The following is a 56,493-nucleotide window of genomic DNA, read 5'->3' as shown; positions in this document are numbered from 1 at the left end:
TGGTGACGAGGTACGCCATATCGACTGGCGAGTGACCGCACGCCTCGGTCGTCCCTATACCCGCCTCTATAGCGAGGAGCTCGATCAGGCGCACTGGCTGCTGCTCGATCTCTCTCCCGCCATGTATTTCGGCTCCACACGGCAGCTCAAGGCACGTCTGGGATGCGAGTTGGCGGCCGCCCTCATCTGGCAAGGGGAGAAGCAGCACAACACCCTGATCTGCCACGGGCTTCCCCCCCATCACCAGAGCCAGCGCGGCAGCGTGCTGCCCCTGCTCGAATCCCTCTGCCATCACTACCAGCAAGGGCTGGCACGTCGGCCCCTTTCGCACTCGCTAGCCGACACCTTGTCCGGCGTGAAGTTGCCTCACGGAGCCAAGCTGACGATCATCACCGATCACAGACCCTGCGAGTCGGCGCTCTGTCAGCAATTGCAGCTGCTCTCCCGGCGCCACGATATTCACTATTGGCAGATCCGCGACCCCCTCGAGGCCGCCCTTCCCTCTGACGGCCAGCTGCCAGTGGCCATCGATCGGCCAGGGCAGCACTATCAGGGCTGGCTGGATGGGAGCCATGCCGGTTTCTCCCGCCGCTACCGGCATGCCGCCGAGCAGCAGCTGGCCCACGGCAAGCAGTTGCTGTTGCCATTGGTGCAACGCCTCTATCTGCTCGATAACGGCCAGACGCTGCAACAGCAGTGGCAGGAGGGGCTATGTCATCAGGGATGATCTCGCCCGCCGAACTCGACAGCGCCAGTCCAGCCTCCGACGCCATCACTCCGCCGCTGGCCGCCCTGATGCGCGACATCCACCCGGGGCCGGATCTGATTGAACAGAGTCTTGACCCCAGAGTGCAGGCGCTATTGTGGCTATTGATCACAGCGTTATTGCTGCTGCTGATCGTCCTGATTGCCCGCAGGGTGATACGTTACCGCCACTGGTGTCGTCAGCTGGAGGGAGATCCGGCACTGCTGGTGGCACGCATACAGGAGGCCCTACGTCATGAAGCATTGCAACGCTGGCCCGAGGCGCGCCAGCTTCAGGGAGAGGCGTGGCTCGCCTTCGTTGATCGTCACGGTGGCAGCGATTTTAGCCAGTTCGCCCCTCACTGGAGCAGTTGGCTCTATGGCAACCAGAACCCGACTCGCGAGCAGTGCGAACAGCTTCGGCAACATTATCGCCGCTGGGGTCAAACCCTCTTATTGCAACGCTCTCCCCGCTCGGGGCGTAAAGCCGCGCGGAGGCATTCATGATCCTGGCATGGCCCTGGTTTGCGCTGGCGCTGGTGCTGCCCTTGCTGGTGCGCTTCGGCTTGCCGCCCCTGCGCCGCGGCTATCTGGCTCACCCCGGGTTTGCGCTGCTGCGTCCTCAGGCCGGATTGCCGCTCTGGCACGCCATGCTGCTCTGGTGTGCCCTTATCCTCGCCCTCTGCCGCCCCCAGTGGTGGGGGGAACCGGTGATCCAATATGAAGGGAGTCGGGATCTGCTGCTGGCAGTGGATCTGTCAGACAGCATGCGCACCCCGGATATGCTCGATAACGGCGAACAACAAGCGCGGCTGACGGCGGTGCGTCAGCAGATCAAGGCGCTGATCGCCAAACGGGCCGGAGACAGGGTGGGCCTCATCGTCTTTGCCGATCACGCCTATCTGCTCTCTCCCCTCACTCAGGAGATCCCGGCGCTGTTGACCTTGAGCGACGAGCTCGATTTTGATCTGGTCGGCCGAACCACCGCCCTTGGCGAGGCGATCCAGCTGGCACGTCAGCATGGGGATCCTGGTCGCCCCACCGCCCTGCTGCTGGTCACTGATGGCCGCAATACCGCAGGCAATGCCGACCCGCTGCAGGAGGCCAAACTCGCCGCGGCGCAGGGAATACGGATCTACACGCTGGGGGTCGGGGCCGATCCCGATACCTTTATCCAACCCTATGATGAGGCAGGCAGCGGTCAGGCCGATCCCAGCAGCGAACTGGACGAACCGCTCCTGAAAGAGCTGGCAAAAACAGGACAGGGGCGCTATTTCAGGGCGCGAACCCAAAGCGATCTCGATGCCATCAATGCGACTCTCAATGCCCTTGAACCTGCCCCTATGCCGATTGCCCAGTACCAGCCGGTGATCGAGCTCTACCCCTGGCCGTTGGCACTGCTTTGTGGCTTGCTGCTTCTGCCATCAGGGCACGGCAGACTGGAGTTTCGCATGGTGCGTAACTGGCTGGCACGAGGCGCGCGCAGATGGAGCTGATCTTGCTCCGCCCTCTGTGGCTGATCGCACTCATCCCCTGGCTCTGGCAAGGGTGGCACCGTCGTTGCCAGCCCCCGCTGCTCACACCTGCGATGCAGGCTTATCTGCTGCCAGCATCCCGTCCTCAACGTCCCTGGCTCTGGCTGGCAACCCTGCCCGTGATTTTGGCCCTGAGTGGCCCCGCACTGCGCGGCGAGCTGCAACAGCAGCCTGCGGCACCGCTCGATATCTGGCTACTGGACTTGTCACGTTCGATGACCGCCACCGACCTCAAACCGGATCGGGCAACCCGGGTCAGATGGCAGTTGCAGCAGCTGCTGAGCCACGCCAAGGATGAACGGATTGCGCTGATCCTCTACGCAGGCGATGCCTACCTCGCCATGCCGCCAACCCGGGATCATCAGGCCCTTTCGCTGCTGCTGCCCGACTTGCGCCCCGATATCATGCCGCTGCAGGGCAGCAACCCGGCACGGGCGGTGGAACTTGCCATGAAGCAGCTGGCCCCCGGAGAACAAGCGCGTCTGCTGCTGATCACCGACGACCTCACCCAGAATCAGATGACCCAAATCGCCGCCCTGTGGCCCTGCCAGCAACGCCTTCTTTGCCGCGACACCCAGTCGGCACGCCTCGATATTCTGCTTGCCAGCAGTGGTCAACCGGCCCCCATGCCCGCCATTCCGGCCAATGAGTTGGGGTTTGCCGCCCGCATGCCCGCGCAGTTGCCCGCCTCCGATAGTCAGGCCATTGCCGCACTGGCCAATCGCCTCGGCGGTGAGCTGCAGTGGCTTGATAGCGATGTCCCTCGCTTTGCGCCGCTGCCCACGACTACCTCGGCCCTCACCCCGGCGCCTCTCGATTTAGGCCCCTGGCTGCTGATCCCCTTGTTAGCGCTGGCCTTGCTGGCCAGAGTCGGCGCCCGGTTGATGGTGGCGCTGATGATGGGTGCACAGCTGCTTGCGCCACAAGATCTGCAAGCGGCAGAAAGGGCGGATCTGCAAGCGATGCAGGCTTATCAACAAGGGGATTTTCAGCGTGCCGCTCGCACCTTCAACGATCCGGTTTGGCGTGGCAACGCCTGGTATCGGGCCGGAGCCTACCGACAAGCCATCGCAGCCTATCAGGAAGCGGCGAGTGCCACCGCCCACTACAACCGCGGCAATGCCCTGCTGCAACTGGGGGAGTTTGCCGCAGCCAAAGAGGCCTATCTGGCCGCCCTGGCGCTGGAGCCCGGCCATGAAGATGCGCTCTATAACCTCTCTCTGTTACAGGGCGCAGCGGCGGCTGCTCCCGATACCAGCAACAGCAAGCAGCCCAAGCCATCGGCTGAACAGCAGGCAGCAGCAATGCCCCTGCCACCCTCTCCCCCGGTGTTGCTGCTGGAACAGCGACTGCGCAAAGAGGCGCTGCGCCGGGATCTGATCAAGGTGGAGGAGCCCTGGTGACGCGTGCAGGATGGGGGCTGTTGCTCGCACTCGCGAGTCCACTTTGCTGGGCTTTGCCCCCTCGGGCAGAGCTGCTGCCGGGGGCCGCCCCCAGCGATTGGCTGCTGATCATCGAAGCGGATGGCGAGCGCCAGAGCAGCGAACTGGAGATCACCCCCCTACTACGCCAGTTTGCAGTGGGCAGAGTGACCATGAGCCGGGTCACGACCCCGGTACAACAACTGACTCGCTGGCAGATCCCGCTGCACCAGAGCAATTCACCCGCAAATACAGAGGTGGTGATTGCCCCGCTCAAGCTGGGAAATGAGTTCACTCCCTCGCTCACCCTGCCATTGAGAGAGGTGAAAACAGCGGCGCTGCCGCAACCCGCAGCCCCCTCGCCCCTCGAGATGCAGGCCAGCCTTGAACATCAGGGCCCGCTCTATCCCGGCCAGCCGGTGATCTACCGGCTGACACTATGGCTGCCCACCAGTATGCAAAACCCGGCCCTGAGCGAACTCAGCTCTGCCCACTTTACCATCCGTCGCCTCGGTAGCGACGAGTGGATCGCCCCCGCTCAGGCTGGTCTACCCGGCCGGCTCACCCGCAGCTGGCTCATTCAGGCAAAAGCGCCTGGGCTATGGCTCCTCGACTCACCCCGCTTGCAGGGGCAGCTCACGCAGCAAGGGAACAAGCCGCAAAAACTCTCAGCCCGCGCGGCACCACTCGAGGTTCGGGTCGACAAAGCCCCCGCCACGCCGGTGGCCACCCGGCTGACCCTGAGTCAACGGCTTGAACCGGCCTCCACGGGGGAAGTGGGTGAACCACTGATCCGTATCCTCACCCTGACCATGGAAAATGGTGACAGCGGCCAGATACAGCTTGCCCCCCTGATGGCCCATCAACTGCCAAACGGCATACAGGCACATCCCGATGGCGAGCAACAGCAGGAGCGTTACCGAGATGGCAAGCTGTTGTTTGAGCGACAGTGGCGCCAGACTCTGGTCGCGGAGCAGAGCGGCGACTACCAGCTGCCCCCCATTGATCTGCCCTGGTTTAATACCCAAAGTGGCCGGATTGAGCAGGCCAGCCTGCCTGCCATCACGCTGACGTTTCAGGCAACGACAAATCGGCAACCTGATCAGCAGACATCGCAGATGGTACTGCGAGAGAGCCTTTGGTGGGTCGTGCTGGCTATAACGCTGCGTGCGCTATGGCGCCACTGGCCCCGCTGGCGAGCCTTCTATCAACTGCAACGAGCCCTTGCCCGACACCAGCCGGATGCCAGTCGCAAGGCGCTGATCAAGTGGGCGACCATGCGCTGGCAGGTCTCCTATTATCAATTAGGCCAGTTGCCCGACGCTGGGCATAATCGGCTCGGCAACGCACTCGCCGCACTCGAGCGAGCCTGTTTTGCACGACCCTCTTCTGGCCAGCCCATCGAGTGGTGCGCTCTGGCGCGTACCCTCAGAGCTGATGAAACGGACGGTATTGCGTACCTGATTTACCTGCTGGCGCACGGGAGTTCCCGCTCCCGCCGCTACGCGCCCTGACAAGGATTGCCCTATGGCACTGCTGTTTTTTAGAAAAAAACGTGCTCAGCAGCATATTGGTGGAAATGATCCGGCCACTTCGCCGGTCTCTGATCCCATGGCTGACAAACAAACCAAATTTGAAGCACTGGTTCATGCACTACATGGCGATCTCTACCGGTATGCCTACTGGCTGACCAGGGATCCCAACGTAGCGGAAGATCTGGTGCAAGAGACCTTCCTTCGTGCCTGGAAGGCGATCGACACCCTGCAGGATGACAAGGCGGCCAAAGGGTGGCTGATCACCATCCTCAGACGGGAGAACGCCCGCCGCTTTGAACGCAAACAGCTGGAACTGGTGGATCTCGACGATCACCCTCAGCCCCAGCACGACGCGCTGCACAGCGAACAGGAGATGGAGAACGAGTGGTTGCACCGTCACATCGCCCGGTTGCCCGAGGAGTATCAGGAGCCACTGCTGCTGCAAGTCGTGGGAGGATTCAGTGGTGAGGAGATTGCCGAGATGCTCGGCCTCAACAAAAACACCGTCATGACCCGACTGTTTCGCGCCCGCAACCAGATCAAGGAGGCGATGGAGCAGAAGAACCAAGCAAGAGGACACGGACATGGATGAACTCGAATTTCGCCGCAATGCCATGATCCAGCCCCACGATCAACTGCCGGATTTTCTCAAAACAGCTGAAGCCAGCCAAGCCAATCGGAACTATCTCGACGAGATGAAGCAGTTCGACAGAAGCCTCAAGCGCGCCATGCAGGTAGAGGTTCCCGCCGGACTGGCCGAACGGATCCTGCTCAGGCAAGCCATGCTGCAAGACAGTGACGCGCAAGATGAGATGCCGCCATCCCGACCCCTTGACACGGCGCCAGTCAAGCTCCGGACATCAACATCCTGGCGCCAGATCGCCCTGGCTGCATCGGTCGCCTTCCTGCTGGGAATGAGCACCCGGTGGATCACGCTGCCAGAAACGGCTCCTGCGGCTCTCTCTCTCGCACAGGTGGCGATGGCTCATGTCTATGGCGAAGAACCCTTTATTGAAGGTGTCGATGAGCAGGTCAATCTGCATAACATCAATGCCAAGATGGAGAAGTATGGCGCCACCTTAAGCGGGATGGATGGGCTCAAGGTGACCTATGTCAATCACTGCTCGTTTTATCAGGGACCAGCCTTGCACATGGTGATCCAGGGAAAGATGGGGCCAGTCACCCTCTTTTTAGTGCCCAAACATGTTCCATTAACCCTGCAACAGGCCACTTTTGAAGATGGCACCCTCAAAGGGGAGATTGTCCAGCTCAAAGGCGCCAATATGGTACTGATTGGCGAGATGAAAGAGCCACTTGCCCCCGTTGCCAATGCCCTGCAGTCACGTCTGCAGTGGGACATTTAACATCGCCGGTTAACAACCTCAGAACCATCCTCAATTGCAGGCAGCGGTCACGAGCCGCTGCCTGTTCTCCCCCTGATTACTCCTCTTTGTCACTCATTTGCCTCAAGATTTCGAAAAATTGACAAAATTATTTTTGTGACGGAGATCGGCAATCTAGGTCAATAATCCACCTTTAGCCCCTCAAAATGATGAATTAAACAGCAGGTTAAAACAAATGGTTAACACATCGATCACTTTTATGTATTCTGCTGTCACTGGTCTGATTTCTTACCTCCTACCAGATCCATAGAATCACGCCAGAATTGATTGGGAAGAAGCTGAAATAAAAACGGATTTTGTCGAGGTTTGCATTGAACGTGCAGCCAATATCGGCAAAAAAATCTGCCTACAAGAGAGAACACCATGACGACAACTATTTTCAAGAAGAGCCTGATTGCCGCCACCATCGCGCTGGCCACCGGTCAAGTCCATGCCGCGGCATTCCAGTTGAACGAGCACTCGGCCTCCGGTCTGGGTCGCGCCTATGCCGGTGAAGCAGCTATTGCCGACAACGCCTCCGTGCTGGCCCGTAACCCGGCCGCCATGACCATCTTCGACAAGATGGCAGTTTCTGTCTCTGGCACCTACATCAAACCGGATGTGGATGTGGAGGGTAAGCTTTCATCTCCAAGCCCCCTTCTAAACGGTAAGGATGCCAGTCAAAGTGGCATTGCTCCCGCAGCATTCGTACCTGCCTCCTATTTTATCCAACCATTGAATGACCAATGGGCTTGGGGTATTGGCCTTTTCTCCAACTACGGTCTCTCCACCGAATACTCCAAAACCTTCACAGCAGGCTCGGCTGCTGGCGATACAGAATTGGTAACTTTTAACATAAACCCGAATATCGCCTATAGGGTTAATGAACAGTTCAGTGTTGGTGCGGGTATCAACGCAGTTTACGGCGCGGCCGAGCTGAATCGATACAAAGGCTCATTACCGATCCCTGGCTTAAACACCGACTCCAAAATTTCATCGATGAAAGGTGATACTTGGGGCTTTGGCTGGAACATTGGGACACTTTATGAGATCAACGAAAATAACCGTTTAGCTCTCACATATCGCTCTCAAGTTGACCTCAAATTTAAAGGTGATTACAGCAATGACATTAACCCACTAATCCCAGGTTTAGGTGGCCTTGGAGGTAAAACTGTTGATGGACAACTAAACCTTGATTTGCCTGCTCAAGCTGAGTTCGCAGGTTACCATCGTCTAAACCAACAATTTGCAGTGCACTATTCAGTTAACTGGACTGATTGGAGTGCCTTTGAAGAACTTAAAGCAACTGGTTCCCAGTGTGGTGTTGGTACAGCCAACCCGGGTGTCTGTTTGCAAAAACCAGAAAAATTTAAAGACTCACTCCGTTATTCAATCGGCGGTACTTGGTATGTCAACCCTGCTTGGGAAGCTCGTCTGGGCTTTGCCTATGACAACAGCCCTATCGAACCTGAATACCGCAGCCTGAGCATCCCCGACTCAGACCGCATCTGGTATAGCGCCGGAGCCACCTATCATATCAACACTGATATGAGTGTTGACTTCGGTATGGCTTATCTGGACGGCAAAGAAGTTGATGTAGACGAGAGTTTGACCTCTGACCACAAAGGCCAGTCTCGTTGGAAAGGTACTTCCCACGGCAACGCCTTCCTGGCCTCTGCCCAGTTCAACATGAAGTTCTGATTATTGATAGAATTGAAAGAGCGCCGTCAGGCGCTCTTTTTTTATCCACAACTTAGATTTCAGCGCACACATGTAGCACACACGTGTTTATTTTTCTTTTCCAATCAAGCTATTAGAATGCATCCTTCCAGCATTTAATCTTGTTTTATCCAGATACTGGCCATTACCGTTGCCTTACTGGTCATACCATATAAAATCCTGCCTCCATTCATATGACCTATTGAACCTTCGGGTAACAGCAAGGATTTTGCCATGCATCCCATCATCAAACCGTCCGCCATCGCCCTGCTGGTGATCGCAGGTCAGACTCATGCCGCCGGGTTCCAGCTGGCTGAACAGTCCGCTACAGGACTGGGACGCGCCTTTGCCGGTGAGGCCGCCATCGCGGACAACGCCAGTGTGCTCTCCCGCAATGCAGCAACCATGACCCGCTTCGATAAGATGGCGCTCTCTGGCGGCGCTATCTATGTCAGTCCTGACGTCAATATCGAAGGAAAAACGGCCGGTTTACTAACTCATGCTGATGCTACAGCACACGATATCGCCGCCGCAGCCTGGGTTCCCAACGCTTATCTCATCATTCCACTCAGCGAGCAGTGGCGCCTCGGTTTCTCGGCAACCTCTTACTATGGTCTTGGTGTCAAGATGCCGGATAACTACAGCGCTGGCCACTTTGGCAATGTCTCCGATATCAAGACCATGGATCTGGGTACCTCACTCGCCTATCGCATCAATGAGATGTGGTCAATTGGTGCCGGGATCTCTGCTATTCAGGGCGAAGGCGAGGTTGGCGGTGTATTTAATGTCGGCCCACATAAGATAGTGAAACATCTGGAAGGCGATGGATGGGCTTTAGGCTGGAACGCGGGGATGCTGCTAACTCCATCGCAAAATACACGGGTAGGGCTGTCATATCGCCACGATACAACACTGACGCTCGAAGGTAATGCTCAAGGAGCAAACGGATTGACTCCATACGAGGATACCGGACGCCTTGATTTACCATTGCCTGCAACCGCTGAATTGGCTCTCTTCCATCAGTTGACCGACAAACTCGCACTCCATGGCAGCCTGAACTGGACCAACTGGAGTAAATTTGTGCAACTGGAAGCAGAGCTGGATCACCAAGGCTCAATGCATATCAAGGACGAGCACTGGGAAGATAGCTGGCGCTACGCCATCGGTATGACCTATCAGGTCACTCCCAAGTGGCAACTGCGCTCCGGTGTGGCCTATGACGCCAGCCCGGTGCCAGCCGATCGTCGTACCATCTCCATCCCGGATGCCGATCGGCTCTGGTACAGCGTGGGAATGGGGTATCAGTTCACGCCCAACTTGACCTTGGATCTGGGGCTGACCCTGATCGATGGCAAAAAGGTGGATGTCACTGAAAAGATGGATCTGCTACCAGGTATCGCATCTACCTTCCAGGGCACTTCCGAAGGGGATGCCTGGCTGGCTGGTGCACAATTGAGCTATCTCTTCTAAATTCCTTCCCTGCAAAAAACGCTATGCCAATTATTGCCTTACTCAATAAGGTGAACACTGGCATAGTGTTCTGCAACACCATAAAATCAACCCAGTACCTTTACTGGAGCAAGGCATGTATTCCTACGTAGCAAGACAGCCGATCCTCGACAGAGACCTCAACACTCATGCCTATGAGCTGCTCTTTCGCGATAGTCTGAATAATGTCTTCCCGAGCATCTCCTCCCAGCAGGCGACGTCACGCCTGGTGGTCGAACAGTTCCTCCAACAAAATATCGATCAGCTGTTGGGAGGCCGCCCCTGCTTTATCAATTTCCCCCACTCACTGCTGCTGGAGGGATTGGCAGAGTGCCTGCCGCCCGAAAAAGTGGTGATTGAGATCCTGGAAGATTCCCCACCGGATGATGCCCTGCTGGAAAAGGTGAAACAGCTGCACAAGCTGGGATATCAACTGGCACTCGATGACTTCACCATGTCACCGGATTGGGAGCGCTTCCTCCCCTTTATCCACATCATCAAGTTTGATCTTCGTGCCACCCCCCTGATGCAGATCAAAGTGTTTATCCAGCGGCATCAGACGCTGGGGCTCACCTATCTGGCGGAAAAAGTAGAGGACAAGGCGGAGTTCGAGCGGGTCAAACAGCTGGGTATCCAGCTGTTCCAGGGTTTTTTCTTCAGCAGACCCGAGATGGTCAAGCAAGCCACCATGGAGCCGGCGCAAGTCGTGGTGATGCAGTTGCTCAACGTGGTCAACGAGGCAGAGCCTGATATCAACAAGATTGAGCAGCTGCTCGGTCAGGATATCTCCCTCTCTCTCAAGCTGTTGCGCTATGTCAACCATCTCAAAGGCCACACCAACCCTATTTCGTCATTTCGCCAGGCAGCCATCTATCTGGGCAACACCCAGCTAAAGCGCTTTGTCTCGCTGGTAGCCGCGACCAGCGCCGGCAAGGGCAAGAGCGCCGAGCTCTACCAGATGTCGATGATCCGAGCCCGATTCTGTGAACTGCTGGCCCACGCCCACGCCCCGAGCCAGCAGGCACAACAAGCCTTTATCACCGGTCTCTTCTCCCTGCTGGATGTACTGATGGAACAGCCGATGGACAAACTGCTCGGCACTATCCCTCTTATCGACGATATTCGGCTGGCGCTGCTGGAGCGAAAAGGCAATCTGGGTTTCTACCTCGCGTTTTGTGAAGATTACGAGAGCGCCAACTGGTCACGGGTAACGGCCAGAACAGCCCGCCTGGGGCTGAGCGAGGATAAGGTGAGTCACCTCTATCTGGCCGCCACCACCTGGGTCACAGAACAACTGTTGGCGATGGAAGCCACCAATTAATTCGTTTCGTCATTCACTTCGACCGCGATAGCGGTCGCCTCCCCGCCCCCGATACAGAGCGCTGCCACGCCTCGCCGCAAACCCCGTTGCCGCAGCGCGGCAATCAGCGTCACCAGAATGCGTGCGCCACTCGCCCCCAACGGATGACCGAGTGCACAGGCCCCTCCATGCACATTGACCTTGTGATGAGGGATGCCGACCCCGCTCATGGCCAGCATGGTGACCATGGCGAAGGCCTCGTTGATCTCGAACAGATCGACCTCTTCCACCGACCATGCCAGACTCGCCAGCAAGCGTGAAATAGCGCCAATGGGCGCAGAGGTAAATTCGGCGGGCAATGCCGCGTGACTCTGATAACCGACGATCCGTGCCAGCACTGGTACCTGCCAAGCTTGCGCCGTGGCGCCATCCATCAATATCAGCGCCGCCGCACCGTCCGAGATGGAGCTCGAATTGGCCGCCGTAATAGTGCCCTCCTTGCCAAAGGCAGGCTTCAGGGTAGGGATCTTCTCCGGTCTGCCCTTGCCGGGCTGTTCGTCTTCGGCCAGCAACAAGCGCTCACCGCGATAGACGCTTGTCAGCTCGGACACAAACGCGCCGGCTTGCTGCGCATCGCGCGCACGCTGCAACGACGCAAGAGCAAACTCATCCATGGCACTGCGGGTCAAACCGGCCTGATCGGCGCTGCGCTGGGCATGTATCCCCATCAGCTGGTCATCATAGGCATCTTGCAAACCGTCGAGGAAGAGGTGGTCCAGCACCTTTTGATGCCCCATCCGAAAGCCGCTGCGGGCATTATCCAGCAGATAGGGGGCACGGCTCATACTCTCCATCCCCCCCGCGACCACTACCCTGTTGTCACCAAGGCGGATGGTATCCGCCGCCAGCATCACTGCTTTCATGCCGGATCCGCACACCTTGTTGACCGTGGTAGCAGGCACACTATCTGGCAACCCTGCTTTCAACAACGCCTGCCGGGCTGGCGCTTGCCCCACGCCCGCCGCCAGCACATTGCCCATAAACACTTCATCGACCTGATCCGGACGCAGCCCACTTTGCTGCAGTGCCGCCTCGATGGCATAGGCACCCAACTCAGGCGCAGTTACCTCTGCCAATGCCCCCTGAAACGCCCCCATCGGAGTCCGTTTTGCCGCCACAATTGCAATATCCATTTGCCTGCCTCTGTTTGTTACATGGCCATAACATAGGGGTTCTGACGCGATGGAACAAGAGTTGCAGTGCAGTTTACGTTTAGGTAAGGTGCAGACAGGATTTAGTTCGCCAAGAAGTCTGTATGAACAACAAGGATGAAGGACGGCGCTTCAGCATCAGTGAGCTGGCCCGGGAATTTGATATTACGACGCGCAGTATCCGTTTCTACGAGGATCAGGGGTTGCTCAATCCCGCCCGAGAGGGACAAACCCGCATTTACAGCAAGCAGGATCGGGTTCGCCTCAAGCTCACCCTGCGCGGCAAGCGGCTCGGATTCAGCCTCGCCGAGATCCGCGAGCTGTTTGATCTCTATGATGCCGACAAGAGCAGCCGCACCCAGTTACAGACCATGCTGGGACTGGTTGAGGAAAAACGGGAGACACTGCAACAGCAGATGGAAGATATCAGGATGGTACTGCTGGAGCTTGATGCCGCCGAGCAGCGTTGCCAACAAGCCCTTAGCCAGCTGGGATAACCGCCTTGCTGGCTTATCAGGTAAGTCCCTTCAGCCTGCTCACAAGATGCCAGATAGCAAAAAGCCACTCCTGAGAGTGGCTTTTCTTCAACCTGACGGTTCGCTATTAAACGCGAACGAAGTCCAGGTGGATCAGCTTGTAACGTACCGGGTGACGCTGGATAGCTTTCACTTTTACGTTAACTTCTTCACCGTTGATAACCAGAGTCAGTACAGACTCATAGAATTCCGGCTTCTCTTGAGCCAGGATCATTTTCTTGTGGTCAACAGTGATGGACAGGGCTTCTTTGCCTGCACCGTAAACGATGGCAGGAACTTGGTCAGCTTGACGCAGGCGGCGGCTCGCACCTTTCCCCAGGTCAGAACGGACTTCAGCTTGGAATACGAAAGACATAGTATGTATCTCTTTTGGATGAATTTATGGTGCTAACTGCGACCGGTCAGCACCTCGCAAAACGAGCGCGAATACTACCACGGGCCAAATTCTGATACAAGGTACCGACTCTGCATTTAGCGCCCCTGCTCCAACCGGGCGAACTGCTGCTGACGCTGAGCCGGGCTCAGGGCATCAAACCGCGCCAGGGTCTCGGCGCGCGGGCAGTAGAGACCCTCCCCCGTTCTGACTCGAATGCTCTTGCCAAGCCGCTGCTGGTTCTCTGCCACCAGTGCCAGCAAATAGCTGTAGGTATCGGCTCCCCGAGCGCTGGATAACTGGTTCGCTATACGCCACAGGGTCTCCCCTGCGGCGACCTGATGACACACAGTTTGTGGACCGCCGGCCGCAGGAGCCGAGAGGGTAAGAATGGCGTCACTGCCTGCGGATAAGCTAGCCGTGTGGCTGGCGAGCGCCATATCGGCGCTCGCTACTCCCTCATATCCTTGGGCACCACTCATCCCCGCTGTGCGAAAGGTCACCCCCAGCTGAGCGAGCAGAGGTTCGCTCTCGTCGGGGTCGCTGGGCATATCAACACCACCGAACGCGGATTGCGGTGTACGGAACTCGGCGATAAAGGGCGCGACAGGTTGCGCGTGATAAGCAGGGAATCCACTCCCCTGCTGCACGATTGCACCAGCCGCAACAGCCTGCCCGGAGACGACCCCGTAAGCCATCTCGTCGATGCGCCGCAGCCTTGCCAGATAGGTTTTGGAGAGCTGCGCCTCCCCCTCGAACAGATCGAAGGGGGGCACCAATCGGGCGGGAAAGAGGATCTGCCAGCGACCGTGCTTTTGCTTTTGGGCCAGCGGCGGAAACTGATTGCCACGCCAGGCCACAAACATAGCAGGCGGCGTGCGCGCCAGCGGGTAATATTCCGGGTTCAACTGCACCCAGGTTTGTTCCGCGATGGGTTGATAACCGCTGATCACCACCTGCGCCACACTCAACCAGATCCCCAGCATCCTTGCCTCCCTGACTTGCGGTTTGAAGGGGCTACCTGACCGGCAACCCCTTCTCAGCACCCGCTATCATGCTGTTAAAACAGTTAGATAGCAGCTTAGCACTGAGCGATGGCGTTAAGCACCCGTTTATCGGAGACCGGATAAGGGGTCCCCAGATTCTGAGCGAAGAACGACACCCGCAGCTCCTCAATCATCCAGCGGATATTGACCACCTCGGTGGGAATAAGCTGGGATTTGGGGATCTTGGCGAGCAGCGCCTTGTACTCCGACTCCACGCTGTGCACTTTGAGCATGTAGACCCGATCCCGGTTGGGATCGATGGCGAGCTTCTCCAGGCGGCGCTCGATGGCGCGCAGATAGCGCAGCAAATCAGGCAACCGCTGCCAGCCGGTCTCGGTGACAAAACCTTTGTGAATAAGGTTGCCGAGCTGCTGCTGGATATCGGACATAGCAAAAGCGGTATCGAGCTGCATCTTGCCCTTGAGCCGTTTCTTGATCTCATGGGACAGCGTCAGTACGGCCTCCACCTGCTTGGCTACCTCCACCACCGCATCGTTGAGCTCGGCGCGGACAAACTCCTTGAGCGCCTCGAAACCGGCCTCATCCCAGGCCAGCCCGCCATGCTGCTCGATCAGCTTGTCACAACCGCAGGCGATGCAGTCGTCAATCAGCTCAGCCACCTTGCCAAACGGGTTGAAATAGAGCCCCAGCTTGGCCTTGTTGGGCAGCTTCTCCTGCAGATACTTGATGGGAGATGGCACGTTGAGCAGCACCAGCCGGCGCTGGCCCGCCCACATCAGCTGCTGCTGCACCACCGGACTCTCCACCAGCTGGATGGCGACCGAATCTTTCTCGTCTACCAACGCCGGATAGGCTTTCACCTCGAAGCCGCCGCGCTTCTGGCTGTACTCCTGGGGCAGCTCGCCAAAGCTCCACAGGGTGAGACCGGACTGCTCGATGTCATCATCCGCCACTTGCGACAGGGTCTCCTGCACCTTGCCACGCAGCGACTCTTTCAAGGCTTCCAGATCTTTCCCTTCAGCCACCTTCTTGTGCTTATCATCCACCACGCGGAAGGTGAGTTTCAGGTGATCGGGCACCGCAGCCCAGTCCCAGGATTCGCGAGGTACGGTGACGCCGGTCATGCGGCGCAGTTGGCGCTCCATCTCGTCCAGCAGCGGTCCCTGCTCGGGGTTAATGCTGGCAAGCAGCGCATCGGCATAGTTGGGCGCCGGCACAAAGTTCTTGCGCATCGGTTTTGGCATCGACTTGATGAGGGCTACCAACAGCTCGTGACGCAGCCCGGGGATCAGCCACTCGAACCCCTTCACCTCCACCTGATTCAGGAGCGGCAGCGGGATATGCAGGGTCACGCCATCGGCGGCCTCCCCCGGCTCGAACTGATAGGTCAGCTTGAGTTTGAGGCGCCCCTGCTGCCAGAAGTTGGGGTAGTCAAGATCGCTGATGTGGGCGGCGTCCCCCTTCATCAGCATCTCTTTTTCGAAGTTGAGCAGCTCGGGATCCCGCTTTTGCGTCTCTTTCCACCACTTGTCGAAGTGGCGGGCGGAGATCACCTCCTCCGGCAAACGGGTATCGTAGAAGCGGAACAAGTCCTCGTCATCCACCAGGATGTCGCGCCGACGGGATTTGTGCTCCAGCGCCTCTACCTCGGCCAGGAGCTTGCGGTTATCGCTGAAGAAACGGTGACGGGTCTCGAAATCCCCCTCCACCAGCGCGCGGCGGATAAACAGCTCGCGGCACAGCGCCGGATCGATACGGCTGAAGTTGATGGTGCGCTCGTTGACCAGGGTCAGACCATAGAGGGTCACCTTCTCCTTGGCCATTACAGCGCCGTTTTTCTTCGACCAATGTGGGTCGCTGTGGTGCAGCTTGATGAGGTGGCCTGCCAGCGGCTCCACCCACTCGGGCTCAATCTTGGCATTGATGCGAGCGTAGAGGCGCGAGGTCTCCACCAATTCTGCGGCCATCACCCACTTGGGCGGCTTCTTGAACAGACCCGAGGCCGGGAACAGGTGGAAACGGCCATTGCGGGCGCCGAGGAATTCGGGCTTTTCCAGATCCTTGTTGCCGATGTGGCTCAAGAGGCCGGTCAGCAGCGCGCAGTGCACCGTCTTGAAATCTGCAGGTTCATGGTTGGCTTTAAAACCAAGCTCCTTGACCGTCTGGCGCAGCTGGAAATGGATGTCCTGCCATTCGCGCACCCGCAGATAGGAGAGAAACTCCTTCTGGCACATGCGGCGGAACGGGTTGCTGCCAAGGGCATCCTGCTGCTCTTTCAGGTAGTTCCACAGATTGACGAAGGCGAGGAAGTCGGAATCCTTGTCCTCAAAGCGTCTGTGCTGTTCGTCGGCGGCCTGCTTCTTCTCCATGGGCCGCTCGCGGGGATCCTGAATGCTGAGGGCTGCGGTGATCACCATCACCTCACTCAGGCAGCCAGTCTGCGCCGCGCTGATCACCATCTTCGCCAGACGCGGATCAAGGGGGATGCGCGAGAGCTGGCGACCGGTCTCGGTCAGCTGCAACTTGGCTTCGCGCTCGCCGGTGGCGGGCAGCTCGCGCACCGCCTCCAGCTCTTTCAAGAGAGTCAGGCCATCCTTGATATGGCGGGACTCTGGTGGCTCGACGAAGGGAAACGCCTCCATGTTGCCAAGGCCGAGCGCCAGCATCTGCAGGATGACGGAGGCCAGGTTGGTGCGCAGGATCTCGGGGTCGGTAAAGGCGGGACGGCTATTGAAATCCTCCTCCGAGTAGAGGCGGATACAGATGCCGTCCGCCACCCGACCGCAACGCCCTTTACGCTGGTTGGCACTGGCCTGGGAGACCGGCTCGATGGGCAGGCGCTGCACCTTGGTACGCCAGGAGTAACGACTGATGCGGGCGGTGCCCGGGTCAATGACGTAACGAATGCCCGGCACCGTCAGCGATGTCTCCGCCACGTTGGTGGCGAGCACGATGCGTCGCCCAGCATGGGGCTGGAACACCTTGTTCTGCTCGGCGTTGGAAAGACGGGCGTAGAGCGGCAGCACCTCGGTATCGCGCAGATTGAGCTTGCGCAGGGCATCGGCGGTATCGCGGATCTCCCGCTCGCCGTTCATGAAGATGAGGATGTCCCCCAGCCCCTCGCGGGCCAGCTCTTCCACTGCGTCGAAGATGCCCTGCAGTTCGTCGCGCTCTTCAAGACCTTCGCTCTTGTCACTGCTTTTTTTATCAACAAATAGCGGACGGTAGCGCACCTCAACCGGGTAAGTGCGGCCGGAGACCTCGATCACCGGCGCCTTGTTGAAATGGCGGGAGAAACGTTGCGGGTCGATGGTGGCCGAGGTGATGATCACCTTGAGATCGGGGCGCTTGGGCAACAGCTGCTTGAGATAACCCAGAATGAAGTCGATATTGAGGCTGCGCTCGTGGGCCTCATCGATGATGATGGTGTCGTACTGGGTGAGCATCCGGTCGTTCTGGATCTCCGCCAGCAGAATACCGTCGGTCATCAGCTTGATGTGGGTCTGCTCGCTCACCTGATCGGTAAAGCGCACCTTGTAACCCACGTAGTGGCCAAGCTCGGACTCCATCTCCTCGGCAATACGGGCCGCGACGGTGCGGGCTGCCAAACGGCGTGGCTGGGTGTGGCCGATAAAGCCCTTCACCCCGCGCCCGAGCGCCAGACAGATCTTGGGGATCTGGGTGGTTTTGCCCGAGCCTGTTTCCCCTGCAATGATCACCACTTGATGTTCTTGAATAGCCTTGGCGATCTCAGCCTGCTTCTGGCTAACCGGCAGGTTGTCCGGATAAGTCACCTTGGGTACTCCGGCCAGACGGGTTTGATAGCGCGCTTGCGCGGCATCCAGATCGGCAGCGATGGTCTCCAGCACGGCAGCCTGTTTGCCTTCAGGCAGCTTCTTGACCCCGTGCAGACGGCTGGAAAGGCGACGGGCGTCGAGGTTCATGCAGGCAGAGAGACGGCGGCGCAGCGCCTCGATAGAGAGAGACAAGGTACGAATTCCTTAAATAGGTGCCCAGAGGGGCCATATCGATAAGCTGGGAGCGATCCTAAAGAGCGAGCGGGAACGGTGCAAGCCATAACGTAGCGTTATATATGGGAAGACAGAGAGATTGGCCAATCCCCAAACATGACAGAACAATCATTGTAAGATGGCATAACATGAATAAATGGCAGCATATGAAATAGCCAAGGCAAGCCGAAGCTTGCCTTGGGAGAGAGAAAAACAGGGTTAACCGTGGGTGTGATGGACAAAACAGGTGGTGAGCTGGGCATGAATGGCCTGCATGACGTTGTGGCGATTGATAACCCCGAGCAGACGCCCCTCCTCCACTACCGGATAGATCTTCGGCTTTTGCCCCATCATCATCTCCGCCAGGCTCAAAATGCTGGTATCGGGTCCCACCGACAACACCTCCTTGCGCATCACATCCTTGACCTGCGCCACCTGTTCGCAGTGATAGGCCTCCTTAAGCAGCACTGCGATGCAATCCTGCTCGGAGATCCAGCCAATCAGATGGCCCTGCCCATCCACCACCGGGCCACCGAGCTGATGACTGTTCAGAAATTTCTCGACCGCAGCTTGCACCATCATGTCGGCAGTGAAAGTGATGGGTCTGCTCTGCATATAATCCTTGGCTTTTAGCGATTCCATATCTGCTCCCCTACGGTAGTCCATCAAGCTGGCGTCTTGTGCGCCGGTACCGGCACCATGCTCGGCTTGTTCCAAGCATAGCTGGCTCGCGGCGGTATGAGTCAGCGGCCAGCCTCTCCCTCAATTGATGGCATGATCCGGCTCGCGATCCGGAATGGCTGCCATCATCATCTGCGGCAGGTGATCGGCCAGCACCGCCACCACCGCAGGATCGACCCGCCCCTGATCCGCCAGTTGCTGCATAAAGGTCAATGCGTCACGAGCCGGCAGACCGCGGCGATAAGGTCTGTCCTGCACCATTGCCTGAAAAATATCAGCGACCCGCAGGATCCGCGCTTCGAGCGCCATGGCGGATGCCGGCAGGTGGAACGGATAGCCCTCACCGTCAGGCTCCTCATGGTGATAGGCCGCCCAGCAGGCAATCTCCTCAAACCCTTCGATGTGGCGCAGGATCTGGTAAGTCTCGAAGCTGTGGGTATTGATGATGGCCCGCTCCTCTTTCGTCAGGCTGGCAGGCTTGTCGAGGATCTCGTCCGGCACCCTGAGCTTGCCCAGATCATGCAGCAAACCGGCGATCTCCAGCATGTCACAATGGATGGCACTGACTCCCATCAATTCTGCCAGTGCCCGAGACAACCTGCTCACACCGAGCGAATGCGTCATCGTGAATGGGCTTTTGGCGTCGACAATGCCGGAGAAGATCTGCGCCAGCGCTTTTAGCTCCCCGTTGAAGGTCAGGCAAGGCTCCCGCACCTGCAGCATCTCCAGCATGTAATCATTGATGGAGCGGGCTTCCAGCTGCAGCCAGAATGCCTCAGAGCGAGACGCCTTGAGGAAGGCATCCACCAGCTCGGGGGCAAAGAACTCGTCACGGAAATCCTGCAGGCGTGCGCGGATCTCGTTGGTATGCATCAACAATGAACCATCACCATAGTAGGGCGCCGCCAACGCATCGCAGCGATCCACCAGAAAGATAAGGTTGGCCTGACGGGCTACATTGGGGTCCACATCGGCCATCTCGCGCAACAGTTGCCAGTGGGTGTGGTGATAACGGATAGGCAGGGCCAGTGGAGCCAGCAAACGGAAATCCTTGAGCAGCTGATATCCCACCTCGCAGTGGCGCTGGGAGGACTCCCAATCGAACTCGCTGACCAGATGGTGATGGGTGATGGTCGAGGAGACACCGATATCATGCAGCACCCCCAGCTCGAACAGCAGACAGCGTTCGGCCTCACTCATCCCCAGCTCCCGGCTGCACTCGGCAGCCATAATCCCGACCCGTTTACCGTGGGCCACATCGCCAATGCCCACCAGATCCAGCGAGGCTGACAAGGCATACACCACCTGCCTTAGATCCACTTGCAACGAAAAGGGGGCTGCGCCCTGCGCTCTGTCCATGATCCGGGTCCCATGCGATGTTGTCGTATCAAACTGGCGCTGTTTTATCCTTCGCCTTCTATCAACTTAGTCAATAGCCGAGCCTTTTACCTTGTTTTGGTGATGCCTCCGAACGGTTGAGATGGTGTGGTGGGTGCTTTTGAGATTTATGGCTTCATGGCATCCATCACCGTTTACTGTCCTCGTTGCAACTCTGATCACGTATATCGTCATGGGAAGACCCCTTCTGGCCATGCTCGCTATCGCTGCCCCGCCTGTCCTCACGTGTTTCAGCTCACCTACACCTATGAAGCCCGCAAGCCTGGCGTTAAAGACAAGATTGTTGATATGGCCTTCAACGGCTCAGGTGTTCGTGATACTGCTCGCGTCCTCAAGATTGGCATTAAAACCGTCATACGCGCCCTAAATAACTCACACCAAGGCAAGTAACCTCCGAAAAGGTGGTACTCGATGACGTGGCGCTTATCTGTGAACTTGATGAGCAATGGGCCTATGTCGGCAATAAACAGCATCGACATTGGCTTTGGTATGCCTTTGATACCAAGAGAAAACGAGTCGTGGCATATACCTTTGGCCCACGCAACGATGAGACATGCCGCCACTTGCTGAGCCTACTTTCTCCGTTCCAGATTGGTTTTATCACCAGCGATGACTGGGGGAGTTACGCCAGAGCGATGCCGAGTGAGACACACCTGACCGGGAAGATATTCACCCAGCGTATCGAGCGTAACAACCTGACGCTCAGAACGCGCATCAAGCGATTGGCTCGCAAAACCATCTGCTTCTCTCGTTTCATTGAGCTCCACGAGAAAGTAATTGGTGCTTTTATCGAAAGGCGCCATTTCAACTGATTGGAGGCATTACCCGATTTAAATATAACGATTACTCTGCTGTCTCCCCCTTGTGGCAAGCCAGAGCCACAATAGCTAATGAGAGGATGGCCAGTATCAACAAGTGCTTGGCCAGCCATTCGTCGCTTGGCCTATAACGCAGTAGGCCTTTGTACGTATTTTCATAACTTATCAAGACCTGCTCACCTTCCTGCACCTGCCACGCCTGTTCGAAATAAAAGGGCCACCAAAATTTGTAATAAGGCTGACTCCAGACCGTGACCCGTTTTCCTTTTGCGGCAAGCAACGCTGCTTTGTTATAGATACTACCTCGATAGGCTATTTCCTCTCCCGAGTCCGTCAGGATCCTGATCGCGGAGTCATGTGCAGTACGGAGGGGCTTATAAACCTGCACAAGCACTCCCTCATTTTTCGTCAACTGTTCCAGCGGCAGGATGGGGTTAAGCAATTCAACGTAAAAAAACACGCTCCAGAAGCCCGCCATGATGGCTACCGCCACCAGAAACTTGGTCCACCCCTTTTGCATGGCACGGACGCCGAACACACGCCAGAACCAGGTGGCTTGCATGCGTGCCTTCGTCATGCGCCATTGTTTGCGAAATGCGAAAATGTCCATAGTCATGCTTTATTCATCCCTGTGTATGTTTCTCGCCTCCATCTGCAGCAAGGACATTACGACATGCAGAGCCCATCATCATATTCCACCAGACTCTGCAACATCGTAAGCGGTCACAGCACTTCAACCTTTACCTTGATAACACCTTCGCGAATATTGGCGATGGAGCCGAAGGCGGATTTGGAAAGGTCGATAATTCGCCCGCTTTTAAAGGCGCCGCGGTCATTGACCTTGACCACTACGCTCTTGCCGTTGGCGAGGTTGGTCACCCGCACCATGGAGCCAAAGGGAAACTCCATATGGGCGGCGCTATTGAGGTTGTTGCGATAGCGCTCGCCGCTGGCGGTCTTTTTGCCATGATAACGATCGGCATAATAGCTGGCATAGCCGGTCTCGCTATAGCCGCGCCAGCTGCCGCCGTGGCTCTCGTCATAACGGCTGCTACAGGCGGCCAGCAGCAGGCAAAGAGATAACAGCAGCCCTTTCTGGATATATTGCACCTTTCCCCTATCCTCTCTTCTTTTCGCTCTGCGCACTTTTTACTCTTCGATTCAACCGATAATGCTGGCTACACATTTACATGCAGGCTCTAACCTTGCCATAGCTCCAAGGCACTCACCATGTTACTCGCCTTGTTGTCAGGCAGCAGCGACGGTGCGGCTACTTTGCCATATCTTCCATGTAAAAAGGGAGGCAAATGCCTCCCTTTCAACTAGTTACCGGTCATCCCGTGTCGGGATGGGCCAGAGACTTCTCAGGCGATCAGCTTGTCGTCGGCAAAGCCGAAGCCACGCAGACCGACCACATGCACGTGCTCATGCTTGCCCTGCACCTTGCGGATGAGCTTGTAGGTGGTGCCCTTCTCGGGGCTGATGTTCTCAGGCGCCGCGATAAGCAGCTGCATATCCTGCCGCTCGCACAGCTCGAACAGGGTGGCGATGGATTTGCCATCCAGACGGGCCGCTTCGTCGAGAAACAGCAGACGGCAGGGGGCGATATCCTTGCCGCGCAGACGGCGGGACTCCTCCTCCCAGCTGATCAGCACCATCAAGAGGATGGCCTGACCGGTACCGATCGCCTCACCGGTGGAGAGCGCGCCGCTCTCGGCACGCAGCCAGCCATCGGCCCCGCGCTGCACCTCGATCTCCAGCTCCAGATAGTTGCGATAGTCGAGCAGCACATCGCCCATCACCTGATAGCTGCGATCCCCCTGCTCGATCTGCGGATTCAGGCGCTGGAACAGCTTGGCCATCGCCTCGGAGAAGCTCAGCTCCTTGTCGGCGAACAGATCGTTGTGCATGGCGGTTTGATCGGCCAGCGCCGTCAGCAGTCGGGTGTGGGCCTCGCGGATATTGACGTTGAGGCGCACTCCGCGCACCAGACCGAAGGCGATGTTCTGCAGCCCCTGGTTGAGCACCCGGATGCGGTTCTGCTCGCGGCGGATGATGTTGGTGATCTTGGCCGCCACCTCGTGAGAGGAGAGCGACAGGTGGGTTTCCCGCTGCTTGAGCTCGTCAGCGAGACGCGCCAGCTCGATCTCCATCTCCTCGATCGCCTCAACCGGATCATCGGAGCGGATGATGTCGTTGCGGATGCGATCCTTGAGGTAACGGTAGACCTGCACGTAGAAGGCGACCTTCTGCTCGGTGCTGCGGTTGCCCTCGGAGAGACGCAGCGCATCGCGCAGGGCCTCGTCGTGGGCCACCGCCACCCGCAGGGCGCCGAGGGCCTTGTCCGACATGGAACGCAGCTCGTCGCTGTCCAGATACGCCAGCTCGCGCTTGTTGAGGCGCTTCTCGACGTCGGTCTCCCGCGCCAGACGCACCACCCGCGACCAGCTCGCCTTGTGACCCACCAGGGATTTACGGGCGCTGTAGTAATCCTTGCCTTCTAGCTTGAGACGGCCACCGAGGGATTCGATCTCGCGCTTGGTGACCTGCAACTGGGCCTCGGCGCTGGTGCGACGGGAACGGGTGCGGATCAGCAGCTCTTCAATCTCTTTCTTGTGGGCGCGCGCCTTCTCTTCCATATCGTCAGAGAGGGTCAGCCCCATGGCCGCCAGCTCCTGCTCAAACTCGGTCAGGGTCTGACGCTTGGCCTCGACGCTGGAGTTCAGCGCGGTGCGCAGTTGCAGCGCCTCGGTGTGGCGCTGGGCAATCTGCTTGTGCTGCTCGCCGGCAGTGCGGGCCGCCAGCTCCGCAGCTTTAAGCTTCTCTTTGAGTCGCTCGCTCATCTCGGAGGCCTTGCCCAGCAGATCTTGCGCATCCTGATAGGCAAAGTGCGGCAGACGGGCCACCAGCTGATCGAGGGCGTAGCAACGGCGCTTCTGCTCGGCCAGCAGGTCGCTCACCTCATCGTAGGCAGCCTGCAGCGCGGCCAGATCCTGCGGATCCTGACGCAGCACCTGCACCATGGTTTCCAGCTTTTCCAGCGACTTGCCGTGTTTGGCGATAAAGGCTTCGGCCTGTTTCAGCGCTTCCACATCGGCGTGTGCCGCCTCGAGGCGGGCCGCCAAATCGGCTTCGGCAAACAGGTGGGCAAAGGGCAGCATCCCCTGCACCAGCTGGATATGGCGAGTCAGCTGGGCGGCGGCCGCTTTGGCATCACTCAGCTGCTTGTCGCACTCGCCGATGGCCCCTTGCAGCGCGCGAAGTTCGGCCTGCTTGGCCTGCACTTCGGCTTCGGGGTCGGGGCGGAAGGCGATATCCAGATGCTGACCGATAAAGTCGCGGAAGTGACCGTAGAGACGGTGGTACTTCTGCTGCTCGAAAGCGGCCTTGGCGTAGCCCTCGATCAGCCCTTCGCGCTCAAGGTCGAGCTGCTCGATCCGTTTTTCACGGGCGGCGCGACCAAACAGCGGCAGCTCGGGGTAGCGGGAGAAGCGCACCTGACGCTTGCTGGTACGCACCAGCACGGCGTCCCCCAGCTCATCAGCTTCCACCAAATCCTCGTCAAAGGAGTCGGGGTTGCCCTGAATCAGGTAGATATCTTCCGGGCAATCTTCCAGCTTTTTCAGCCGCTCGATGGCGCCTTCAAGGTCGAGCACCACCAGGGCGCTGCGAGCCGGGCCGTAGAGCGCGGAGTAGTAAGGGGCATCGTCGATGGAGATGTCGTCATAGACATCAGAGAGCAGCACGCCCCCCACCTGCTCGGCGATGCGGGCAAGACGCGGATCCGCCTCGCCGGCCCCCAGCTGCAGGTTGCGAATTTGCAGCTCCAGCGCCTGTTTCTGCGCCGCGATGCGATTGCTCTCCTGCTCGAACTCCCGCTCCTTGTCGAGCACTGTCTGCATACCGGCCGAAAGCTCTTCGGCGGTAGTCAGCGGCAGACCGCTCTGCTCGCGCAGCTGCTCGAGCTTTTCAAAGGATTTGAGCCAGCGCGGCGCCAGCTTGGTGAGATCGCTGATATCGCGACCCAGCTGGGTGCCCTGATGCTCGAGGCTGGCGCGGCGCTGATTCACCTCCGCCTGCTGCTCGGAGAGCTCCTCCTGACGGGTACGCTGGGCTTCGAGGAAGATCTCCAGCTCATCGCTGCTGGCGATATGCTGGCCAGAGGCCTGCTGCAGCTCATCACGCAGCTTGAAGAGACTCTTCTGGCTTTCACTCTCTTTCTCGAGGCGAGCCAGCGCGGCGCGCAGCCCCTGCCCCTGAGCAATGCGAGCCTTGTCTTCGATGTGACGCTTGAGCAGCGCCTGCGCGGTGGGCCAGGCGGCCTCGCGCACTGTCTCGGGGGCGATGCTCAAAAGCAGCGCCAGCGCCGCTTCGTGCTCGGCCACTGCTGCCTTGGCCAGCGCCAATTGCTGCTCGGCCCCCAACACCCGGCTGGTAAGGCTCTGCTCGGCGGCGCGGAACTGGTGCAGGGTGTCACTCGCCTGTTCGGCGGTCAGCCCCGGCAGCTCGCACTGCTCGCGGGCAGCATCGAGGGCCTGCACCGCCTGACGGTACTGGATGGCGCGGGTCTGCTGGATATCGAGCGCCTGCTGGTAGTCGGCCAGCTGGGTCTTGAGGCTGTCGACTTCTGCCTGCGCCAGCTCCTTGCGCTCTTCCACTTCCAGCAGTTGGCCGTGGATCTCCTCCACCACCGCCTGCTGCTGCTCGAGTTTGTCAGAGAGATCCGCCAGATCGGCGCGATACATCTCGATCTTCTTCTGCAAGCTGACAGCCGCCATCACCTTGGCCAGATGCTCGGAGGCAGACTCCAGCTCGTCGGTCAGCAGTTTCTCGCGGTTGGTGAGCTGCTCCACCTCGTCGGCCAGATAGATGGCGCGCTGTTTCTCTTCGGCCAGAATGCGGCGTTTATCCGCTAGCTCCTGGCGCGCCTTGAGGGCCAGCTCGGAGAGGCGGCTCTTCTCGGCGGCGTTGCGCACATAGTCCGCTGCCACATAGTGGGTGGTTTCGGTGATCAGGTTCTTGAACAGATCTCGCTGACCCTGGGTTTCCTTGATCGCCTCCAGGGTGCGGCGGTTTTCATAGATGGCCGCCTCCATGTCTGCAAACGCCTTGCGCACCCCGGAGTTCTCCGGCAGCAGGTACTCTCGCAGGGAACGGCTGATGGACGAGGAGATGCCGCCGTAGAGGGATGCCTCGATCAGGCGGTAGAACTTGCCGCGATCTTTTTGATCACGCAGCTTCTTCGGGGTGATGCCGAACTCAAACATGAAGTTGTGATAGTCGGTCACCGTATTGAACTTGGCGACTTTCAGCGCACCCAGCTCGGCGGCCGCCCCTTTCAGGTCGGTAAAGGCGCGTACCCGCCCCTTGCCGCCATCAAGCTTCTCCAGCAGCAGATCGGTCGGTGCCAGATTCTCCGGCACATCCACCAGCGCAAACGGAGTGATGTTGACCTTGTTGTCGCGGTTGGCCACCTGCTCGAGGTGCACGCCGACCCAGATCCGCTGTTCGCGGCTGTTCATCACTTCCAGCAGGGAATAGCAGTGGCCGCGCTGCAGCTTGCCGTAGAGCCCCTTGTCACGGGAGGCGCTGCTGGAGCCCGCTTCCGTGGTGTTGCGGAAGTGAAGCAGTGACTGGTCGGGGATAAGCGCCGCGATAAAGGCCGCCATGGTGGTGGACTTGCCCGCGCCGTTGCCGCCGGAAAGGGTAGTGACCAGCTGGTCGAGATCGAAGGTCCGGGCAAAGAAGCCGTTCCAGTTGACCATGGTCAGGGATTTGAACTTGCCTCGCACCGGTTATACCTCCAGATCCAGTTGTTCTTCATCGAGATCCGCCTCGATGTCATCAAAGAGCGAGTCGCTGCTCGGCATTTCGTCGTCGTGGAAGATGGCTTCACCCTCCTGGATCATCCGCAGCTGAACGGCGCGCGGATCTTCATCGGAACGCACATCGGCGGCGAAACGGAACACCGATTCGTTGACCCGGAATTTATCCCCGTTGCCAAGGGCGGTGATCATGCCGAGGCGACGCAGGCGACGCATGGAGGTACGGATCTTTTCGAGCAGCTTCTTCTTGTCGAGATCGGTACCGCCGGAGCGGCTGTTGACCATCCGCAGCAGCTGCTTCTCGTCGGCGAGGCTCAGCACCTCTTCTTGCAGCTCGGCCATGGCGAATACTCCTTCCGAAGCCAGACGATCCGGGCTCAGGTAGAGGTAACAGAGCACCTTGCCCACCAGCATATCGAGCTCGGAGAGAACAGTGGTGCCGATGTCGGAGCTCGGGCGCGGACGCAGGTAGAAGAAGCCTTCCGGCGCCTTGATCAGCTCCACCTGATAGCGGCCGTAGAAGATCTCCAGCTCGCTGTGATATTCGACCAGCGCCGAGTGCTGCTCGAACTCGTCGGCACTGATGTGGCGACCGGAGCGCAAGGCGGTGTCGATGCGCGGAAACAAGGGGTTGGCAATCGCCTCTGCGAGCCGCAGCGGCAAGGGAAACTCAGTATTGATCAATGACATAGGCCTGAACCTTGGATCCAGCTTGGTTAATGGGTTTCCATGCGGGTTGGCGATGCAGTTCGCGCTCGCCGCTGGCATGGCCCAGGCGCACGGCCTGGTCGATCAGAAGACGCGCCACATCGAAGTGGGCATGAGCCGGGTAATCCAGCAGGTATTCGCGCAGCACATCGGCCAGATCCAACTGCTGGCCCTGCTCGGGGTAGCGGGCCAGATATCGCTCGATCCGCTCGGCCAGCTCCTGGTTGATATCCACCATCTCGACGTACTCCATCTCGAGGGGCACCTCACCGGTCACCTCCTCGTCGTGGATAGCGATGGTTTCGTCGCGCAGCTCCAGCAGACGGGGCTCTTCGGCCACCCGCAACTGCCAGTTGTGCTGCTCGAAGTTTCGGATAGACTCGCGCAGCCGCTGGCTGAAGGCACGGTTCTTGTCCATGTCGATGGCGTTGCGGATAAATTTGTGGACGTGGCGATCGTAGCGGGACCAGAGCTCGATGCACTGCTGACCCCAGCTGGTGATGACGTCAAGGCGCCCCTGCAAGGCATGAGTCAGCTCCTCGACGTGAAACAGATCGTCGCGCCCCTGCGCCGCTTCCTGAATGTTGAGCAGCCCCGCCTGCAGGCGGTGGCCGGCAGCATCCAGGGTATCCTGCAGCTCGCGCAGGGTCTGGCCGGTCTCGTGCAGCAGCTTTTCGCAACTGTGAATGGCATCGACCCAGTTCTGGGTCAGCAGGGCCGCAATCTCGCTTTTGACCTGATTCTGCTGCTCATCCATGGCGCGCTGGGTGAGATCGATGCGCCCCAGCGTCTCTTCCAGCGAGAAGGTGAGGCGCGGCAGCACCTCGGCATCCCACTGCTCGCGGGTGTTGGTCTCGAGCGCCGCCTTGCGGGCGGTGTCGAGCTCGGCAGCCAGGTGTTCTAGCAGAATGGAGAGCTTGATGGAGTCAACCTGACGCTGATCCATAAAGAAGTCGACGATGCTCACGCCAAGTCGAGACAGACGGTAGAGGCTCTCCCCCGCCACCATGTCGGTGTTGAAACGCGACAGCAGTTGCTGGCGAATGAGATCGTTGATGGCATTGTTGGCGCGACCAGTGAGGGTCTCGTCCATCTGGCCGAAGGCGCTGCTGACATAGCCAAAGGCGTCGTGCAGCGCCGCTTCCGACAGGTCCGACTCATCTTCGGACAGGGTCTTGATTGCAATCAGAAAGGCCAGCCGGTCGGTTGGCAGGCTCAACGCCAACCCCTCCTGCCTGACCCACCCTACTAGCTCCGGCAAAGAACGCTCTGGCAGGGTACGGGATGTACTCATCATGATGTTGTCATCTCGTTGTTGTATTGGGCGCAAAATCGTGCGCGCGGCTACATCCGGTAGCATCGAAAACATGGTTCACATCGACGTGAACAGCGAGCAATCAGCCGGCTGGCTTCTGGGCCATCACATGGATATAGCGACCAAGGGCGACAAAAGGCTCCTGACGGCAATATTGCTGCTCCATGGCCAGCAGATCGTCGAACTTCTCCACCTGATCCTGCTTGTGACGCATATAGTCGTGGATCACCCGCACCCCGGTCTTGCCGATGATGCGCAGCCCCCCGCGACCAATCCAGTCATAGACCTGCTCCGGCAACTGGGGGTTGGTGGGCGTAAGCGCTGTCTGGCGCTTCTTGCGAAGGCCAAGGCGCACATAGTCAAAATTGCCCACCACCAGGCTCTGGAACAGCAAACCATGACGGTTGTAGAAAAGCAGCGACAGTATGCCCCCGGCATTGACGAAAGGGAACAGACCCAGCAAGGTCTGGCGCGGCTCGGCGAGCCACTCCAGCACCGCATGGCAGAGCACCAGATCAAAGGTCCCGGTCACGTGTTGCTTCAGATCCTGAATGGGGCAATGGATGAGACGGATTTTGTCTTCCAGCCCCTTCTCAGCGATCTGGCTGCGGGCCAGTTCCAGCATTTCTGCTGACAGATCGCACAGCTCCACCTGATGGCCCATGGCCGCCAGCTTCTGGGCAAAATAGCCAAAACCGCCCCCCGCATCGAGGATGCGCAGCGGTCGGTTGCCAAGGCGGGCCAGGCAGGCTTCGATGTCGCTCCAGACAATGGTGGTGCGGATGCGCCCCTTGGTGGAGTCGTAAATGTTGCGGGCGAACTTGTCGGCGCGCCCGTCAAAACTCTGATCGTGCTTCAAGGAGAAACTCAACATTAGCGCCACAGGGTTGTGGCCATCACAAAAAAGAAAGGTATTCTGTCACATCCCGAATTTGCTGAAAACTCAAGGAAGTGTCTGCCGTGTTTGTGATTAAAAAGTGGCTGGGTCAGCTGTTGATGCCGCTCCCCTTCTCCCTCTCCCTGCTACTGGTCGCCCTGCTGTTACTCTGGTTCACCCGTTTTCAGAAAACCGGCAAGCTGCTGGCCACCCTCTCGCTGCTCATTGTGGCGCTGATGGGGATGCGGCCGGTGAGCTATGAACTGGCCCGCGGGCTGGAGCAAACCTTCCCGCCGTTCGAGGTGAGCCAGCATCCCAACATCGACGCCATCGTGGTGCTCGGCAATGGTCATGTCAGCGACCCGGCGGTGCCGATGCGCAGTTGGCAGAACAATATCTCGCTGGCACGGACTCTCGAAGGGGTGCGCCTCGCCCAGGCCTATCCCGACGCCGAACTGGTTTTCTCCGGCTATGTGTCGGGGGATACCCTCTCCAATGCCGAGGTCAATGCCCGGATGGCCGAGAGCCTCGGCATTCCCCGTTCGCGGATGACGTTGTTTGAAAACAACAAAGACACTCATGATGAGGCGGTCAGTATCAGTCGTCACCTCAAGGGAAAAGAGGTGGCGCTGGTCAGTTCGGCCACTCATTTGCCACGCGCCATGGCCCTCTATCAGGGTCAGGGACTCAATGCCGTGCCGGCCCCCACCGATTACACCGCCAAGCAGAGCCAGGTACCCCAGCCGCTCTACAGTTATTTGCCCAAAGGGCGTTATTTGATGTATTCCGAAGCTGCCATCCACGAATGGATTGGGGTATGGTGGGCTCGCTTGCGGGGGCAGGTTAACGAATGAGCGATCAAGCGTTTCATTCCTGATTTGGATCAGGAAAGCGAAAAAAAATTACGTCATTTGCCGCCGGGTCAGCTATCTTGGGCTCGGTTCAATTCATATAATGTCGCGCAATCAAATGCCTAGGAGATATACAAGATGAGACAGCACCTGGTAATGGGTAACTGGAAACTGAACGGCACCAAAGCTTCTGTAGAAGCTCTGATCAAAGGACTGACCCCGGCTGCTGCCGCTCATCCTTCTGTGCAAGTCGCCGTCTGCCCGCCGGTTATCTTTTTGGGTCTGGTTGAGCAACTGACCGCTGGCAGCAAGATTGCCTACGGTGCCCAGAACGCTGACGTTCACGAGTCTGGTGCCTTCACCGGCGAAAACGCCCCCTCCATGCTGAAAGCCTTCGGTTGCACCTACTCTCTGGTCGGCCACAGCGAGCGTCGTACCCTGCACGCAGAGAGTGACGACGTGGTTGCTGCCAAGTACGAAGCGATCCAGAAAGGCGGCCTGATCCCGGTTCTGTGCATCGGTGAAACTCTGGAGCAGTTCGAAGCCGGCGTGACCAAGAACGTGGTTGAGACCCAGCTGAAAGCTGTTATCGACCGTTGCGGCATCGCCTCCTTCAACAACGCCGTTATCGCTTACGAGCCGGTATGGGCCATCGGTACTGGCAAGACTGCCACTCCGGAGATCGCTCAGTCCGTTCACGCTCACATCCGTCAGTACCTGGCCGGTTTTGATGCCGCCGTTGCTGCCAAAGTACAGATCCTGTACGGCGGTTCCGTCACTGGCGCCACTGCAGCCGACCTGTTCGGTCAGCCGGACATCGACGGTGGCCTGGTCGGTGGTGCGTCCCTGAAAGTGGACGACTTCTCCCAGATCATCGCTGGCGCTGCCAAGTAATCGCTGATTACGGCAAAGAGAGGGGCTCGTCCCCTCTCTTGTATCGCTTTTCCTATGGTGGCCCCCGCATCCCATATGAAAGCCGATATAGTAAAAGTGGCTTGTCTATTTAAACATTCGTATTTGACAACTCAGATCCAGAGGCACTCATGACCAAACAAATCAAACGTATTGGTGTTTTGACCAGTGGTGGCGACGCACCGGGTATGAACGCAGCCATTCGCGCCGTGGTTCGCGCCGGTTTGCATCATGGCCTGGAAGTTTACGGTATTTATGATGGCTACCTCGGTCTGCACCAGGATCGCATCGTCAAGCTGGAGCGTCACAGCGTCTCCGACGTGGTGAACCGTGGTGGTACTTTCCTCGGCTCCGCCCGTTTCCCTGCCTTCAAAGACCCCGCAGTGCGCGCCGAAGCGATCGAAAACCTGAAAAAGCACGGTATCGATGCGCTGGTCGTCATCGGTGGTGACGGCTCCTACATGGGTGCCAAGAAGCTGACCGAAGAGGGTTTCCCCTGCATCGGCCTGCCGGGCACCATCGACAACGACATCGCCGGTACCGACTTCACCATCGGCTTTGATACTGCCCTGAACGTGGTGGTTGACGCCATCGACCGCCTGCGCGACACCTGCAGCTCCCACCACCGTATCTCCGTGGTCGAGATCATGGGTCGCCACTGTGGCGATCTGGCCATGTCTGCTGCCGTTGCCGGTGGTGCCGAGTATGTGATCGTGCCGGAAGTGGCCTTCGACAAAGAGAAGCTGCTCAAGCAGATTAAGGAAGGCGAAGCCAAGGGCAAGAAGCACGCCATCATCACCATCTGCGAGCACGTAACCGACGTGAACGCACTGGCTAAAGACATCGAAGCCCTGACCGGTCGTGAAACCCGCGCCACCATCCTGGGCCACATTCAGCGTGGCGGCGCCCCGACTGCCCGTGACCGCATCATGTCCAGCCGTATGGGGGCTTACGCTGTTGAGCAGCTGCTGGCTGGTCACGGTGGTCGCTGCGTCGGTATCCAGCGCAACGAGCTGGTACACCACGACATCATCGACTGCATCGAGAACATGAAGCGTCCGTTCGATCAGGAGCTTTACAACCTTTCCACCACCCTGTTCTAAGCCAAGCGGCTTTTACCGGCTGTTGATGACAGAAACCCTCCATCGGAGGGTTTTTTAATATCTTACAAAAACGGGTGCATCGGCACGCTGTGTGGCCCTCACCATACGGGTTGCCTGATTACCAACCCTTGCGCCATCTGACAGATCACTAGCCTTCCTCTCCTCACAGCAACCGACATCAGCATACGAACAGAGTTCCGGTATCGTCGTGGATGTTTTATCACTGCGCACCGGATTGAGTTGACCTGCGCTCTGTCGCCCCTGAAACCAGCTTGTTCAGCCTCCTCGTCATACACCGCTTTTTATATCTCAATCTTGTAGAAGGGACTCAGATATCTTCCCCAACCATGCTCCGGCGCTGCGCTCGTATTGCACTCACATGACTCACGCAGATGCACCGGCCACGCGGATCGCTACTCGCGCCCAGCCCAGCCCAGCCCAGCCCAGCCCAGCCCAGCCCAGCCAGAGAGTACGCCTCTGCTCTATTGCGCACCTCACTCTTGCTGCAGCCATGTCTATTCCGAGGCCAACGGGGAAATTGGCGGTGATAAAACAGCCAGCTGCTACTCTGTATCCCCCCGATGCACGGCTCTCCTCCCTATGAACCCAGTGTATTGCTGTAAAAATGCGGAGACTCCGGACTGATAAAGTGATGGTGTGACAAGGGTTGGCAACCAGACTCTCTCCATAGACTTCTTTTGGATGGGCTATCTACGTCAGGAATCGTCAAATCATTGCCTTGCGCACTTTTTATGGCCTCAATGACACTATTACGAGGAGGAAAACTTATAAAATGCCACTAAAGCCCCATACAAAACCCATCACCAAGCCAACCAGCAACTCACCAACCAATTGAATTTAAATGAAATAATCATAAAGACAGAATTTTTAATGCCTACCATGCCATAGCGGGTGATAAAATCAGCTCAATATGACAAAAATAGCCATCTCAACCAACCTAACAAGCAAAGAAGCTGTTTTATCAATTTACACCTTGTTTTACCCCCTTGTTATGGTATCTTGACTACATCAACCAACAACTTAGGGAGAGAAAAATGAAAGAGTTTGTCGTTACTGCCGTTTTCACGGTGTTTTTCACCCTGGTTGCTGTCTCTCTGCCCTCACTGTCACAGTTCTGAGCCGGATAGAGAGGCATCAATCCGGACCGACCCTCTTTGCCATGTCTGTTTAATCGCCACCAACTGGCGCTTTTCAGTAATAATGCCGAGATGGTCAACATAGATATGATTTCATCACGTTGACGCTGTTTCTTTCGCCACAAGGGTGTAACCAGGATGGTTTAACCATATGGCCTGATGGAGTAGAACCAGCAGCAGATCATATCCGAGGGGAGCAAGGCTCCCCTTTTTGTTACCCGCCGTTTGACAATACCCTACCCCGGCATCTACAACAGGCCGGTTGACGCCATACGGCCCATGCCCACAACTGACGTTTTCCCCTCCTGTACTCTCCATTCAACACAGCTAAATCCGTCAGCAATCTCTTTGCACACCTTTGCTCTGATACTTGTCCGGCAGATATAAAAAAGCCCCCGCCATCATGGCAGGGGCTCGCGTTACGCAGTGTCAGCTCAAGGCTGTTATATCTCAGTCCAGCTCAAAGCAATTATGCCTTGTTCCAGCGCTCTGGGTCATATTCCGGGCTGAAGCGGTCAACAATGACAGCACAGGCCGCATCGCCGGTGATATTGAGGGAGGTGCGGATCATGTCGAACAGTCGATCCAGCGCAAACAGCAGCGGCAGCCCTTCGATGGGGATCCCGGCCGCCAGCAATACGGCAACCACCAGGAAGCTTGGGCCCGGCACACCGGCCTGACCGATCGCCCCCAGAGTGGAGGTCACAATGATGGCCGCCCAGGCACCGACGCTCAGATCGATGTTGTAAACCTGCGCGAAGAAGATGGCGACCAGACCGTAATAGATGGCGTTGCCACTCATGTTGATGGTGGCACCCAGCGGCAACACGAAGGAGGCGGTCGCGTTGGTCACTTTCAGATCATGCTCGCAGGTCTCCATATTGACCGGCAGGGTCGCCATGGAAGAGGCGGTGGAGAAGGCCACGATCTGCGGCTTCTTCATGGCAGAGAGGTACTTCATTACCGGCGTGTTGGAGAACATCATCACCAGCAGCGGGTAGACCACAAAGCCGAAGATGAGGATGGCAGCCACATAAACCACGAACAGCTTGAGCACCAGGGTCAGCACATCGAAGCCGTAGGTACCGATGGCTTCCGCCATCAGACCGAACACCCCGAGCGGCGCGATGATCATCACCTTGTTGATCATCCAGACGAAGGCATCCACCAAGGTATTGAGCCCATCGACCAACGGCTTGGCCCGCTCGCGCGGCTGTTTGGCCAGCGCAATGCCGAGGAACATGCAGAACACCAGGATCTGCAGGATGTTCGCTTCGTTGAGGGAGTTGAAGACGTTGGTGGGGATCATGCCAAGCAAGGTGGCGACTGCATCCGGCAGCGCCCCTTTATCGGCGTAGTCACCGCCAAACATGGAGGCGACGGAAGCGAAATCGACCCCGACACCCGGCTTGAAGATCTGCCCCATCACCAGCGCCAGCAACACGGCCAACGCGGAGGTCACGAGGAAGAAGGCCAGCGTGGCGGCCCCGATCTTGCCCGCAGCCGGGCTGGCGCCCAGATTGGCGGCGCCGGAGAGGATGGCAACCGCCACCAGCGGGATCACCAGCATCTTGATCAGCTGGATAAACAGGGTACCGAGCGGTGCAAACACGGTGGCTTGTTCACCCATGAACGCGCCGACCACTGCGCCCAGTACCATGGCGACCACAACCTGGAAGCCGATGTTTTTAATGAGTCCTTTAGTTAACACAATATGTTCCTTTATGTAGCAAAATTCACACTTTTCCCAGTGCAATTAACCAAACAGGGGAATGAGCGGCTGCCCATTCCCCTGTTTGCGCGTGTTATCTCACATTTAATTGCTGTTTTAAATCAGCAAATCATTAACCTTGGCTATTAATAAGTTTGCGAAAAAGTGAAGATTCAAAGCGGTCTCGGCGATTTTTACCTCATCCCCCATGACAACTGGCAAAAGATTGTGCTAGTTTGGCTGCACAAACGTACACACAGGGATGTAAAGATGCTGAAAGTTAACGAGTATTTCGACGGAAATGTAAAATCTATCGGTTTCGAACAAAAAGGCGAGAAATCAACCATCGGGGTGATGAACGCCGGTGACTATCTGTTCAACACCGCCGCCCCCGAACGGATGACAGTGATCAAGGGCGCCCTCACCATCCAGCTGGCTGATGAAGATGAGTGGCACACCTACAGCCAGGGTGAATCCTTCCTGGTGGCCGGTCACTCTTCCTTCAAACTGGAAGTGAAAACTCCCACTGCCTATCTGTGCGAATTTCTCGACTGACCAGGCCGGTTGAAGGGGATCAGCCCCTTCAACCTTCTTGGGCAATCCCCAGCCCCATTATCTGTGTCCATGTCACAGCACCGCACATCCCCGCTTTCCATCCACGTCAAAAATCCTAGAATAAACAGACATAAACCATCACCGGATTGATGTCATGATCAGCGTGTTTGACCTGTTTTCCATCGGAATTGGCCCCTCCTCTTCCCATACCGTCGGCCCCATGCGTGCCTCTTATGCCTTCGTCCAGCAGCTCAAGCTGCAAAGCCATCTGCCACAGGTCACGCGGGTCGAAGTGGAGTGTTACGGCTCGCTGGGCCAGACCGGCAAAGGGCACGGTACCGGCAAGGCAATCATTCTGGGTCTGTCAGGCTTTGAACCGGAATCGGTCGATATCGATGCGATTCCCGCCATTCTGGCTCGAGTTGAAAAGGAGCAGAACCTGCAGCTGGCAGGCGAGCAACCAAGCCATTTTCCCCGCACCGGTGCCATCATCTTCAACCGTCGCAAAACCCTGCCGGCCCACACCAATGGCATGACTCTGCGGGCCTTTGATAAAGAGGAAAACCTGCGCTTCAGCCAGACCTACTACTCCATCGGGGGCGGCTTCATCATTGAAGAGAGCCACTTTGCCACCGCCAAGGAAGAGGCCGCCAAGTCTGATGCCGAACACCCTGTCCCCTACCCGTTCGACAGCGGCGCCCAACTGCTGGCCCACTGTCAGGAGAGCGGCCTCTCCATCTCGGGGCTGATCCTCGCCAACGAGCGGGTCTTTCGCAGCGATGAGCAGATAAAAGCGGGGCTGCGCAAGATCTGGCAGGCGATGCAGGGCTGCGTCGAGCGAGGCTGCAAAAGCGAAGGGGTGCTGCCGGGCGGCCTCAAGGTTCGGCGCCGCGCCCCGGGGCTGTTCCGCCAGCTAAACTGCGAGACCAACTTCAACAAGGATCCGCTGATGGTGATGGAGTGGGTCGATCTCTTTGCGCTGGCGGTCAACGAGGAGAACGCCGCCGGTGGCCGGGTGGTCACCGCCCCCACCAATGGCGCTGCGGGCATCATCCCCGCCGTGCTGCACTACTACGATCGCTTCGTCCACAAGGTGGATGACGAGACGCTGATCCGCTACTTCCTCACCGCGGCTGCCATCGGCATCTTATATAAGAAGAACGCCTCCCTCTCCGGCGCCGAAGTGGGCTGTCAGGGTGAAGTTGGGGTTGCCTGCTCCATGGCGGCTGGCGCACTGACCGAACTGCTGGGGGGCAGTCCGGCCATGGTGGAGAACGCCGCCGAAATAGGCATGGAGCACAATCTCGGCCTCACCTGCGATCCCATTGGCGGGTTGGTACAGGTGCCCTGCATTGAGCGCAACGCTATGGGCGCAGTGAAAGCGATCAATGCCGCCCGCCTCGCCCTGCGCGGCACCGGCGAGCACAAGGTGTCGCTCGACAAGGTGATCAAGACCATGTGGGAGACCGGCAACGACATGAAGACCAAATACAAGGAGACGGCCCGTGGTGGCCTCGCCGTTAACATTACCGAATGTTAAAAAACGGCAAATGACTCCATTTGGTTCCGAAATGCCCGGCATCGCCGGGTATTTTTATGGGCAAACGCTTAACAAAATGGATAAGCACAAAAATAAATTTTATACTCGCGCCTCAGATTCAACAAAAATAGATCTATTTCAACTTTTTTTAGGTCTGGAGCCGTTACACTACGGTTATCTGGTTCTGTGACCTGCGCTGACAAGCGCGTTCCATGGATCTCCCAAATTTCTGTGAGTGGGCATGCCGCCCCCTTCTACCCTGAGGTAATAGTGACATGATCAGCGTTTTTGATATCTTCAAAATCGGTGTAGGCCCCTCTTCTTCCCACACTGTTGGCCCGATGAAAGCGGCCAAACAGTTTGTTGACGAGCTGCGCGCGGGCGGCAAGATCCGCGATGTAACCCGGATCAATGTCGATGTCTACGGCTCCCTCTCCTGGACTGGCAAAGGCCACCATACCGACACTGCCATCATCATGGGCCTGGCTGGCAACCTGCCGGAAAATGTCGATATCGATGCCATCCCCGAGTTTATCTCCCGTGTTGAGCAGACCGAGCGCCTGCCGATCGGCCTGCACTGCCACACCGTCAGCTTCCCGCGCGACGCCATGGTATTCCACGACGAAGCCCTGCCGCTGCACGAAAACGGCATGAAGCTGACTGCCCTGATCGAAGATGAAGTGGTTTACAGCAAGACCTACTACTCCATCGGTGGCGGTTTCATCGTTGACGAAGAGAACTTCGGCAAGGCTGACAGCGGCGACATGTCCGTACGCTATCCGTTCAAGAGCGCCGCCGAGCTGGTTGCCCATTGCAGCCAGACCGGTCTCTCCATCTCTGCCCTGATGATGGAAAACGAGAAGTGCTTCAACACTCCGGAAGAGATCTACAAGAAGTTCGGCAAGATCTGGAACACCATGCGCGAAGGTATCGAGCGCGGCTGCCGTACCGAAGGCGTTCTCTCCGGCCCGCTGCGTGTACCCCGTCGTGCCGCACCGCTCTACCGTCAGCTCAACACCAACGAGAACCTCTCGAGCGACCCGATGAACATCGTTGACTGGGTCAACATGTTCGCTCTGGCCGTGAGTGAAGAGAATGCTGCCGGTGGCCGAGTGGTCACTGCCCCGACCAACGGCGCTGCCGGTATCATCCCGGCCGTACTGGCTTACTACGACAAGTTCATCCAGCCGGTTGGCCGTGACGAGTACACCCGTTTCTATCTGGCAGCCGGTGCCGTCGGCATCCTCTATAAGATGAACGCCTCCATCTCCGGCGCCGAAGTGGGCTGTCAAGGTGAAGTGGGTGTCTCCTGCTCCATGGCCGCTGCCGGTCTGACCGAGCTGATGGGCGGTAGCCCGGAGCACGTCTGCGAAGCTGCCGAGATCGGTATGGAGCACAACCTGGGTCTGACCTGTGATCCGGTTGCCGGTCAGGTACAGGTGCCTTGCATCGAGCGTAACGCCATCGCAGCCATGAAGGCTGTCAACGCCTCCCGTATGGCCCTGCGTCGTACCTCCAAGCCGCGCGTCTCCCTGGACAAGGTGATCGAGACCATGTACATCACCGGCAAGGACATGGACTCCAAGTACCGTGAAACCTCCCGTGGTGGTCTGGCCATCAAGGTGATGCAGGTTGCTTGCGAATAAATAGGGGTTGCGACCCTCATCTGAACAAAGGCGGGATATCCCGCCTTTTTTATTGCCCGAATGGGATGCCGGGCACTTATACCGGCATACCGACCATTTCACTGTAGAGCGCCGCTGATATACCCCTGCTACGCCACCGCAATGCGGATTGCCTTGTCTGCATACCTCTCTAATTACATCCCTTGATTAACTCGTCTCAATGGATTGGAAGCGACATTCTACCCTGCCAGTAACCTTTACCCGCTATCTTGCCCCGGTCACGCTTTCACAACTAATCGATATCGAGATGACCCCTCAGCTCAATATCCCCCCCCTTTGGTCATACCCTTGTTTGGCAAGACGCGGTTACCACTCACCCTGCGGATTATCACGCCGCCACATTGATTTCCACCTATGTGGCACTTTCGTGATCAGGGCAAACAATCAAGCACACAAACAGGGGGTTAGCTCATCATTTTGGCCACAGCGCATCGCACAAACTGGTTTTAGTACAGTTATCACCGCCCTCTTTACTCGCCCTTTGATGGACAACTCATCACGCAGTGGAGGCCAAAAAAACGCCCAAGGAAGAGGCTGAAAATAATCGATGAATGAGCCAATAGCCGTTGAAATGGAGGATATGAGTACGCGCCACTCGCTATTTTTGTGAGCGCCAGCAAAGGTTGACGATATGGTGTTGGGAGCAGATTGACTTTCTATTTAAACAGCGAAAAGTGAATATCACCAAAGGGAGGGTTTAATTTGGCCAGATCCTGTCACGGGATTATCGCAAGCTACCTCTCCGGAGCCGGAATGCGTCATGCAGAGTCACAAAGAATTAGCCCCGCTGGGCAGATCACACAACGGGGCTGGATATTCAGGATGGTTTTTTCAGGCTGGCCTTGTGCTGCTCCAGCAAATTCTCGGGGGGCGGTGGCACCTGCAGGTAGAACCCCTGGTTGGTCAGCGCGGCCATCACCTTGCCGACATCAGCCAGCCCCAAGGGCTTGGCCGGATCCAGCTTGGTCATCAGCACCAGCTCGGGACGCCCGAATGCGCTCAGCAATGGCTCGGGAACGCGGGAGAAATCCTCTCTTTTTTCAACAAAAAGGTAGGTCTCGGCTTTTTTGCGACTTTTATAGACTGCACACAACATGGAAATTGATATAATCCGACGAGTTTATTGCCTCTGATGGGGGCAAACTATAACATCAGGAATTGAATAACAATAACGGATTAGCATCTCTGCCTCGGGGAAGATTCATGGTTGAGCGCGATAACGAATTGAAAGGGACCACCTTCACTATTTCTGTGTTGCATATCAGCGATGGCGAGCCTGAGCGGATCCGTCAGTTGTTGGCCGAAAAAGTGGCCCAGGCACCCTACTTTTTTAATTGTGCGCCGCTGGTGATCAATGTTTCCCGACTGGAACATATTCCCGATTTCGAACAGCTCAAGGAGCTGGTGGAGTCCGAAGAGTTTGTGCTGGTCGGCATCACGGGGGCGCGCAGTGAAGAGATGAAGACAGCCGCCAAGGCGGTGGGACTGGCCGTGATGGCCTCGGGCAAGAGTCGCAAGAGCGAACCGGAACCCGAGCCTGCCCCCGCGCCAGCCGCCCCTGAGGTGGTTCCCGAGCCCGAACCCGCCCCCTTGATCCCGAGCAAGGTACATGTGGGACCTGTTCGTTCCGGCCAGCAGATTTACGCCGCCGGCACCTCGCTGGTGGTGCTGGGGTCCGTCAGTCCGGGAGCCGAAGTGCTCGCCGACGACAGCATTCATATTTATGGCACCCTGCGTGGCAGAGCCATTGCCGGTGCCCGGGGCAACACCCAGGCCCGGATCTATTGCCAGCAATTACAGGCCGAGCTGCTCTCCATCGCGGGCACATTCCAGCTGAGCGATGCATTGCCAGCAGGCCTGATCCAGCAACCGGTACACGTCCGGCTGGACAATGAACAACTCCGAATAGACCGTATCAAATAGAGTTACAAGGAAGCGAGAATGGCGCGAATCATAGTCGTTACATCGGGTAAAGGTGGCGTTGGCAAGACCACAACCAGTGCGGCCCTGAGCACCGGCTTAGCCCAGCGTGGTCACAAGACAGTGGTCATTGACTTTGACATCGGTCTGAGAAACCTGGATCTCATCATGGGCTGCGAGCGGCGCGTTGTGTATGACTTCGTCAACGTCATCAACGGGGAAGCAAACCTCAATCAGGCGCTGATCAAGGACAAACGCTCGGAAAATCTGTTTATCCTGCCCGCCTCCCAGACCCGGGACAAAGATGCCCTCACCCGTGAGGGGGTCGAGAAGATCCTGGATCAGCTGGCGGAGATGAAGTTCGATTACATCGTCTGCGACTCCCCGGCAGGGATCGAGGCGGGCGCACTGATGGCGCTCTATTTTGCCGACGAAGCGATCGTCACCACCAACCCGGAAGTCTCTTCCGTGCGTGACTCCGACCGCATCCTTGGCATCCTGGCCTCCAAGTCCCGCCGCGCCGAGCGTGGCGAAGACCCCATCAAGGAGCACCTGCTGCTGACCCGCTACTGCCCGACCCGCGTCAACCGCGGCGACATGCTGAGCGTGCAGGATGTGCAGGAGATCCTGGCCATCCCGCTACTCGGGGTGATCCCGGAGTCCCAGGCGGTGCTGCGCGCCTCCAACTCCGGCGAACCGGTCATTCTGGACAAGGAGTCCGATGCCGGTCAGGCCTACGAAGATGCGGTGTCCCGCCTGCTGGGCGATGCCAAGGAATTTCGTTTTCTGGAAGAAGAGAAGAAGGGCTTCTTTAGCCGACTGTTCGGGAGTTAAACATGTCATTATTGGATTATTTTCGTTCCAACAAGAAACAGAACACCGCACAACTGGCCAAAGAGCGGTTGCAGATCATTGTTGCTCACGAGCGTTCATCCAGAGGGGGGCCGGATTACCTGCCCCAGCTCAAACAGGACATCCTCGATGTGATCCGCAAATACGTCAACATTGATCCGGAGAAGATAACCGTCCAACTGGATCAGAAGAGTGATGAGCTGTCGGTACTGGAGCTCAACATCACCTTCGCCGATGACAAGAAGGGATGAGCTGACGCCCTATGCGTGACCCCTTCCCCCAATGAAGACCGGATCCTGTCACTGGATCCGGTTTTTTATTGGCACAAAAACAGGTCACAGCGGTTCGCCTCATCTCGCCAAGGGGTCTGCCGACCGCTAGAATAGCGCCGCCCCGCAGGTTGTGATCTGCGCCGGCACCTTTTTCTCTTTTCTGGAACAGACCGCTTATGTCTATGAATGACGAAATGCACAGCGTCGAGGAACTGCTCGATACCGCCCTCGAACTCTTTATGGAGCTGGCCTCTGACAACCTGCCGGAGCAGGAGATCGCCCGCTTCAATCAGGAGTTCAACGACCGCGGCCTGCTGGCCGAAACCGACCCGGCCGATGACTGGGAAGCGGACGTGGGATTTGCGGTGAGCGATACCGACTATGCCGAGATCTGGGTTGGCCTTGGCAATGAAGAACAAGAGTATGAGCATCTGTTTGCCCGCATGCTGCTCTCCCGCCGTGTTGACGAGAAGTTCTGCCACATCGAATGGCTGCCCCAATAATTCCGGATCCCGATGATCCCAGCCACTATCAGTGGGAGTCTGGCCCTGACGCCGTGGCCCCCGTGCGCGCATCTGCATCGCTTGGGCGCCGGGTGTTAAGGTGGGCGGGCAAGATCGCGCTGGCCGGGCTGCTCTGCTCGGTCGGCTCGGTCGCCTTGCTGCGTTTTATCGATCCGCCGATGTGGAGCTGGCGTATCGAGCGAGCTCTGTTTCCGCCCGCCAAGATCACCCAGGTGCGCCATCAATGGGTAGATCTGGCGTCCATCTCCAAGGAGCTGCAGCTGGCGGTGATCGCCGCCGAGGATCAGCGCTTTGCCGATCACAACGGCTTTGACATGGATGCCATCAACGCGGCACTCAAGCACAACCAGCACAGCGAACGGGTGCGCGGTGCCAGCACCCTTAGCCAGCAGACCGCCAAGAACCTCTTTATGTGGAGTGATCGCAGTTTCCTGCGCAAGGGGCTGGAGGCCTGGTTTACCCTGCTGATGGAGCTGGGTTGGGACAAGGCCCGCATTCTCGAGGTCTATCTCAATATCGTGGAGTTCGGCCCCGGCATCTATGGCGCCGAAGCCGCCGCCCGCACCTACTTTGGCAAACCGGCCAGCCGCTTGACCCGCTACGAGTCATCCCTGCTGGCCGCCGCCCTGCCCAATCCGTGGCGTTATCGGGTCAAGCCCCCTTCACCCTATGTGCAGAAGCGCTCGGTCTGGATCCGCCGCCAGATGGGGCAACTGGGTCAGATCACCCTCAATCGGGTGCATCAGGCCGACTGATCCTCAGGGCTCATCGGGTTTCTCCGGTGGGCCCAGATGACCGCCCACCGTCTCGCGGTGAAGCGGCAGATAGTGCCACCACCAGGCCTCGCGCCGTCGCTTGATCTGTTGCCGCCGTCCCCGCTGCTTCATCCCCTTACTCCCTGCCAGATGATCCGCGCCTTAACCATACTCCCCCAACGGCAACTTGGACAGGCCAGCCACGCCCGGCGCACTGGTCTGGCCGCCACAGCCAATAATTGTTACAGTAGCGAACCTCGATGTATCTGGAGTGATTTCATGGAACAGCGTACCCCGGATCAGCTGGTCGAATGGGCCTATGATCAGTTTCTTGAGCAGGCCGCCGATATGCTGGCCCCCGAACAAATTGTCGACATCACCCTGGAGTTTGAGCAGCGTGGCGCCGTGGAGGCGACTCTGCCCAATGCCGACTGGTCGACCGAGCTGGGTGAGCCGGTCGATATGGAGCGCTGGGTCGAAGTGTGGGTCGGTTTACTGGATCATCAGGATGAGTTTGAGGTGATCTTCGCCACCTTCCTGCTGCCCCGTCTGCTGACCGAAGATCAAGTGCATGTGCGCTGGCATCGCCAGCAGCAGGCATAAAAAAGGCGCCATCGGCGCCTTTCTTGTTTCTGTATTCTCTTTTATTTCTGTTCTCTGCTAATCCTGCGCCGCGATGGCCTTGGCCAGACAGCGGCGGCACCAGCAAGCGCTGGCCTCCTGCATCGGCAATACCGGCAACTGGCTGCACCAGCACTGGGCGATGGTCTGACCGGCAGAGACGGCGCAATAGGCCGGTTCGCCACAACCCGGACAGCAGTGGGTGCTTTTCGAGCCATTCAGCTCGGCCATCACCGCCAGCTGGGCCTTGCTATCCATCGCCGACCAGTGGCCGATCTCGCTCAGGGTGCGGCCACAACCAAGGCAAAGCCCATCTTTCGCCTTGCAGAGGCCAACACAGGGGCTCGGCATCTTATTCGCTATCCACTGCCGAGTCGGTCTCTGTGGCCACCAGAGTGATGGCGTTATCTTCGATGACGATCTTGCCCTGCTTGTAGAGGCCGCCGATCGCCTTCTTGAAGGTGCCCTTGCTCATGCTGAACAGCTTGTAGATGAGTTCGGGTTCGCTCTTGTCACCCACCGCCAGACTGCCGCCCTGCTTTTTCATCCGGCTCAGAATGCGCTCACCGGCATCATCAACCCGCGCCAGACCCGGCTTTTGCAGGGTCAGATCGAGCTTGCCATCTTCGCGCACCTGCTTGACCCAGGCGGTTTGCGGCCGACCGGTCATCACCCGGCCAAACACCTCGTTCTTGAACAGCATACCGGGATACTGACCGTTGACGATCACCTTGATGCCAAGGGGCGAGTGCTCCCCCGGCAGCGCGGTCACTTCGTCACCGACCTTGAAGTTGCTGCCGGCCGGGGTCAGGAAACGCTCGATGCGGCTGGTGCCGACCATGCGCCCTTCGTTATCCAGTTGCAGACGCACCAGATAAACGTGGCCCACCTGCATCGGCTTGTTCTGCTCGCGGCTGGGCACAAACAGATCCTTTTTCATGCCCCAGTCGAGGAAGGCACCAATCTTGTTGGCATTGACCACTTTCAGACCAGCAAATTCGTCCACCATGGCAAATGGCTTGTCGGTGGTGATCACCGGCTCGCAATCGGCATCCAGATAGAGGAAGACCTGCACGCTATCCCCCTCTTTCACCCCTTCCGGCAGTTGACGCTTGGGCAGCAGCAGTTCACCGTACTCATCGGCCGCAAGCCAGGCGCCACGGTCTTCGAGTTCAACAACGGTGAGGGTGTTCATCTTGCCAATCTGTATCATGGTGCTCTCTTTTTTCATTACCCGGATGGGCCAACTGAACATGACCCCTATGGGCGCGCATGTTACCTCAAGAGCGGTGATCTGGCCTAGTCCCCAAGCCACCACGAGCCGCCCTTTCGCCCCTATCTTATCCGCCAATGGTGATTAAATCGCCAAACAGGCGGCCATTTGCTGCAAATAACCCCACTTTTAGGTAGACTTCGCGGCTGTTCAAATCCAGAGGAACTGTCGATGAACCCATCCACTCGTACCCGCCATCTTAATCAATGGATCCAGAGCCACAGCGATCAGGACATGACCTACCCGGCCCTGCACGGTTTTCTCTGTGCTCGTCTGGTGGGGCCGGAAAGCCCTGACTGGCAACGCCCGCTGGCTGGTCTGCGGGAACAGGATGTCGAGTTGGATGAAAAAAGCGCAGAAGCCCTCAACCACCTGATCGCCGAGCTGGAATCCCAAGCCGACGACGCCCAGCTGGCCCTGCCAAGCCAATGCCGCCTGCCCAGCGATAACCCCGAGCAGGTGTTCGAACAGAGCCACCCCCTCGGTCAATGGTGTTATGGCTTCAGCATGGGTTTTGCCACCTGGCCCAAGCCGAAGGATTTGAACGACCCGACCACCCAGTACCGCTTCAGTCTGGCCGCCGAGCTGAGCCTGTTTCGCGACAAGCAGATGGCCCAGATGCTCTATAGCGCTGCCGCCAGCGAACTCCCCTTTGTCGAGTTCTGCAAACGACAGCGCCAGAATATGAAAACCGCCCTCAACCAGTTGCTCAACCTCGACCAGTATCAGGCCGCCCCCAGCGCTGATGTGGCCCTCAATGGCGAGCAGGCCCAACAGTGGCAGACCTGGTTCGAGCTGGCCGACAGCTGCCGCGATCATCAGGCCCGCCTCGGCTGGTTCGAGAAGATCATCGCCGATGCCACTCCACTCTTTGATGAAGCCTTCTGGCAGCAAATCGCCGGCCACGGCTGGAGTGCCCCCGAGCTGCGTCCTCTGCTGGCCGCCAGAGCCGGCCGCGCCGACTGCCTGCTGCGCCTTGGCAAGCTGGGCGAGGCCAAAGCCGAGTATCTGGCGCTGCTGACAATCTGCGTGGCCGATGAGCTGGGTTGCCGCTACAACCTCTCCACCCTCTATGCACTGCAAGGGGATTGGCAGGCGTTGGCCGCCCTGCTGGTGCGCTTCGATGAAGCCTCCAGCTGGTTGCTCTACAACAAGGCGCTGATGGTCTTTGCTACCGAGGGAGCCGAGGCAGCCAAGCCCCATCTGCTGATCGCCATCGAGGCCAACCCGCACATTCCGGCCTGCCTGCTGGGTCAGCGCAAGCTGCCCAAACAGGAGCCACAAAGCTGGCAAGCGGGCAGCCGCGACGAGGCCGCGCTCTACGCCATCCACACACGCGAGGCCTGGCTCAAACAGAACGCCCTCATCTGGTTGCGTAAAGGCTGAACAGCGTTGGCTTAAAATCCCGTCGGTCAGACCCGGTTTTTCCTTGAGGGCGTGCGCCACCGCACATTTCATCGCAACCGGGTCAGACAAATCAGCTTGAGTTTCGTATCATCAATGTCAAAGTATCAAAAGAAACTGCATCTGATGCAGCCGTCACAGCAGGGTGTAATATGTCAAAAATCATAGCGTTACTCGCTCACTACCCGCCCTATCAGTTGGTACATGCCGCCGAGATGCTACGGGATACCTTCGAACAGTTTTATGAACAGCGTTACCAGCTGACCGTGCCGCAATGGCGCCTGATGATGGTGCTCGGCCCCAACTACCCCATCAGCCAGAAAGAGCTGGTCGAGGCGAGCGGCATGGACAAGGTGCGCATCTCCCGCGAGATCCGCCGTCTAGTCGAAAAAGGGATCATCTTTACCGAGAGCAGCGAGCAGGATAAACGCATCAGCCTGGTCTCCCTCACCAATGCCGGGCTCGCCCTCTTCCTGCAGCTCAAGAGTGAAGCTGGCAGCTGGCAACACACCCTGACCGACTATCTGCCGAGCGAATCCCGCGAGGCGATCCGCCAGCATCTGCACAGCGTCAGCGCCGCCATCGAGCAGTTGCAATCACTGGATCGGGAGAAATAATCATGGATTTGAAAAAGTTCGCCACCATGGACATCAACATGCTGCTGAGCGTCGTCAATATGCAGCTGCGTGATCGCTATGACGATCTGGATGATCTCTGCAAAGCGCAGGATATCGATCAGGCGGCACTGGAAGCGCGGCTCGCCAGCGGCGATTTTCACTACCAGCCAGCGCAGAAACAGTTCAGATAAAGAGAGCTAGCGGGATCGGGATCACAGCGCCAGTGATGGCGCTGGCTCTGCGGTAAAAACCTGATATGGTCTGAAGAGCCCCAACAGGGTGATGCACGGATACATCACCCTGTCACAAGAGGGCATTAAAATCGTTTCAGGTGAGCAAACCAAGGATGACCCCATGATATTGATGACCCGACAGAGCCTGTTGATCACGCTCTGTACCCTGTTGATGATCAGCCTCTTCACGCCCCACATGCCGCAAAGTACCGAACAGTGGCTAACCACCCTCTTGCTTGGCCTGCTGGTCGCGGTGGCATTGCTGCTGGTGCGTGGTTGTCGCCGCTTTATGATGGAGTAGTGACTCCGCCAGAACATCTATACCAACCACTTGCCGCGATACTCTCTGTAGCAGCAACGTCTGTCGCAATCATAATCGAGCCAAAAAACAAACGCAGCCTGATGGCTGCGTTATTGTTTCTGGCTGGGCAACTCCTTGAAGAGATAACCCCTGACGGGATAGAGAGCCCTTATAGAGAAAGCCCTTAGATAGCCAGAGCCTCAAGCTGCGCTTTGGCCGCTTCCATCCCCTTGCTCTGGGCATCCGGGCCCATCCCCATCCCTTCAGCGTAGATGAAATCCACCTCTTTGATACCGATGAAACCGAGCACGGTACGCATGTAGGGAGTGACCAGATCGGTGACGCTGCCAACGTGCATGCCGCCGCGGGGGCTGATCACCAGCGCACGGGTATTTTCAACCATACCGACCGGACCGGTCTCGGTATAACGGAAGGTGACGCCAGCACGAGCCACCAGATCGATCCAGTTTTTCAGCTGGGTCGGGATGTTGAAGTTGTACATGGGGGCCGCAATCACCACCAAGTCGCTCGCTTTGAGTTCGGCGATCAGCTCGTCGGACTGGGCGATCACCGCCAGTTGACGTTCATTGAGGTTGTCACCACCGCGCAGGCCGGAGGCCAACTCGCCATCCAGCACCGGCAGGTTGAGGGCAGCCAGATCACGCACGGTGACGACATCATCCTGATGATCCGCCAGGAAGCCGTCGATCAGGGCGTTGGATTGGGAATATTGACCCAGGATGCTGGATTTGAGTACGAGGATATTGGCCATGGTGAAACTCCATTTGGTTGTCGGTTGAACAGCGTTGCTGTCGATGGAGGTCACTCTAAACATTGTGCTTATCTGCTGATAGCGAAAATAGATGCTCAACTTGTTCAAATTTTTTGATGCAAGGCCACTTCCTCGCCAGCCAACCCTGCGGCCGCGCTTCAACCCTTGGCAGAACAAACGATTGCCGTTATGATCCGCCGCACTTTTTTCCAGCGACCCGGATCCCATGATACCCTCGCGCAGGCACTCTCCTCTGGCCGGTGCAGTCTGGATGATGGTGGCAGGACTCTGCTTCGCCGCCGTCAACAGCCTGAGCCAGTATGTCAGCTTCAAACTCGGCCTTGCCTCTACTCAGGTCGCCTTTCATCAATACCTGATCGCCTTGGTCTGCCTGTTGCCCTGGCTGGTTCGTCATGGCCTGCGCCAATCCCTGATGACCAATCAGTTCCGGTTGCACCTGTTGCGGGTATTGCTGGCAGTGATCGGCATCCAGCTCTGGCTCTGGGCACTGGCGTACCCCGTCCCCATCTGGCAGGGGATCGCCCTGCTGATGACCTCACCGCTGTTTGCCACCCTGGGCTCCGCCCTGCTGCTCAAGGAGCAGGTGAGCCGCACCCGCATTCTGGCCACCCTGGCGGGCTTTGCCGGCGCCATGCTGATCCTCGCCCCCTGGACTGACGAATTCAACTGGGCCTCCCTGCTGCCGGTGGCGGCGGCGCTGTTCTGGGCAGGTTACTCCCTGATGGTGCGCTATCAGGCGGCCAACGAATCATCCCACACCATCGTGGTGTATCTGCTTATTTTCAGTACCCCGTTCAACATCATGCTGGCCCTGCCGGAGTGGCAGTGGCCAAATGAGAACCAGTGGCTGCTGGTAGCCGCTTCCGGCGTGCTGACGGCGCTGGCCCAGATGTCCATCGCGCGCGCTTACAGCGTGGCGGAGGCCTCCTTCGTACAACCTTTCGATTTTGCCAAGCTACCGATGAACGTGCTGGCGGGCTGGCTGGTATTTGGCTGGGCCCCCCCCGGCCGTCTGTGGCTTGGCGCCGCTATCATCATTGGCGCCATTACCTTGCTGACCCATCTGGAGCAGCGCGCTCACAAACCCGTTTCCTGAGGTACGCCATGCGTGCCTCTTTTTTTGTCCGCTATTTGTGTAATAGCGATCATCAACAATGACCATCGACATCAGGAGAGATCGTATGTTTGGAACCGCAACCCGCCCCGGCGCCACCCGTGCCCTGCTGCTGGGCTCCGGCGAACTAGGCAAGGAGGTCGCCATCGAGTTGCAACGGTTCGGGATCGAAGTGATCGCCGCCGACCGCTACCCCAATGCCCCCGCCATGCAGGTGGCGCACAAAGCCCATGTGCTGGATATGCTCGATGGCAACGCCCTGCGCGCCCTGGTCGCCGAGGTCAAACCCGACCTCATCATCCCCGAGATCGAGGCCATCGCCACCGATACCCTGGCAGCCCTTGAGCAGGAGGGGGTCAAGGTAGTGCCCAACGCCCGCGCCACCCAGCTCACCATGAACCGGGAAGGGATCCGTCGCCTCGCCGCCGAGACCCTGGGTCTGCCCACCTCCCCCTACCGCTTTGCCCAGAGCAAGGAGGAGTTTGTCGCCGCAGTTGAAGCCATCGGCCTGCCATGCGTGGTGAAACCTGTGATGAGTTCGTCCGGCAAGGGGCAGAGCGTGCTGCGCGATCTCGCCAAGCTGGATGAGAGCTGGACCTACGCCCAGGAGGGCGGCCGCGCCGGTCGTGGCAAGGTGATCGTCGAGGGCTTCGTTCCCTTCGAGTACGAGATCACCCTGCTCACGGTACGCGCCGTCGATGGCATTCACTTCTGCGAGCCGATCGGCCACCGTCAGGAAGATGGCGACTACCGCGAATCCTGGCAGCCGCAGGTGATGAGCGAGCTGGCGCTGGCCCGCTCCAAAGAAGTAGCGGCCAAGGTGGTCGAGGCGCTCGGTGGTTACGGCCTGTTCGGAGTCGAGCTCTTTATCAGGGTCGATGAGGTGTGGTTCAGCGAGGTCTCGCCGCGTCCCCACGATACCGGCATGGTGACCCTGATCTCTCAGGATCTCTCCGAGTTCGCCCTGCATGTGCGCGCCATTCTGGGGCTGCCGGTCGGCACCATCACCCAGTACGGGCCGAGCGCCTCTGCCGTGGTGCTGCGCGAAGGGCACAGCCAGGATATCCGCTATCAGGGAATTGGTGAGGCATTGGTGCTGGTGCCGGGCGCCCAGCTGCGGCTATTTGGCAAGCCGGAGATCGCCGGTCGCCGCCGTCTTGGCGTGGCGCTGGCCCGCGCAGCGGATTGCCAGGATGCGGTAGAGAAAGCCAAAGCCGTGGCCGCCAAGGTCGAAGTGCTGTTCTAAGGACTTTTTTGCCATAGCAAAACAAACGTTTGCCGATGTGATCGGGCGCAAGGGGCATGGCAATGCCCCTTTTGCATTTCCCCGTCAGGCTTATAATCCCCTCTTCAAATTTGTCAGGAGTACAAGATGTTAGCTGCCGTGATCTTCGATATGGATGGTGTTCTGATCGACTCGGAACCCTTTTGGCAACGGGCCCAGATCGCCGTGTTCTCCGAACTGGGTCACCCCCACACGGTAGAGGATTGCGAATCGACCATCGGCGTGCGCATCGATCAGCTGGTTGCCCACTGGTATCGCCTGCGCCCGTGGAGCGGCCCGAGCCAGGAAGAGGTGGTGCAGCGCATTCTGGATCAGGTCAACGCCCTGATCCTCTCCGAAGGTCAGGCCAAAGCCGGTGTGCTGGAAGCGCTCGACCTTATCGAGGCCCGCGGCCTGAAAGTGGGTCTGGCGACCTCCTCACCCTTTGCGATGGTAGAAGCTGTGCTCGGCAAACTCGGCATTCGCGATCGCTTTATGGCGGTCCACTCCGCTGAAATCGAGCGTTTCGGCAAACCGCACCCGGATGTCTATATCCACGCCGCCGAAAAGCTGGGGGTAGAGCCCGTCCATTGTCTAGCCATCGAAGACAGCTTTACCGGCCTGCTGGCGGCCAAGGCGGCTTCCATGACAGCGCTGATCGTGCCGGATCCGGCTTTAGTGGGTGACCCACGTTTGGCCATCGCCAACTACCAGCTAAGCTCGCTGGCCGAACTCAATAGCGACATGTTGGCCAGCTGGGTCAAGTAGCGCCTATCGGTGCCTTGTTGCGCTCGCATTCTCATACCCGCGGGGGGCTCCTGCCCCCTGTGATTGCCAAACAACCGTTGGCAATTCCCCTCTTTTCACCCGTCATTCACAACCAGATTGTTCCTCTCGCACACGACCACTCCAGCCGGTTGCACCTTGCCATCCCTCAGGCTTGATCTCTGTCATAAACGTGCGTTTGCTCGCGGTTAACCCCCTGCAGCCCGACTAGAATCAGGGTAGATAGGCGGCCTCAGGGCCCGAGGAGGTTATCATGATCGAGTACACCAGCAAGCGCATCGTCTGCCCTCACTGTGGCCACCATACCCGGGTCGAGCTGGATGCCAGCCAGGGTGATCAGGAGTTTTACGAAGATTGCATGGCCTGTTGCAATCCGATCCACCTGCGGCTTCACCGCGACGAAGCCCGCGACTGCCTGCAACTCTTTGTGGATGCAGACGACGAGCAACTGTTTTGATTGCAAGTCACAAAAGGCCGAGCAACTGTTTTGATTGCGAGTCACAAAAAGCCGAGCAGCTGCTGTGCCTGCAAGTCGCAAAGAGCTGAGCAGATGTTGTGACTGCGAGTCATAAAAAGTTGAGTGGATATTTTCACCATATAAATAACAAGGGCCTGCACACTGCAGGCCCTTGCTTATGAGGCGATTGAAACCGAGCCGTTTCCTTTCAGTTACCCGCGCGTGCCGCCAGCACCCGCTCCACGGTATCGACGATGGCCTGGGTCTGGGGATCGATCTCGATATTGGTCTGCCAGCCGGCGCGCACCCAACCGAGGTTGGTGCGAGCCAGCGTCTCGGGGATCAGGTGGACGCAGAACTCCCGCTCGCGCACCTCACCTATGGTCAGACTGATGCCGTCGATGCCGATGTACCCCTTGGTCAGCACATATTTCATCAGCTCGGGGGCGAGGCGATACCACACCTGACGGTTGTTGGGTGTATCGATCACCGAGGTGACCTCTGCCATGCCGATGATATGGCCAGACATGGCATGACCGCCGATCTCGTCACCAAAGCGGGCAGCCCGCTCCACATTGACCTTGTTCCCCACCTTTAACAGGCCGAGGTTGGTGAGACGCAGGGTCTCCTGCATCAGATCGAAGCTGACCAGATCCCCCTCGACCCGGGTGACGGTCAAGCAGCAGCCGTTGTGAGCGACCGAGGCGCCGAGGGCCAGCCCTTCCCCCCACGCCGAGCTTGGCATGCGGATCACGTGGGTACGGAAGTTGGGTTGCTCTTCGATGGCCACCAGCTCGGCGGTCCCCTGCACTATGCCAGTGAACATCTCTCGTCTCCTGCTACTGCAAAAAGGGCAGGTTAACCTCGGGCAGAGGGTGAGACAAGGGTACAGGCTGACAAGCTTGCGTCCGATCGCTATAGTGACGCCGTTCACATCCGGGTAAACAAGGAAAAAGAAATGCAGGTATATCAATGTTGTGAAGCGATCCGTATCGCCTATAACCAGATTGGCTCCGGCGAGCAGGGCTATGTGCCAAACGCCATCGCCGCCACAATCCGCGCCCTCAACGCGGTCGCCGCTGATGAGCGGGTACCCGCCGAACTGCGTGAACAGGCCGCCTATGCGGCAGCCAACCTGCTGATCAGCGATCACGAAGACGCCTGATCCTGCCCCTCGGGGCGGCAACTATTTCGTCCTGGCTGAATTTCAGGCTAGAATGCCTCCCCCACCCTTTGCACTTTCGTCCGAAAGTGCAAAGGCTCTTCCCGATTTCCGCTCTTTTTTACTCTTATCTGATCCACTCGGAGGTGTCAGTGCAACGTTATTGGTCCGAGGCGAAGCAGCTCGTCCGTCTAGCCAGCCCCATTCTGGTCGCCCAGGTGGCCCAGGTCGCCATGAACTTCGTCGATACCGTGATGGCGGGTCAGGTGAGTGCGGTCGATCTGGCTGCCGTGTCGGTGGCGTCCAGCTTCTGGCTTCCGGTGATCCTGCTGGTGCAGGGGATCATCATGGCGCTCACCCCCATCGTCTCCCAGCTCAATGGCGCCCGTAAACGGGAGGCAATCCGTCCGGCCGTTCATCAGGGCTTCTGGCTGGCACTGATCGTCACCCCGCTGGCGATGATCGCCCTCTATTACAGCCCGCTGGCGTTGCAGTTCATGGATGTGGAGCCTGTGATGGCCGCCAAGACCACTGGTTATCTACACGCCATCCTGTGGGGCCTGCCCGCGTTCGTGCTGTTCCAGGTGCTGCGCAACTTCAGTGAGGGGCTCTCCCACACCATGCCTACCATGGTGATCGGCTTTGTCGGGCTGGCGGTCAATATTCCCGCCAACTACATCTTCATTCACGGCCACTTCGGCATGCCCAAGCTCGGCGGGGTGGGTTGTGGCGTGGCCACGGCCATCGTGCTGTGGGCCATGCTGCTGGCGATGATCCTCTATGTGAAGCTCTCCCGTCACTTCACCGAGATCCGCCTCTTCTCCCAGCTGGCTCGCCCCAACGGTAGCCGGATCTGGCGCTTGTTTCGCTTAGGGTTCCCCATCGCCATGGCGATCTTCTGCGAGGTGACCCTGTTTACCGTGGTGGCCCTGATGCTGGCCCCCTTCGGCGCCGAGACGGTGGCGAGCCACCAGATTGCCCTCAACTTCTCCAGCCTGGTCTTTATGCTACCCCTCTCCATCGGGGTGGGTGTCACCATCCGGGTCGGCCACAGTATCGGTGAAGGGCAACCCCATCACGCCCGGGTAGCGGCTCGCACCGGCTTGATGCTGGGGATGGCCATCGCTGCTGCCACTGCCGCCATGACGGTACTGCTGCGCGAGCAGATCGCCTCCATCTATACCGATGATCAGCAGGTGATCGTCCTGGCGGCCATTTTGCTGTTCTTCGCCGCCATCTATCAGATCTCCGACTCGGTGCAGGTGGTCGCGGCCGCCGCACTACGCGGTTACAAGGATACCCAGGCGATCTTCTACGTCACCATCGTCGCCTACTGGGGACTGGGGCTGCCCACCGGCATGATCCTGGGTCTGACCGACTGGCTGGTGCCGCGGATGGGGCCGCAGGGTTTCTGGATCGGCTTTATCGTCGGCCTTACCAGTGCGGCCCTGATGCTGGGGGCGAGATTGCGCTACATCTATGGCCGTTTTGCCACTCCGGAAGCCTGCACTACCCTGTCGCGATCTCAGTAACAGGGCTTGGCAAGCGGCAACTCGCCTGCAAAATCAACAGGCTGCGCAAGAACTGGGCAAACAGTCTCCTTTGTGCATATGGCCTGTTGACAGCCTTGGGGGGCATGGGTAGTATGCCGACCACGTCAGCAGCGCTGGCGTAGTGAAGTAAGAGAAAGTGGGTTTATAGCTCAGTTGGTTAGAGCACTACCTTGACATGGTAGGGGTCGTTGGTTCGAATCCAATTAAACCCACCACTTTTCTGTGATGCGTCCTTAGCTCAGCTGGTTAGAGCACCACCTTGACATGGTGGGGGTCGGTGGTTCGAATCCACTAGGACGCACCATCACAAAACACTGATTATGCGTCCTTAGCTCAGCTGGTTAGAGCATCACCTTGACATGGTGGGGGTCGGTGGTTCGAATCCACTAGGACGCACCATTCGGTTTGAAAGAAATGCAGATGTGGGTTTATAGCTCAGTTGGTTAGAGCACTACCTTGACATGGTAGGGGTCGTTGGTTCGAATCCAATTAAACCCACCACTTCTGCATAAAGAAATAAAAGTCGCATTGCGCACCCTGCGTCCTTAGCTCAGCTGGTTAGAGCATCACCTTGACATGGTGGGGGTCGGTGGTTCGAATCCACTAGGACGCACCAGCTTATAAAAAGCCCGCTCATCGAGCGTAATGCCAGTCAGTTAAGCCTGAATGGCATTGTTTTTATTGGCTTTTTTCACACTATACCTCTGTGGCCTTGGCTTCACGCAACGGGGGTAACTTCGCTCCCTTCGTTCCGGCAGCACAAACTGGCCCGCTTGTTTCTCCAGGTCAGCTACCCGCTTCGGGATAGTACCCGGTGATAGGTACGGCATGCAGCTCAGTTCATGGATAAGATAGACCGACGTCATGTGAAAACTCAGCTGACTCGCCGTGTATCCCTTCAGACTCGCCGCCATCTTTACCATCTGGCTGCGCAGCAGATTGTACGCCAGCCCCCCCCACAGCTCCTGCCGTATACCCGCCGCCTTCTTGCTGCGCAAGGTCAGCCGGTGCTGTTGCAGGCTGTGCTTCATCTCCCGATAGCCCAACTCGATTTCCCAGCGATGGCTGTAGAACTCGACAATATCGGCGCTCGGAAAGCTCATCGGGTCGACCATCGAGGTCAGCACCTGCCGCTCTTTGCCGTTGATAGTGCGAGTCAGCAAGCGGGCTTCCACCGTGTCCGGCAGTTGCGGCC

At 58.1% G+C, this 56,493-nt stretch carries 54 protein-coding genes and 5 tRNA genes (1 of these 59 only partly in view); 39 read left to right on the top strand and 20 right to left on the bottom strand.

Going from position 1 to position 56,493, the window contains the following annotated elements; genetic code table 11:
- The 10 genes from AB5Y76_RS09950 to AB5Y76_RS09905 form a co-directional block, all read left to right on the top strand.
- Positions 1–727, top strand: partial view of a DUF58 domain-containing protein gene (locus AB5Y76_RS09950; RefSeq protein WP_263717718.1) — the 3' portion only. 176 nt of this gene lie to the left of the window's left edge; the window shows 727 of its 903 coding nt (coding positions 177–903); its start codon lies off the left edge, out of view; the stop codon is at positions 725–727.
- Entirely contained in the window at positions 712–1,251 is a 540-nt protein-coding gene (locus AB5Y76_RS09945) for a DUF4381 domain-containing protein (RefSeq protein ID WP_263717719.1), read from the top strand. The genes AB5Y76_RS09950 and AB5Y76_RS09945 overlap by 16 nt, the downstream gene beginning before the upstream one ends.
- Positions 1,248–2,240: a VWA domain-containing protein gene (locus AB5Y76_RS09940; protein WP_263717720.1), complete on the top strand. Its 993-nt coding sequence runs from the start codon at positions 1,248–1,250 to the stop codon at positions 2,238–2,240. Before AB5Y76_RS09945 ends, AB5Y76_RS09940 begins: the two co-directional genes overlap by 4 nt.
- On the top strand, positions 2,231–3,682 hold the full coding sequence (locus AB5Y76_RS09935) for a VWA domain-containing protein (RefSeq protein ID WP_263717721.1): 1,452 nt from the start codon (positions 2,231–2,233) through the stop codon (positions 3,680–3,682). Before AB5Y76_RS09940 ends, AB5Y76_RS09935 begins: the two co-directional genes overlap by 10 nt.
- Positions 3,683–3,702: 20 nt before the next feature.
- Positions 3,703–5,214 (top strand): hypothetical protein, encoded by a 1,512-nt coding sequence (locus AB5Y76_RS09930; RefSeq protein ID WP_318528155.1) that lies wholly within the window; start codon positions 3,703–3,705, stop codon positions 5,212–5,214.
- 13 nt (positions 5,215–5,227) lie between these two features.
- Complete coding sequence (locus tag AB5Y76_RS09925) at positions 5,228–5,827, top strand: sigma-70 family RNA polymerase sigma factor (RefSeq protein WP_005333245.1); 600 nt, start codon at positions 5,228–5,230, stop codon at positions 5,825–5,827.
- The gene (locus AB5Y76_RS09920) at positions 5,820–6,599 is read left to right on the top strand and encodes a DUF3379 domain-containing protein (RefSeq protein WP_263717723.1); all 780 of its coding nucleotides are present in this window, start codon (positions 5,820–5,822) and stop codon (positions 6,597–6,599) included. Before AB5Y76_RS09925 ends, AB5Y76_RS09920 begins: the two co-directional genes overlap by 8 nt.
- A gap of 402 nt (positions 6,600–7,001) precedes the next feature.
- On the top strand, positions 7,002–8,318 hold the full coding sequence (locus AB5Y76_RS09915; RefSeq protein ID WP_263717724.1) for an outer membrane protein transport protein: 1,317 nt from the start codon (positions 7,002–7,004) through the stop codon (positions 8,316–8,318).
- Between the two features lie 252 nt (positions 8,319–8,570).
- On the top strand, positions 8,571–9,806 hold the full coding sequence (locus AB5Y76_RS09910) for an OmpP1/FadL family transporter (protein ID WP_263717725.1): 1,236 nt from the start codon (positions 8,571–8,573) through the stop codon (positions 9,804–9,806).
- A 115-nt stretch (positions 9,807–9,921) separates the two neighbouring features.
- The gene (locus tag AB5Y76_RS09905; protein ID WP_005360324.1) at positions 9,922–11,145 is read left to right on the top strand and encodes an EAL and HDOD domain-containing protein; all 1,224 of its coding nucleotides are present in this window, start codon (positions 9,922–9,924) and stop codon (positions 11,143–11,145) included.
- On the opposite strand, the gene AB5Y76_RS09900 is transcribed toward AB5Y76_RS09905, so the two are convergent.
- On the bottom strand, positions 11,142–12,317 hold the full coding sequence (locus tag AB5Y76_RS09900) for a thiolase family protein (protein WP_263717726.1): 1,176 nt from the start codon (positions 12,315–12,317) through the stop codon (positions 11,142–11,144). The genes AB5Y76_RS09905 and AB5Y76_RS09900 overlap by 4 nt on opposite strands.
- Positions 12,318–12,439: 122 nt before the next feature.
- Between AB5Y76_RS09900 and AB5Y76_RS09895 the strand changes: the two genes are divergently transcribed.
- Complete coding sequence (locus tag AB5Y76_RS09895) at positions 12,440–12,832, top strand: MerR family DNA-binding transcriptional regulator (protein ID WP_005360322.1); 393 nt, start codon at positions 12,440–12,442, stop codon at positions 12,830–12,832.
- A 106-nt stretch (positions 12,833–12,938) separates the two neighbouring features.
- On the opposite strand, the gene rplY is transcribed toward AB5Y76_RS09895, so the two are convergent.
- The 5 genes from rplY to AB5Y76_RS09870 form a co-directional block, all read right to left on the bottom strand.
- Entirely contained in the window at positions 12,939–13,226 is a 288-nt protein-coding gene (gene rplY, locus AB5Y76_RS09890; RefSeq protein ID WP_005333252.1) for a 50S ribosomal protein L25, read from the bottom strand.
- Between the two features lie 116 nt (positions 13,227–13,342).
- Positions 13,343–14,230 carry a hypothetical protein gene (locus tag AB5Y76_RS09885; protein WP_263717727.1) on the bottom strand — a complete coding sequence of 296 codons (888 nt, stop codon included), beginning with the start codon at positions 14,228–14,230 and terminating at the stop codon, positions 13,343–13,345.
- A gap of 95 nt (positions 14,231–14,325) precedes the next feature.
- Positions 14,326–18,240, bottom strand: coding sequence for an ATP-dependent RNA helicase HrpA (gene hrpA, locus AB5Y76_RS09880; protein ID WP_263717728.1), 3,915 nt, complete (start codon positions 18,238–18,240; stop codon positions 14,326–14,328).
- A 240-nt stretch (positions 18,241–18,480) separates the two neighbouring features.
- Complete coding sequence (locus tag AB5Y76_RS09875) at positions 18,481–18,903, bottom strand: CBS domain-containing protein (RefSeq protein ID WP_005333273.1); 423 nt, start codon at positions 18,901–18,903, stop codon at positions 18,481–18,483.
- A 120-nt stretch (positions 18,904–19,023) separates the two neighbouring features.
- A complete protein-coding gene (locus AB5Y76_RS09870; RefSeq protein ID WP_263717729.1) occupies positions 19,024–20,301 on the bottom strand; it encodes an HD-GYP domain-containing protein in 1,278 nt (425 codons plus the stop codon).
- 156 nt (positions 20,302–20,457) lie between these two features.
- Here AB5Y76_RS09870 and AB5Y76_RS09865 point away from each other — a divergent pair.
- A protein-coding gene (locus tag AB5Y76_RS09865; RefSeq protein WP_263717775.1) for an IS1 family transposase occupies positions 20,458–21,152 on the top strand; the annotation gives its coding sequence in 2 pieces (ribosomal slippage) (positions 20,458–20,710 and positions 20,710–21,152; 696 coding nt in all).
- 31 nt (positions 21,153–21,183) lie between these two features.
- Here AB5Y76_RS09865 and AB5Y76_RS09860 read toward each other — a convergent pair.
- The 6 genes from AB5Y76_RS09860 to cmoM all read right to left on the bottom strand — a co-directional run bounded on the left by AB5Y76_RS09860 (position 21,184) and on the right by cmoM (position 29,865).
- The gene (locus AB5Y76_RS09860; protein ID WP_263717730.1) at positions 21,184–21,774 is read right to left on the bottom strand and encodes a hypothetical protein; all 591 of its coding nucleotides are present in this window, start codon (positions 21,772–21,774) and stop codon (positions 21,184–21,186) included.
- Positions 21,775–21,881: 107 nt separating this feature from the next.
- Positions 21,882–22,268: a septal ring lytic transglycosylase RlpA family protein gene (locus tag AB5Y76_RS09855; protein WP_263717731.1), complete on the bottom strand. Its 387-nt coding sequence runs from the start codon at positions 22,266–22,268 to the stop codon at positions 21,882–21,884.
- Between the two features lie 254 nt (positions 22,269–22,522).
- Positions 22,523–26,950, bottom strand: coding sequence for a chromosome partition protein MukB (mukB, locus tag AB5Y76_RS09850; protein WP_263717732.1), 4,428 nt, complete (start codon positions 26,948–26,950; stop codon positions 22,523–22,525).
- A 3-nt stretch (positions 26,951–26,953) separates the two neighbouring features.
- Complete coding sequence (gene mukE, locus AB5Y76_RS09845) at positions 26,954–27,673, bottom strand: chromosome partition protein MukE (RefSeq protein ID WP_005345759.1); 720 nt, start codon at positions 27,671–27,673, stop codon at positions 26,954–26,956.
- Entirely contained in the window at positions 27,654–28,988 is a 1,335-nt protein-coding gene (gene mukF, locus AB5Y76_RS09840) for a chromosome partition protein MukF (RefSeq protein ID WP_005345760.1), read from the bottom strand. The genes mukE and mukF overlap by 20 nt, the downstream gene beginning before the upstream one ends.
- Before the next feature lie 100 nt (positions 28,989–29,088).
- Positions 29,089–29,865, bottom strand: a complete 777-nt coding sequence (gene cmoM, locus AB5Y76_RS09835) for a tRNA uridine 5-oxyacetic acid(34) methyltransferase CmoM (protein WP_263717733.1) — start codon at positions 29,863–29,865, stop codon at positions 29,089–29,091.
- A 101-nt stretch (positions 29,866–29,966) separates the two neighbouring features.
- Here cmoM and elyC point away from each other — a divergent pair, with 101 nt between their 5' ends.
- From elyC to pfkA, 3 genes are all read left to right on the top strand, one after another.
- Positions 29,967–30,737, top strand: a complete 771-nt coding sequence (gene elyC, locus AB5Y76_RS09830; protein ID WP_167572688.1) for an envelope biogenesis factor ElyC — start codon at positions 29,967–29,969, stop codon at positions 30,735–30,737.
- A 135-nt stretch (positions 30,738–30,872) separates the two neighbouring features.
- The gene (tpiA, locus tag AB5Y76_RS09825; protein WP_120414341.1) at positions 30,873–31,628 is read left to right on the top strand and encodes a triose-phosphate isomerase; all 756 of its coding nucleotides are present in this window, start codon (positions 30,873–30,875) and stop codon (positions 31,626–31,628) included.
- Between the two features lie 149 nt (positions 31,629–31,777).
- Positions 31,778–32,749 (top strand): 6-phosphofructokinase, encoded by a 972-nt coding sequence (gene pfkA / locus AB5Y76_RS09820; RefSeq protein ID WP_005336840.1) that lies wholly within the window; start codon positions 31,778–31,780, stop codon positions 32,747–32,749.
- Between the two features lie 1,626 nt (positions 32,750–34,375).
- Here the strand turns inward: pfkA and AB5Y76_RS09815 are convergent.
- Positions 34,376–35,617, bottom strand: a complete 1,242-nt coding sequence (locus tag AB5Y76_RS09815) for a dicarboxylate/amino acid:cation symporter (protein WP_005360943.1) — start codon at positions 35,615–35,617, stop codon at positions 34,376–34,378.
- 270 nt (positions 35,618–35,887) lie between these two features.
- On the opposite strand from AB5Y76_RS09815, the gene AB5Y76_RS09810 reads away from it, so the two are divergent.
- The 3 genes from AB5Y76_RS09810 (at position 35,888) to AB5Y76_RS09800 (ending at position 39,358) form a co-directional block, all read left to right on the top strand.
- A complete protein-coding gene (locus tag AB5Y76_RS09810; protein WP_263717734.1) occupies positions 35,888–36,172 on the top strand; it encodes a pyrimidine/purine nucleoside phosphorylase in 285 nt (94 codons plus the stop codon).
- A 154-nt stretch (positions 36,173–36,326) separates the two neighbouring features.
- Positions 36,327–37,712: an L-serine ammonia-lyase gene (locus tag AB5Y76_RS09805; RefSeq protein ID WP_263717735.1), complete on the top strand. Its 1,386-nt coding sequence runs from the start codon at positions 36,327–36,329 to the stop codon at positions 37,710–37,712.
- A gap of 275 nt (positions 37,713–37,987) precedes the next feature.
- Positions 37,988–39,358 carry an L-serine ammonia-lyase gene (locus AB5Y76_RS09800; protein WP_005336844.1) on the top strand — a complete coding sequence of 457 codons (1,371 nt, stop codon included), beginning with the start codon at positions 37,988–37,990 and terminating at the stop codon, positions 39,356–39,358.
- An 856-nt stretch (positions 39,359–40,214) separates the two neighbouring features.
- Here AB5Y76_RS09800 and AB5Y76_RS09795 read toward each other — a convergent pair.
- The gene (locus AB5Y76_RS09795; protein WP_005360946.1) at positions 40,215–40,493 is read right to left on the bottom strand and encodes a YcgL domain-containing protein; all 279 of its coding nucleotides are present in this window, start codon (positions 40,491–40,493) and stop codon (positions 40,215–40,217) included.
- Positions 40,494–40,600: 107 nt separating this feature from the next.
- Between AB5Y76_RS09795 and minC the strand changes: the two genes are divergently transcribed.
- The 5 genes from minC to mtgA all read left to right on the top strand — a co-directional run bounded on the left by minC (position 40,601) and on the right by mtgA (position 43,720).
- A complete protein-coding gene (gene minC / locus AB5Y76_RS09790; protein ID WP_013723728.1) occupies positions 40,601–41,320 on the top strand; it encodes a septum site-determining protein MinC in 720 nt (239 codons plus the stop codon).
- A gap of 18 nt (positions 41,321–41,338) precedes the next feature.
- A complete protein-coding gene (gene minD / locus AB5Y76_RS09785; RefSeq protein WP_005336847.1) occupies positions 41,339–42,151 on the top strand; it encodes a septum site-determining protein MinD in 813 nt (270 codons plus the stop codon).
- A gap of 2 nt (positions 42,152–42,153) precedes the next feature.
- Positions 42,154–42,420 (top strand): cell division topological specificity factor MinE, encoded by a 267-nt coding sequence (gene minE, locus AB5Y76_RS09780; protein WP_005336848.1) that lies wholly within the window; start codon positions 42,154–42,156, stop codon positions 42,418–42,420.
- Positions 42,421–42,617: 197 nt separating this feature from the next.
- Entirely contained in the window at positions 42,618–42,944 is a 327-nt protein-coding gene (locus AB5Y76_RS09775; protein WP_005352317.1) for an HI1450 family dsDNA-mimic protein, read from the top strand.
- Positions 42,929–43,720: a monofunctional biosynthetic peptidoglycan transglycosylase gene (gene mtgA, locus AB5Y76_RS09770; RefSeq protein WP_263717737.1), complete on the top strand. Its 792-nt coding sequence runs from the start codon at positions 42,929–42,931 to the stop codon at positions 43,718–43,720. Before AB5Y76_RS09775 ends, mtgA begins: the two co-directional genes overlap by 16 nt.
- A 3-nt stretch (positions 43,721–43,723) precedes the next feature.
- Here the strand turns inward: mtgA and AB5Y76_RS09765 are convergent, their stop codons facing one another.
- Entirely contained in the window at positions 43,724–43,852 is a 129-nt protein-coding gene (locus AB5Y76_RS09765; RefSeq protein ID WP_019445852.1) for a hypothetical protein, read from the bottom strand.
- Between the two features lie 147 nt (positions 43,853–43,999).
- Here AB5Y76_RS09765 and AB5Y76_RS09760 point away from each other — a divergent pair, with 147 nt between their 5' ends.
- Entirely contained in the window at positions 44,000–44,323 is a 324-nt protein-coding gene (locus AB5Y76_RS09760) for an HI1450 family dsDNA-mimic protein (RefSeq protein WP_005336851.1), read from the top strand.
- A gap of 57 nt (positions 44,324–44,380) precedes the next feature.
- Here the strand turns inward: AB5Y76_RS09760 and AB5Y76_RS09755 are convergent, their stop codons facing one another.
- A complete protein-coding gene (locus AB5Y76_RS09755; protein ID WP_107683055.1) occupies positions 44,381–44,692 on the bottom strand; it encodes a DUF1289 domain-containing protein in 312 nt (103 codons plus the stop codon).
- A gap of 1 nt (position 44,693) precedes the next feature.
- Positions 44,694–45,554 (bottom strand): S1 RNA-binding domain-containing protein, encoded by an 861-nt coding sequence (locus tag AB5Y76_RS09750; RefSeq protein ID WP_005336853.1) that lies wholly within the window; start codon positions 45,552–45,554, stop codon positions 44,694–44,696.
- A 231-nt stretch (positions 45,555–45,785) separates the two neighbouring features.
- Between AB5Y76_RS09750 and AB5Y76_RS09745 the strand changes: the two genes are divergently transcribed.
- From AB5Y76_RS09745 to AB5Y76_RS09730, 4 genes are all read left to right on the top strand, one after another.
- Positions 45,786–47,000: a YecA family protein gene (locus AB5Y76_RS09745; RefSeq protein WP_263717738.1), complete on the top strand. Its 1,215-nt coding sequence runs from the start codon at positions 45,786–45,788 to the stop codon at positions 46,998–47,000.
- A gap of 170 nt (positions 47,001–47,170) precedes the next feature.
- A complete protein-coding gene (locus tag AB5Y76_RS09740; protein WP_005336856.1) occupies positions 47,171–47,635 on the top strand; it encodes a MarR family winged helix-turn-helix transcriptional regulator in 465 nt (154 codons plus the stop codon).
- A 2-nt stretch (positions 47,636–47,637) separates the two neighbouring features.
- The gene (locus tag AB5Y76_RS09735) at positions 47,638–47,826 is read left to right on the top strand and encodes a DUF4250 domain-containing protein (RefSeq protein WP_005336858.1); all 189 of its coding nucleotides are present in this window, start codon (positions 47,638–47,640) and stop codon (positions 47,824–47,826) included.
- A gap of 163 nt (positions 47,827–47,989) precedes the next feature.
- A complete protein-coding gene (locus tag AB5Y76_RS09730; protein WP_075115065.1) occupies positions 47,990–48,169 on the top strand; it encodes a hypothetical protein in 180 nt (59 codons plus the stop codon).
- Between the two features lie 184 nt (positions 48,170–48,353).
- Here AB5Y76_RS09730 and AB5Y76_RS09725 read toward each other — a convergent pair whose 3' ends face one another.
- Positions 48,354–48,941: an FMN-dependent NADH-azoreductase gene (locus AB5Y76_RS09725; RefSeq protein ID WP_263717739.1), complete on the bottom strand. Its 588-nt coding sequence runs from the start codon at positions 48,939–48,941 to the stop codon at positions 48,354–48,356.
- A 226-nt stretch (positions 48,942–49,167) separates the two neighbouring features.
- Here AB5Y76_RS09725 and AB5Y76_RS09720 point away from each other — a divergent pair, with 226 nt between their 5' ends.
- The 4 genes from AB5Y76_RS09720 to AB5Y76_RS09705 all read left to right on the top strand — a co-directional run bounded on the left by AB5Y76_RS09720 (position 49,168) and on the right by AB5Y76_RS09705 (position 52,583).
- The gene (locus tag AB5Y76_RS09720; protein ID WP_263717740.1) at positions 49,168–50,058 is read left to right on the top strand and encodes a DMT family transporter; all 891 of its coding nucleotides are present in this window, start codon (positions 49,168–49,170) and stop codon (positions 50,056–50,058) included.
- Between the two features lie 85 nt (positions 50,059–50,143).
- Positions 50,144–51,322: a formate-dependent phosphoribosylglycinamide formyltransferase gene (gene purT, locus AB5Y76_RS09715; protein ID WP_263717741.1), complete on the top strand. Its 1,179-nt coding sequence runs from the start codon at positions 50,144–50,146 to the stop codon at positions 51,320–51,322.
- Positions 51,323–51,448: 126 nt separating this feature from the next.
- A complete protein-coding gene (gene hxpB / locus AB5Y76_RS09710) occupies positions 51,449–52,108 on the top strand; it encodes a hexitol phosphatase HxpB (protein ID WP_263717742.1) in 660 nt (219 codons plus the stop codon).
- A gap of 271 nt (positions 52,109–52,379) precedes the next feature.
- Complete coding sequence (locus tag AB5Y76_RS09705) at positions 52,380–52,583, top strand: CPXCG motif-containing cysteine-rich protein (RefSeq protein ID WP_005336871.1); 204 nt, start codon at positions 52,380–52,382, stop codon at positions 52,581–52,583.
- Between the two features lie 208 nt (positions 52,584–52,791).
- On the opposite strand, the gene AB5Y76_RS09700 is transcribed toward AB5Y76_RS09705, so the two are convergent.
- The gene (locus AB5Y76_RS09700) at positions 52,792–53,409 is read right to left on the bottom strand and encodes a riboflavin synthase subunit alpha (RefSeq protein WP_263717743.1); all 618 of its coding nucleotides are present in this window, start codon (positions 53,407–53,409) and stop codon (positions 52,792–52,794) included.
- A gap of 132 nt (positions 53,410–53,541) precedes the next feature.
- Here AB5Y76_RS09700 and AB5Y76_RS09695 point away from each other — a divergent pair, with 132 nt between their 5' ends.
- The 7 genes from AB5Y76_RS09695 to AB5Y76_RS09665 all read left to right on the top strand — a co-directional run bounded on the left by AB5Y76_RS09695 (position 53,542) and on the right by AB5Y76_RS09665 (position 55,914).
- Entirely contained in the window at positions 53,542–53,748 is a 207-nt protein-coding gene (locus AB5Y76_RS09695; protein ID WP_005345813.1) for a YaeP family protein, read from the top strand.
- A gap of 149 nt (positions 53,749–53,897) precedes the next feature.
- Positions 53,898–55,277 (top strand): MATE family efflux transporter, encoded by a 1,380-nt coding sequence (locus AB5Y76_RS09690; protein WP_005360967.1) that lies wholly within the window; start codon positions 53,898–53,900, stop codon positions 55,275–55,277.
- 159 nt (positions 55,278–55,436) lie between these two features.
- Positions 55,437–55,513: transfer RNA gene (locus tag AB5Y76_RS09685), tRNA-Val, on the top strand.
- Positions 55,514–55,525: 12 nt separating this feature from the next.
- Positions 55,526–55,602 (top strand) — tRNA-Val (locus AB5Y76_RS09680).
- 18 nt (positions 55,603–55,620) lie between these two features.
- Positions 55,621–55,697: transfer RNA gene (locus AB5Y76_RS09675), tRNA-Val, on the top strand.
- Between the two features lie 25 nt (positions 55,698–55,722).
- A tRNA-Val gene (locus AB5Y76_RS09670) sits at positions 55,723–55,799 on the top strand.
- Between the two features lie 38 nt (positions 55,800–55,837).
- Positions 55,838–55,914, top strand: a tRNA-Val gene (locus AB5Y76_RS09665).
- Positions 55,915–55,954: 40 nt separating this feature from the next.
- Here AB5Y76_RS09665 and AB5Y76_RS09660 read toward each other — a convergent pair.
- Positions 55,955–56,493, bottom strand: a 539-nt coding sequence (locus AB5Y76_RS09660; RefSeq protein ID WP_368177718.1) for a transposase, incomplete at its 5' end; no start/stop codon positions are given.

The sequence above is a fragment of the Aeromonas sp. R1-2 genome (assembly GCF_040908505.1).
GTDB lineage: Bacteria > Pseudomonadota > Gammaproteobacteria > Enterobacterales > Aeromonadaceae > Aeromonas > Aeromonas veronii.
Note: the sequence above shows the minus strand (reverse complement) of the source record. Positions and strands in the feature narration are given on the sequence as shown.

What these genes read in the sequence shown, in the direction of transcription:
- AB5Y76_RS09900 (WP_263717726.1), bottom strand. Translation starts at nt 12,317, where the DNA reads ATGGATATTGCAATTGTGGCGGCAAAACGGACTCCGATGGGGGCGTTT.
- AB5Y76_RS09695 (WP_005345813.1), top strand. Translation starts at nt 53,542, where the DNA reads ATGCAGGTATATCAATGTTGTGAAGCGATCCGTATCGCCTATAACCAG.
- AB5Y76_RS09775 (WP_005352317.1), top strand. Translation starts at nt 42,618, where the DNA reads ATGTCTATGAATGACGAAATGCACAGCGTCGAGGAACTGCTCGATACC.
- AB5Y76_RS09860 (WP_263717730.1), bottom strand. Translation starts at nt 21,774, where the DNA reads ATGACTATGGACATTTTCGCATTTCGCAAACAATGGCGCATGACGAAG.
- minE (WP_005336848.1), top strand. Translation starts at nt 42,154, where the DNA reads ATGTCATTATTGGATTATTTTCGTTCCAACAAGAAACAGAACACCGCA.
- AB5Y76_RS09910 (WP_263717725.1), top strand. Translation starts at nt 8,571, where the DNA reads ATGCATCCCATCATCAAACCGTCCGCCATCGCCCTGCTGGTGATCGCA.
- AB5Y76_RS09720 (WP_263717740.1), top strand. Translation starts at nt 49,168, where the DNA reads ATGATACCCTCGCGCAGGCACTCTCCTCTGGCCGGTGCAGTCTGGATG.
- AB5Y76_RS09905 (WP_005360324.1), top strand. Translation starts at nt 9,922, where the DNA reads ATGTATTCCTACGTAGCAAGACAGCCGATCCTCGACAGAGACCTCAAC.
- pfkA (WP_005336840.1), top strand. Translation starts at nt 31,778, where the DNA reads ATGACCAAACAAATCAAACGTATTGGTGTTTTGACCAGTGGTGGCGAC.
- AB5Y76_RS09700 (WP_263717743.1), bottom strand. Translation starts at nt 53,409, where the DNA reads ATGTTCACTGGCATAGTGCAGGGGACCGCCGAGCTGGTGGCCATCGAA.
- AB5Y76_RS09875 (WP_005333273.1), bottom strand. Translation starts at nt 18,903, where the DNA reads ATGGAATCGCTAAAAGCCAAGGATTATATGCAGAGCAGACCCATCACT.
- AB5Y76_RS09810 (WP_263717734.1), top strand. Translation starts at nt 35,888, where the DNA reads ATGCTGAAAGTTAACGAGTATTTCGACGGAAATGTAAAATCTATCGGT.
- AB5Y76_RS09945 (WP_263717719.1), top strand. Translation starts at nt 712, where the DNA reads ATGTCATCAGGGATGATCTCGCCCGCCGAACTCGACAGCGCCAGTCCA.
- tpiA (WP_120414341.1), top strand. Translation starts at nt 30,873, where the DNA reads ATGAGACAGCACCTGGTAATGGGTAACTGGAAACTGAACGGCACCAAA.
- AB5Y76_RS09940 (WP_263717720.1), top strand. Translation starts at nt 1,248, where the DNA reads ATGATCCTGGCATGGCCCTGGTTTGCGCTGGCGCTGGTGCTGCCCTTG.
- AB5Y76_RS09725 (WP_263717739.1), bottom strand. Translation starts at nt 48,941, where the DNA reads ATGGCCAATATCCTCGTACTCAAATCCAGCATCCTGGGTCAATATTCC.
- AB5Y76_RS09740 (WP_005336856.1), top strand. Translation starts at nt 47,171, where the DNA reads ATGTCAAAAATCATAGCGTTACTCGCTCACTACCCGCCCTATCAGTTG.
- AB5Y76_RS09735 (WP_005336858.1), top strand. Translation starts at nt 47,638, where the DNA reads ATGGATTTGAAAAAGTTCGCCACCATGGACATCAACATGCTGCTGAGC.
- AB5Y76_RS09760 (WP_005336851.1), top strand. Translation starts at nt 44,000, where the DNA reads ATGGAACAGCGTACCCCGGATCAGCTGGTCGAATGGGCCTATGATCAG.
- AB5Y76_RS09920 (WP_263717723.1), top strand. Translation starts at nt 5,820, where the DNA reads ATGGATGAACTCGAATTTCGCCGCAATGCCATGATCCAGCCCCACGAT.
- AB5Y76_RS09755 (WP_107683055.1), bottom strand. Translation starts at nt 44,692, where the DNA reads ATGCCGAGCCCCTGTGTTGGCCTCTGCAAGGCGAAAGATGGGCTTTGC.
- rplY (WP_005333252.1), bottom strand. Translation starts at nt 13,226, where the DNA reads ATGTCTTTCGTATTCCAAGCTGAAGTCCGTTCTGACCTGGGGAAAGGT.
- AB5Y76_RS09800 (WP_005336844.1), top strand. Translation starts at nt 37,988, where the DNA reads ATGATCAGCGTTTTTGATATCTTCAAAATCGGTGTAGGCCCCTCTTCT.
- minD (WP_005336847.1), top strand. Translation starts at nt 41,339, where the DNA reads ATGGCGCGAATCATAGTCGTTACATCGGGTAAAGGTGGCGTTGGCAAG.
- mukF (WP_005345760.1), bottom strand. Translation starts at nt 28,988, where the DNA reads ATGATGAGTACATCCCGTACCCTGCCAGAGCGTTCTTTGCCGGAGCTA.
- AB5Y76_RS09705 (WP_005336871.1), top strand. Translation starts at nt 52,380, where the DNA reads ATGATCGAGTACACCAGCAAGCGCATCGTCTGCCCTCACTGTGGCCAC.
- AB5Y76_RS09870 (WP_263717729.1), bottom strand. Translation starts at nt 20,301, where the DNA reads ATGGACAGAGCGCAGGGCGCAGCCCCCTTTTCGTTGCAAGTGGATCTA.
- mukE (WP_005345759.1), bottom strand. Translation starts at nt 27,673, where the DNA reads ATGTCATTGATCAATACTGAGTTTCCCTTGCCGCTGCGGCTCGCAGAG.
- AB5Y76_RS09885 (WP_263717727.1), bottom strand. Translation starts at nt 14,230, where the DNA reads ATGCTGGGGATCTGGTTGAGTGTGGCGCAGGTGGTGATCAGCGGTTAT.
- AB5Y76_RS09935 (WP_263717721.1), top strand. Translation starts at nt 2,231, where the DNA reads ATGGAGCTGATCTTGCTCCGCCCTCTGTGGCTGATCGCACTCATCCCC.
- AB5Y76_RS09925 (WP_005333245.1), top strand. Translation starts at nt 5,228, where the DNA reads ATGGCACTGCTGTTTTTTAGAAAAAAACGTGCTCAGCAGCATATTGGT.
- AB5Y76_RS09915 (WP_263717724.1), top strand. Translation starts at nt 7,002, where the DNA reads ATGACGACAACTATTTTCAAGAAGAGCCTGATTGCCGCCACCATCGCG.
- AB5Y76_RS09805 (WP_263717735.1), top strand. Translation starts at nt 36,327, where the DNA reads ATGATCAGCGTGTTTGACCTGTTTTCCATCGGAATTGGCCCCTCCTCT.
- AB5Y76_RS09750 (WP_005336853.1), bottom strand. Translation starts at nt 45,554, where the DNA reads ATGATACAGATTGGCAAGATGAACACCCTCACCGTTGTTGAACTCGAA.
- minC (WP_013723728.1), top strand. Translation starts at nt 40,601, where the DNA reads ATGGTTGAGCGCGATAACGAATTGAAAGGGACCACCTTCACTATTTCT.
- purT (WP_263717741.1), top strand. Translation starts at nt 50,144, where the DNA reads ATGTTTGGAACCGCAACCCGCCCCGGCGCCACCCGTGCCCTGCTGCTG.
- AB5Y76_RS09895 (WP_005360322.1), top strand. Translation starts at nt 12,440, where the DNA reads ATGAACAACAAGGATGAAGGACGGCGCTTCAGCATCAGTGAGCTGGCC.
- AB5Y76_RS09795 (WP_005360946.1), bottom strand. Translation starts at nt 40,493, where the DNA reads ATGTTGTGTGCAGTCTATAAAAGTCGCAAAAAAGCCGAGACCTACCTT.
- AB5Y76_RS09745 (WP_263717738.1), top strand. Translation starts at nt 45,786, where the DNA reads ATGAACCCATCCACTCGTACCCGCCATCTTAATCAATGGATCCAGAGC.
- mtgA (WP_263717737.1), top strand. Translation starts at nt 42,929, where the DNA reads ATGGCTGCCCCAATAATTCCGGATCCCGATGATCCCAGCCACTATCAG.
- AB5Y76_RS09765 (WP_019445852.1), bottom strand. Translation starts at nt 43,852, where the DNA reads ATGAAGCAGCGGGGACGGCGGCAACAGATCAAGCGACGGCGCGAGGCC.
- AB5Y76_RS09730 (WP_075115065.1), top strand. Translation starts at nt 47,990, where the DNA reads ATGATATTGATGACCCGACAGAGCCTGTTGATCACGCTCTGTACCCTG.
- hxpB (WP_263717742.1), top strand. Translation starts at nt 51,449, where the DNA reads ATGTTAGCTGCCGTGATCTTCGATATGGATGGTGTTCTGATCGACTCG.